The 57,671-nt window shown below is 71.9% G+C and carries 40 protein-coding genes (2 of these 40 running past the window's edge); 16 read left to right on the top strand and 24 right to left on the bottom strand.

Features of this window, described 5'->3' with window-relative positions; all coding sequences use genetic code 11:
- Both WMF24_RS15840 and WMF24_RS15835 read right to left on the bottom strand, forming a co-directional pair.
- Positions 1 to 1,587, bottom strand: the 5' portion of a protein-coding gene (locus WMF24_RS15840; RefSeq protein ID WP_437737244.1) for a type VI secretion system Vgr family protein. It extends 639 nt beyond the left edge of the window; 1,587 of the gene's 2,226 nt are visible here — the first part of the coding sequence; it begins with the start codon at positions 1,585 to 1,587; its stop codon lies beyond the left edge, outside the window.
- 90 nt (positions 1,588 to 1,677) lie between these two features.
- Positions 1,678 to 1,935, bottom strand: coding sequence for a hypothetical protein (locus WMF24_RS15835; RefSeq protein ID WP_437737243.1), 258 nt, complete (start codon positions 1,933 to 1,935; stop codon positions 1,678 to 1,680).
- Between the two features lie 314 nt (positions 1,936 to 2,249).
- Between WMF24_RS15835 and WMF24_RS15830 the strand changes: the two genes are divergently transcribed.
- Positions 2,250 to 2,489 carry a hypothetical protein gene (locus WMF24_RS15830; protein WP_437737242.1) on the top strand — a complete coding sequence of 80 codons (240 nt, stop codon included), beginning with the start codon at positions 2,250 to 2,252 and terminating at the stop codon, positions 2,487 to 2,489.
- Positions 2,490 to 2,854: 365 nt separating this feature from the next.
- On the opposite strand, the gene WMF24_RS15825 is transcribed toward WMF24_RS15830, so the two are convergent.
- The 5 genes from WMF24_RS15825 to WMF24_RS15805 all read right to left on the bottom strand — a co-directional run bounded on the left by WMF24_RS15825 (position 2,855) and on the right by WMF24_RS15805 (position 9,892).
- Complete coding sequence (locus tag WMF24_RS15825; protein ID WP_437737241.1) at positions 2,855 to 3,910, bottom strand: beta-ketoacyl synthase N-terminal-like domain-containing protein; 1,056 nt, start codon at positions 3,908 to 3,910, stop codon at positions 2,855 to 2,857.
- Positions 3,907 to 4,938, bottom strand: coding sequence for a DUF2169 family type VI secretion system accessory protein (locus WMF24_RS15820; protein WP_437737240.1), 1,032 nt, complete (start codon positions 4,936 to 4,938; stop codon positions 3,907 to 3,909). The genes WMF24_RS15825 and WMF24_RS15820 overlap by 4 nt, the downstream gene beginning before the upstream one ends.
- A gap of 52 nt (positions 4,939 to 4,990) precedes the next feature.
- Positions 4,991 to 6,496 carry a YkgJ family cysteine cluster protein gene (locus WMF24_RS15815; RefSeq protein ID WP_437737239.1) on the bottom strand — a complete coding sequence of 502 codons (1,506 nt, stop codon included), beginning with the start codon at positions 6,494 to 6,496 and terminating at the stop codon, positions 4,991 to 4,993.
- Between the two features lie 202 nt (positions 6,497 to 6,698).
- Positions 6,699 to 8,039, bottom strand: coding sequence for a DUF1566 domain-containing protein (locus tag WMF24_RS15810; protein ID WP_437737238.1), 1,341 nt, complete (start codon positions 8,037 to 8,039; stop codon positions 6,699 to 6,701).
- A 716-nt stretch (positions 8,040 to 8,755) separates the two neighbouring features.
- Positions 8,756 to 9,892 (bottom strand): hypothetical protein, encoded by a 1,137-nt coding sequence (locus tag WMF24_RS15805; RefSeq protein WP_437737237.1) that lies wholly within the window; start codon positions 9,890 to 9,892, stop codon positions 8,756 to 8,758.
- On the opposite strand from WMF24_RS15805, the gene WMF24_RS15800 reads away from it, so the two are divergent.
- The gene (locus tag WMF24_RS15800; protein ID WP_437737236.1) at positions 9,891 to 10,967 is read left to right on the top strand and encodes an MJ1255/VC2487 family glycosyltransferase; all 1,077 of its coding nucleotides are present in this window, start codon (positions 9,891 to 9,893) and stop codon (positions 10,965 to 10,967) included. The genes WMF24_RS15805 and WMF24_RS15800 overlap by 2 nt on opposite strands.
- Before the next feature lie 25 nt (positions 10,968 to 10,992).
- On the opposite strand, the gene WMF24_RS15795 is transcribed toward WMF24_RS15800, so the two are convergent.
- Complete coding sequence (locus tag WMF24_RS15795) at positions 10,993 to 11,784, bottom strand: Stp1/IreP family PP2C-type Ser/Thr phosphatase (RefSeq protein ID WP_437737235.1); 792 nt, start codon at positions 11,782 to 11,784, stop codon at positions 10,993 to 10,995.
- A gap of 58 nt (positions 11,785 to 11,842) precedes the next feature.
- Between WMF24_RS15795 and WMF24_RS15790 the strand changes: the two genes are divergently transcribed.
- Complete coding sequence (locus tag WMF24_RS15790) at positions 11,843 to 13,228, top strand: aldehyde dehydrogenase family protein (protein ID WP_437737234.1); 1,386 nt, start codon at positions 11,843 to 11,845, stop codon at positions 13,226 to 13,228.
- Positions 13,229 to 13,548: 320 nt separating this feature from the next.
- Here WMF24_RS15790 and WMF24_RS15785 read toward each other — a convergent pair whose 3' ends face one another.
- On the bottom strand, positions 13,549 to 14,259 hold the full coding sequence (locus WMF24_RS15785) for a TetR/AcrR family transcriptional regulator (RefSeq protein WP_437737233.1): 711 nt from the start codon (positions 14,257 to 14,259) through the stop codon (positions 13,549 to 13,551).
- Between the two features lie 194 nt (positions 14,260 to 14,453).
- On the opposite strand from WMF24_RS15785, the gene WMF24_RS15780 reads away from it, so the two are divergent.
- On the top strand, positions 14,454 to 15,944 hold the full coding sequence (locus WMF24_RS15780; RefSeq protein WP_437737232.1) for a carotenoid oxygenase family protein: 1,491 nt from the start codon (positions 14,454 to 14,456) through the stop codon (positions 15,942 to 15,944).
- Positions 15,945 to 15,993: 49 nt separating this feature from the next.
- Here WMF24_RS15780 and WMF24_RS15775 read toward each other — a convergent pair whose 3' ends face one another.
- A complete protein-coding gene (locus WMF24_RS15775; RefSeq protein ID WP_437737231.1) occupies positions 15,994 to 18,756 on the bottom strand; it encodes a hypothetical protein in 2,763 nt (920 codons plus the stop codon).
- 346 nt (positions 18,757 to 19,102) lie between these two features.
- A complete protein-coding gene (locus WMF24_RS15770) occupies positions 19,103 to 19,687 on the bottom strand; it encodes a hypothetical protein (RefSeq protein ID WP_437737230.1) in 585 nt (194 codons plus the stop codon).
- 418 nt (positions 19,688 to 20,105) lie between these two features.
- Here WMF24_RS15770 and WMF24_RS15765 point away from each other — a divergent pair, with 418 nt between their 5' ends.
- Positions 20,106 to 21,686 carry a BNR repeat-containing protein gene (locus tag WMF24_RS15765; RefSeq protein WP_437737229.1) on the top strand — a complete coding sequence of 527 codons (1,581 nt, stop codon included), beginning with the start codon at positions 20,106 to 20,108 and terminating at the stop codon, positions 21,684 to 21,686.
- Positions 21,687 to 21,839: 153 nt separating this feature from the next.
- On the opposite strand, the gene rpsD is transcribed toward WMF24_RS15765, so the two are convergent.
- From rpsD to WMF24_RS15745, 4 genes are all read right to left on the bottom strand, one after another.
- The gene (rpsD, locus tag WMF24_RS15760; protein WP_437737228.1) at positions 21,840 to 22,451 is read right to left on the bottom strand and encodes a 30S ribosomal protein S4; all 612 of its coding nucleotides are present in this window, start codon (positions 22,449 to 22,451) and stop codon (positions 21,840 to 21,842) included.
- Positions 22,452 to 22,591: 140 nt separating this feature from the next.
- Positions 22,592 to 23,380 (bottom strand): class I SAM-dependent methyltransferase, encoded by a 789-nt coding sequence (locus tag WMF24_RS15755; protein WP_437737227.1) that lies wholly within the window; start codon positions 23,378 to 23,380, stop codon positions 22,592 to 22,594.
- Positions 23,381 to 23,416: 36 nt separating this feature from the next.
- The gene (locus WMF24_RS15750; RefSeq protein ID WP_437737226.1) at positions 23,417 to 24,031 is read right to left on the bottom strand and encodes a hypothetical protein; all 615 of its coding nucleotides are present in this window, start codon (positions 24,029 to 24,031) and stop codon (positions 23,417 to 23,419) included.
- A 229-nt stretch (positions 24,032 to 24,260) separates the two neighbouring features.
- A complete protein-coding gene (locus WMF24_RS15745) occupies positions 24,261 to 26,279 on the bottom strand; it encodes a DUF6055 domain-containing protein (RefSeq protein WP_437738811.1) in 2,019 nt (672 codons plus the stop codon).
- 735 nt (positions 26,280 to 27,014) lie between these two features.
- Here WMF24_RS15745 and WMF24_RS15740 point away from each other — a divergent pair.
- A complete protein-coding gene (locus WMF24_RS15740; RefSeq protein ID WP_437738810.1) occupies positions 27,015 to 29,078 on the top strand; it encodes an alkaline phosphatase family protein in 2,064 nt (687 codons plus the stop codon).
- A gap of 103 nt (positions 29,079 to 29,181) precedes the next feature.
- Positions 29,182 to 32,580 (top strand): alpha/beta fold hydrolase, encoded by a 3,399-nt coding sequence (locus WMF24_RS15735; protein WP_437737225.1) that lies wholly within the window; start codon positions 29,182 to 29,184, stop codon positions 32,578 to 32,580.
- Positions 32,581 to 32,586: 6 nt separating this feature from the next.
- Here the strand turns inward: WMF24_RS15735 and WMF24_RS15730 are convergent, their stop codons facing one another.
- From WMF24_RS15730 to WMF24_RS15720, 3 genes are all read right to left on the bottom strand, one after another.
- Positions 32,587 to 33,891 (bottom strand): ferritin-like domain-containing protein, encoded by a 1,305-nt coding sequence (locus WMF24_RS15730; protein ID WP_437737224.1) that lies wholly within the window; start codon positions 33,889 to 33,891, stop codon positions 32,587 to 32,589.
- Between the two features lie 197 nt (positions 33,892 to 34,088).
- On the bottom strand, positions 34,089 to 35,225 hold the full coding sequence (locus tag WMF24_RS15725; RefSeq protein ID WP_437737223.1) for a toll/interleukin-1 receptor domain-containing protein: 1,137 nt from the start codon (positions 35,223 to 35,225) through the stop codon (positions 34,089 to 34,091).
- 98 nt (positions 35,226 to 35,323) lie between these two features.
- Positions 35,324 to 36,457, bottom strand: coding sequence for a UTP--glucose-1-phosphate uridylyltransferase (locus tag WMF24_RS15720; protein WP_437737222.1), 1,134 nt, complete (start codon positions 36,455 to 36,457; stop codon positions 35,324 to 35,326).
- Positions 36,458 to 36,868: 411 nt separating this feature from the next.
- Here WMF24_RS15720 and WMF24_RS15715 point away from each other — a divergent pair, with 411 nt between their 5' ends.
- The gene (locus WMF24_RS15715; RefSeq protein ID WP_437737221.1) at positions 36,869 to 37,756 is read left to right on the top strand and encodes an ATP-grasp domain-containing protein; all 888 of its coding nucleotides are present in this window, start codon (positions 36,869 to 36,871) and stop codon (positions 37,754 to 37,756) included.
- A 102-nt stretch (positions 37,757 to 37,858) separates the two neighbouring features.
- On the opposite strand, the gene WMF24_RS15710 is transcribed toward WMF24_RS15715, so the two are convergent.
- Positions 37,859 to 39,406, bottom strand: a complete 1,548-nt coding sequence (locus tag WMF24_RS15710) for an O-antigen ligase family protein (RefSeq protein ID WP_437737220.1) — start codon at positions 39,404 to 39,406, stop codon at positions 37,859 to 37,861.
- 315 nt (positions 39,407 to 39,721) lie between these two features.
- Between WMF24_RS15710 and WMF24_RS15705 the strand changes: the two genes are divergently transcribed.
- A complete protein-coding gene (locus WMF24_RS15705) occupies positions 39,722 to 40,327 on the top strand; it encodes a polysaccharide biosynthesis/export family protein (protein ID WP_437737219.1) in 606 nt (201 codons plus the stop codon).
- Between the two features lie 66 nt (positions 40,328 to 40,393).
- Here the strand turns inward: WMF24_RS15705 and WMF24_RS15700 are convergent, their stop codons facing one another.
- Positions 40,394 to 41,608, bottom strand: a complete 1,215-nt coding sequence (locus tag WMF24_RS15700) for an alpha/beta hydrolase (protein ID WP_437737218.1) — start codon at positions 41,606 to 41,608, stop codon at positions 40,394 to 40,396.
- Positions 41,608 to 42,144 (bottom strand): VOC family protein, encoded by a 537-nt coding sequence (locus tag WMF24_RS15695; protein WP_437737217.1) that lies wholly within the window; start codon positions 42,142 to 42,144, stop codon positions 41,608 to 41,610. The genes WMF24_RS15700 and WMF24_RS15695 overlap by 1 nt, the downstream gene beginning before the upstream one ends.
- A 230-nt stretch (positions 42,145 to 42,374) precedes the next feature.
- On the opposite strand from WMF24_RS15695, the gene WMF24_RS15690 reads away from it, so the two are divergent.
- The 4 genes from WMF24_RS15690 (at position 42,375) to WMF24_RS15675 (ending at position 50,443) form a co-directional block, all read left to right on the top strand.
- The gene (locus WMF24_RS15690; RefSeq protein ID WP_437737216.1) at positions 42,375 to 43,412 is read left to right on the top strand and encodes an AraC family transcriptional regulator; all 1,038 of its coding nucleotides are present in this window, start codon (positions 42,375 to 42,377) and stop codon (positions 43,410 to 43,412) included.
- Positions 43,413 to 43,569: 157 nt separating this feature from the next.
- Positions 43,570 to 46,929, top strand: a complete 3,360-nt coding sequence (locus tag WMF24_RS15685; RefSeq protein WP_437737215.1) for a hypothetical protein — start codon at positions 43,570 to 43,572, stop codon at positions 46,927 to 46,929.
- 126 nt (positions 46,930 to 47,055) lie between these two features.
- A complete protein-coding gene (locus WMF24_RS15680; protein ID WP_437737214.1) occupies positions 47,056 to 49,374 on the top strand; it encodes a hypothetical protein in 2,319 nt (772 codons plus the stop codon).
- Positions 49,375 to 49,381: 7 nt separating this feature from the next.
- On the top strand, positions 49,382 to 50,443 hold the full coding sequence (locus WMF24_RS15675; protein WP_437737213.1) for an FG-GAP repeat domain-containing protein: 1,062 nt from the start codon (positions 49,382 to 49,384) through the stop codon (positions 50,441 to 50,443).
- Positions 50,444 to 50,497: 54 nt separating this feature from the next.
- Here the strand turns inward: WMF24_RS15675 and WMF24_RS15670 are convergent, their stop codons facing one another.
- A complete protein-coding gene (locus WMF24_RS15670) occupies positions 50,498 to 51,559 on the bottom strand; it encodes a metalloregulator ArsR/SmtB family transcription factor (protein WP_437737212.1) in 1,062 nt (353 codons plus the stop codon).
- Positions 51,560 to 51,754: 195 nt separating this feature from the next.
- Between WMF24_RS15670 and WMF24_RS15665 the strand changes: the two genes are divergently transcribed.
- From WMF24_RS15665 to WMF24_RS15655, 3 genes are all read left to right on the top strand, one after another.
- A complete protein-coding gene (locus WMF24_RS15665; RefSeq protein ID WP_437737211.1) occupies positions 51,755 to 53,086 on the top strand; it encodes a cytochrome P450 in 1,332 nt (443 codons plus the stop codon).
- 334 nt (positions 53,087 to 53,420) lie between these two features.
- Complete coding sequence (locus WMF24_RS15660) at positions 53,421 to 55,358, top strand: alpha-amylase family glycosyl hydrolase (protein ID WP_437737210.1); 1,938 nt, start codon at positions 53,421 to 53,423, stop codon at positions 55,356 to 55,358.
- Between the two features lie 192 nt (positions 55,359 to 55,550).
- Complete coding sequence (locus WMF24_RS15655) at positions 55,551 to 56,225, top strand: O-methyltransferase (protein ID WP_437737209.1); 675 nt, start codon at positions 55,551 to 55,553, stop codon at positions 56,223 to 56,225.
- A gap of 394 nt (positions 56,226 to 56,619) precedes the next feature.
- Here the strand turns inward: WMF24_RS15655 and WMF24_RS15650 are convergent, their stop codons facing one another.
- Both WMF24_RS15650 and WMF24_RS15645 read right to left on the bottom strand, forming a co-directional pair.
- A complete protein-coding gene (locus WMF24_RS15650) occupies positions 56,620 to 57,030 on the bottom strand; it encodes a VOC family protein (protein WP_437737208.1) in 411 nt (136 codons plus the stop codon).
- A 232-nt stretch (positions 57,031 to 57,262) separates the two neighbouring features.
- Positions 57,263 to 57,671 carry the final stretch of a ferritin-like domain-containing protein gene (locus WMF24_RS15645; RefSeq protein WP_437737207.1) on the bottom strand. Its footprint extends 770 nt past the window's final position, so only the last 409 of its 1,179 coding nucleotides appear in the window; its start codon lies beyond the right edge, outside the window; the stop codon is at positions 57,263 to 57,265.

The following is a 57,671-nucleotide window of genomic DNA, read 5'->3' as shown; positions in this document are numbered from 1 at the left end:
CGACTCGTCGACCTTGACCGAGCGGGAGCCGTTCACGCTGATGTGGTTGTCCTCGTTGACCGCGACCTCATCGACCTTGTCGTTCTTGACGGTGACGTTGAGGTCCTTCTGGGCGTGGACGCCGAAGCCCTGGCTCCCGGAGCTGTCGGACATGCCTATCTGGTTGTGGCCGCCCGCGCCCGGCGACGACATGCTCTTGAGCGTGCCGGACGCCTTGGCGGCGGGGAGCGACTCGGGCGGCGTCTTCTCCGCGTTGTAGGTGCGCCCGAGGACGAGCGGCCGGTCCGGGTCGCCGTCGAGGAAGGCGACGGAGACCTCCCAGCCGACGCGGGGGAGGATCATCGAGCCGCCCATCGCGAGCTGCGAGACGCGCAGCCAGCAGCTCGACGTGTGGTCCTGCTGGCCCTGCCGGTCCCAGAAGAAGCGCACCTTGATGCGGCCGTACTTGTCGACGTGGATCGCCTGCTCCTGGGTGCTCGACCCGGTGACGACCGCCGTCTGGATGCCGCGGATGCGCGGCCTGCGCGCGCGGCGCTCGGCCGCGAACGGCGCGCCCTTGGGGATGCCGCGGAACTGGTTCTCGACGTCGAAGTTCGTCTCTCCCCCGGTGAGCGTCTGGTTGCCGCGCGAGACCAGGTGGGTGACGACGAACTGGCCGTTCAGGCACGGCTCCGCGGCCCCCTCGACGAGGAACGGCTCGCCGACCTTGAGGCCCGCCGCGCGGCTCTCGCCCTCGCACACGTCGGCGTCGGCGGAGAGCTCGCGCATGCGCGCGTCGGCGCGGCGCGCGCCGACGCTCCCCTTGGTGAAGCCGCCGGGGTACTCGAAATAGGGCAGCGGGACGGCCTCCTTGCGGGGCAGCGAGGACTCGGGCTTCACGGCGGGCTTCTCGAAATCGAAGTCCCGCAGGTGGACGCTGCTCGTGCGCAGGGCGCGCGTCCGCGTGAGCTTCGCGAGCGGCTGGCTGCCGGGCAGGCCGCCCTGCGCCATGCGGAAGAGCACCGGCGTCCCCTCCTCCACCTCGAACGAGGAGGGGTCGTCGGTGATGATCATCGTGTGCCCCGAGACCTCGTGACGGAAGTAGTAGAAGAGGCCGTTGTCCTCGAGCAGGCGTGAGATGAAGTTGAGGTGCGACTCGCGGTACTGGACGATGAACTCGCGCGCCTCGTACTCCTTCGCGTTCCGCCACTCGACCTTGTCGCCGAAGCCCGCCTCCTCGAAGACGGTCTGCACCACCTGGATGATGCTCTTCTCCTGGAAGATGCGGCACCCCTCGCGGTGGGCGAGCGCCGCGAGCGCCGGCCGCAGGCGGACGTCGAACTGGCGGCCGTCGCCGACGAGGCGCGCGAAGGCGGCGCGGTCGACGATGCCGTCGAACAGGCGCTGCCCGCCGGAGGTGTCGATGACCCGCAGGCAGAGGCGGCTGCGCAGGCAATCCTCGACCCGGAACGACGTGTCCACCGTCGTGAAGCGCACGTCGACCGCGTACGGGGTCGAGATGCCCTCGACGGCCTCGAACTGGTTGACGACGATGTCCGCGGGGAGGTTGTCGCCCTCGAGGGAGAACGTGGCGAAGGTGGCGGCCATTGGGGGCATGGTAGGCGATCGGCGGGCGGCGCCAAGCCCCGAAGCCGGGGCGCGACGCGGGAGGAGGCGCGTGGGGGCCGCGCGGGCACGTTACCTGCAAGGCAGGATGCGCAGCACCCCGATCGTGGTGCTCGCGCTGCCCGGCGCGACGACAGGCTCGCGGGGCCGGCCGCTCTGCCCAGCGCCGCCACGACCGCGCTGCTCACCAGGCGTTCCCCGGCCGCGCGCACGCTCGTATCGCCGCCCGGTGCGCACGCCAAGGTCGCGCAGCGCCTCGCGGAGCAGGGCGGCGCGCAGATCGCTCCCGACGGCGTCCGGATCGATGCTCCGCTCGCGCTCGTCGATCACCCCCGCCACGTACGACCACCACGCCAGCGAGAGCGCTTCAATGCTCGTTGTCCTATCTCCTCATGGAATGCGCTGGGCCGTGCCATTGGGAGCCTCCCCGGCAAAGCCGGGGGGTCACCCAGAGCATTGGACTGCCTTCTCCCCTGGATGGTCGGCGCCATGCGCGGAGTGAGCCGGACATGCTCGTGGGGCCGGGCTGCCCCTGTCGGTCGTTGCGGGAACCACGTGACCTGTAATACGCTCCCTCCACGATGAAACGTGAAAGATTCATGTGGGTGTGCGCGAGCCTCGCCTCGATGACGTTGCTCTCGTGCATGAACGTCACGCAGCAGAATGCCGAGAGCGTCGAGCATGTGCGGAAGCGCGCAAGCTTCGATCTCTCGTGTGCCCCCGACAAGCTCAACATCGTCGAGCTCGGTCGCGACGGCTGGGACCGCGTGTCGACGCTCGGCGTCGAGGGCTGTGAGAAGAAGGCGACGTACGTGTACATCGGCAACTCGAGCTGGGCGCTCGACACCGGTGAAAGAAAGGCCGCCGCGCCCGCCCCACAATAGGTTTTCTTGGGACGCCGAGCGGCGATCGGCAGCGGCGCTCGGCGGTCTGCACGCTCGCGCAACGGCTCGCGCGCGCGGCGCCTGGGGGCGCGGGCCTGCTTCGTTCCAGCGTGTCTTCCATGGTATTTTCGCCTCCTGGACGTGACCTGCCCTGTCCGACGCAGGGCGGATCTCGGCCTCGCGCTGCCCGAAGGCAGCACCGGTGTCTCCGCCCGCTCAGCGGTTGATGGGCAACCGACGATTCAGCGAGGCTGCTTGATCAACGTGATCGGCGCTCCGGAGCGGGTGTGAGCCGGACAAAGCCCATGGTTACAACCCGTGACGCCGAGCCGTTGCGATCGAGCCGCGACGAATGGCCCTGCCGCTCAGCCAGGCGCCGCCACGACCACCGCGGCGCGCTCCCCGCCGTCGCTGCCGGCGAGGGAGACCGCGACCGGGTGCGGCGCGAAGCCGCGCGCGAACGCCTCCGACGCGATGCTGAGGTGCAGCGGCATGGCGGCAGCGCCGAGGTGGCCGATCCGCTGCGCGGGGCTCTCCACCTGCTGCGGGTCGCAGAAGAGGTGCTGCGTGCGCACCGAGGCGGCCTGGAGCTCGAAATGGCGGAAGGTCTCGAAGGTGAGATCCGTGAGCATCCAGCCGGCGCGCAGCCCGCGCTCGGCCAGCGGCGTCAGCGCGGAGCGGAGCGCGGCGGTGAGGCCCGAGGCCTGGAACGCCGATTCGTCGTTGTCGGGGCGCGCCCGCTCGTGCGCGGAGGCGAGGCCGACGATCTGCCCCAGGTCGCGGAGCTGGGCGCGGCGCGCGACGTCGGGGCGCATGAGCACGACGAAGGCCCCGCACTCGCCGGGGATGAGCGCGTCGAGGTTGTCCGGCCGGAAGATCCGGCCCGCGGCGTCGAGCGCGGCGATGCGCGCGGGATCGTAGTCGGTGTGCACGCCCCCGAGCAGCGCGGCGTCGATCGCGCCGCGCCCGAGCGCGTCGCACAGCTCCGGCAGCACGAGCCCCGGTCCGGCCGGGCCGCGCGTCGCGACCTTGACCGAGATCCCGGGCGCGTGCGCCTCGGCGCGCGCGGCGAGCTCCGCGGCGAGCCGCTGCGCCGGGACCTCGCCCCCGGGCTGCCGCTGGCCGAGGTGCTCGTCGAGGCACAGGGCCATCTGCATCCGCAGCCCCCGCGCGGCGGGGCCGAGCTTCTCGAGCGCCTCGCCGAGCGCGCGGGCGCCGAGCAGGGCGGCGCGCGGCGCGCCGGTGGCGAGCGGATCGAGCGTGGGGAGAAAGCACATCGTGATCGGCTCCCCCCTCGCGTCCAGGAGCGGCGCCTCGCGCATCGCCGCCGCGGCGGCGCGGTGCGAGAAGGCCGTGTCGATCGACCGCAGCCCGACGGGCGTGACAGCGCCCGAGGCCACCACGGCGGCGAGGGGCCTCACGCGAGCCCCCGCTCGCGCACCACGATGCGCGCGTCCTTCATCCGCCGGGGCGCCTTGACGTGCGCGCGCCACACCATCTCCACGGCGACCGGCTTCGCCGGGCCGGTGGCGAACAGATCGACGAGCACCGTGTCGAGGTGGGGCGCGAAGGCGGCGGGCGGGCGGTCCTTCACGTGGAACTCGATCTCCACCTGCACCCTCGGCAGCTCGAAGCTGAGCGCCCCCTCCGGCGTGAGGTTGAGCGCCCGCACCGGCTCGCCGCCCGCGAGCGGCGGATCCGCGATGAGGCCGGGGGAAGCGCACAGGTTGTAGCGGTGGTCGAAGTCCTCGGGCAGGAGCGGCGCGCGGAGCTCCTGCCACGCGCGGTCGTACGTCCCGGCGTACCTGCGGCGCGGCTCCCAGTGCCGGCCGATGGGGCCGATCCCCGCGGGCGGCGGCGAGGTCTTCGCGGTCCGGATCGGGTACGACGGGTCCTCGATGTACGGCGCCGGCTGGTGGGTGAGCGAGGCCGGCGCGCGCGTGACCCCCATGCCGATGGGGTTGCGCGGCTCCTCGAGGATCGCCGCGGGGTCCTCGTCGTCGCGGCCGCCCCAGGCGTGGTCGTAGCGCATGTCGATCTGGTCGATGGGCCCCGGCGCGGTGAGCGCGGCGCCCTTGTCGACCCAGAGCCGCTTGCCGAACACGACGAGCGATTTCCTGAGCGGACCGACCTCGACGCGCACGTCGAACGACGGCGCCGCCTTGCCGTTCGGCGCGTGCGCCGTGGCCACGAAGATCACGTCGGTGGCCGGCTTGAAGAGGCAGATGTCCGCCGGGTAGGCGACGCTCTCGGGCTTCTCCTTCTCCCACGGCAGGTCGGCGAGGCGGATCGCGCGCGTTCGCTCGGGCGGCGCGAGCTCGAGGCCGCCGTCGTCCTGGAGCTCGAAGCTCGCCTTCACGATGGTGACCAGCATCTCGCCGTCCCGATCGACGAGGAGCTGCGGGTGCACGGCGAAATCCGTCCTGTTGTCGAGCGGCGGCTGGTCCATCGCGGGCGCATTATCGACAAGATCGGGGGAGATGTCTCTCCGGCCGGCGCGATCACGACGCCCGCGCCACGTCGGCCGCGTAGGCGTCGAGGCCGTGGCCGCGCAGCATGGCCTCGACGAGCGCGATCGGCTCGGCGCAGGCCGGGTCGTCCGCGCCCGCCTCGGCGCAGACGAGCGGCAGCGCCCGGGCGACGACGAGCCGTACCGCGCGGTCGCGCAGCGCGAGCGAGAGCGGCAGGGCCCCGAGCAGGCGGTGGCCGTGGAGCGCCGCGCGCAGGGTGAAGCGCTCCCGGTCGGGGTCGGGCGCGGGCGACTGGAGCAGCGCGGCGAGCAGGTCGGGCTCGGCGAGCGCGAAGGTCGCGGCGGCGATCCACTGCGTGGCCTTGCGGGCGAGGTCCCGCTCGCTCCGCCAGGCGGCGTCCTCGCGCGCCCGCCGCGCGGCGCGCCGGTGGAGCGCGGCGAGCCAGGGCGCGAGCGCCGCAGGGTCCAGCGGTTCCGGCTGCTCGAAGCGCGCGATCGCGCCGCCCGTGAGCCCCTCGGCCTCGACCGCGGCGGCGAGCGCGAAGAGCCCCGCGGCGACGTCGGGCGGGGGCGCCGCCGCGGCGAGGCGGCGCGACCACGCGACGAGCTCGGCGCGGGCCGCCGTCACGCCGGGCGCCACCTCCGGGCGGTCGGGCAGCGTCGCGACGTCGAGGCGCTCGTCGAGGTCGCCCCGCGCGCGCAGCCGCGGGTCGACGAGCGGCGCGCCGCCCGGGCGGCCCACGCTGGCGAGCACGCAGGCGCACTCCACGGCGACCGAGACCCGGATCGCCTCGCCGTCGTCGATGAAGCTGGTCGGGAACACGCGGCACCCGAGCGGCTTGGCGTCGGGCCCGCCGGCCGCGTGGAGCGAGCAGCGCCCCGCGCCGCCCTCGAGGTAGGCGCACCGGCCGTCGCGCATCGCCACGACGGACGCCGCGCACGGCCACGCGCCGCGCTCCGGCGTGAACGCGCGCTCGTGCCTGGCGCCGCCGCTCAGCACCTCGGGCCGGAGCGCCCGCGCCCGCGCGGCCTCCTCGGGATCGAAGAGGATCGAGGCGTAGATGCGGCAGCAGCTCCCGCGGCCGTCGCAGTGGAGGCTGAAATCGGGCAGCACCTCGAGCGGGCGCTCGCGGGGGTCGCGCGCGCCGGGGTCGGGCGCGGGGTCTGCGGGCGCCGCGGGGGTCGCGGGTCCCCTGGAGGTCGCGGTCGTCGCGGCCGTCGCGCGCGCCCAGGGCGCCGCCTCCTCGGCGGGGTCCTCCGCCGCGAGCAGGCCCGCGGCGTGGAGCTGCTCGAAGAAAGCCTGCGCCGCCGGGATGCGCGCCGGCGCGCCCTCGCGGGCGGCTGCGATCACGATGCCCTCGACGTCGCGCGTGCCGTCGGCCGCGGACAGCAGCGCCCACTCCCGCGCGCCGAGCTGGAGCAGCTCGCCCGTGCGGACGTCGTGCAGGAGGATGCGCTCGTCCTCGCCGACAAGGTGGCGCCGCGCGAGCACGTGGTCGGCGAGGCGGGGGCGGGCTGGCAGCGCGTTCGGGCTCACCCGCACACGCTAGAACACCGCTCACGTCGAGCGAGCGAGAAATGAACCGCCAAGGCGCCGAGGACGCCAAGAAAACACAAAAATCTTGGCGTCTTATGGCGTCTTGGCGGTTCGAAATTCTGCTCGTTTCAGGCGGGTTCAACCCGTTTGTCGCTCCAGCTGGCACCGCAGGGCGGAATCACGCCCGGGATCTGCGGCGCGCTCAGCGCACGCACTTCACCCACGCTGCCGTGAAATAATTCCACTTGCCGCTCGCGCCGGCGTTGAACCCGGTGAAGCCGTCGTCGAAGTTGAGCGCCCAGGCCGCCGGAGCGTTCCGCGCGGCCTCGTGCGAGCCCCAGTACCAGTCGTTGCTGCGGGCGCCGTACTGCGTGTCGGGGAACATCGTCCGGTGGATCGACGGCGCCACCTGCGCCTCGTCGACGAGGGTCGCCAGCTCCCGGATGCTCGGCAAGCGCCATGGGTGGTCGTTGAGATCGAGCGTCTCGCAGTAGCTCGCCGCCTCGGCCCAGCTCATCGTTGTCGGCGAGTAGCCCTGCTGCCAGATCAGCCCGGTGTAATTGTCTTTCACCTCTCCTGGCGACACGACCGTGTACTGATCGGGCGGCGCCACGGCCGGGCTGCTCGGCGCCTCGCCCTCGCCGTTGCCCCGGACGCACCGCAGGCTCGCCGCGGTCGCCTTGGAGTAGGCGTTGCTGACGATCCCGTCGCTCATGTTGAAGGCCCAGGCGTAGTCGCGGCCGGCGCCGGCGCCGGCCTGCCGGATCGTGAGGATCCAGTCGGACGACGTCTTGTGGAAGCCGCCCCGCGCGCCCGGGAACGCGGTCCTGTCGATGGCCGGGCTCTGGGTGAAGTCCACGATCGACGTCATCTCGATGCGCGTGGGGAGACGCCAGTCGGAGTGCCCGCCGAGCGTCAGGTCGTCGCAATAGCTGATCGCCTGATCCCACGTGTATGCCCCGGAGGGCGGGCTCTGCTGCCACTCCAGGCACGTGACGTTGTCGCGCACGACGCCCCCTCCGAGATCGGCATAGCTCGCCGGGTTGGGCAGGCCGCTGCCCGCGGGGTTCGGCATCGGCCAGCACGCCCACTTGTGTGATCCGCAGGCGGCGGCCCTGCTGCACGTGTCGGGCGCTCCGGCGCCGCCCGCGCCGCCCGCGCCGCCGCCCTCTCCCGCGGCTCCCCCGTCGCCCGGCGCCCCGCCGTCGCCCGGCGCCCCGCCGCTCGCGGTGGTCCCCGCGCCGCCGGCCCCGCTGCTCGCGGCGCTGCCGGTCCCGCTGCTCGCGGCGCTGCCCGGGTCGCCTGCGCCGCCGCCCGCTTCGGAGGTGCCCCCTGGCGCGAGCGCGCCGCCCGTCCCCGACGCGGCGCTCTCGGTGAGCGCGTCGCCGCGGTCGCCGGCATCCACGCTCCCGCCGGTGTCCCCGCCCGTGGAGCAGGCCGCGGCCGCGAGCGCCACGCCGAGCGCCATTCCCCTCCGGGCACGCGCGGCCGTGGTGGCCATCGCCAGGGTCGCGTAAAGGACCCACCGTTTGCTTCGATCCACAGGCACCTCCGTCAAGCCAAGCCGGTGCCGCGCCGCCGGAGCTCATCCCTGGGCATGAGAGAGAGGGAACCACAGAGGCACAGAGGGCACAGAGGGGAGAAGAAAAAAGATTCTTTATCCTCTGTGCCCTCTGTGCCTCTGTGGTTCAAATTCTTCCCCATCATGGAATCAGGAACCAACCTCGCCAGCGCGACACCGGTACGCAAGATAAACGAGCTCGAATCGCACCAACCTATCACACGCTGCGCAACGAACGTCAATGTGCGCACCATGGAATACGTCATTTCTCGCCCGTGACCCCTCAACGCATCTGCGATGCGCGGCGTCGCAGGACTGGCGCGCTTTCCGCAGGCGCACCGACCCTGCGCGCGCGACAGGACCTGCGCGCGTTCTCGTGCGCTGCCAAATCTTCAGCCAGCCGACAAAGCGCGGGCGCTCCGCGCTCCTGATGATTGATTCCGGGCTGCTCGAGCGACCTGATCAACGACGGAAGGAATCCATCGCTCCTCGAGCACGGCCGGCAGGCGAATCGCCATGACCGGACGGCGGGGCTCTGCCTGCAAACCATTCTCACGCGCCGCTGCGGACAGCGCGTCCCAGGCGAGCTCGCTCATCGGCCGTCGCCGGCGGCATCGACGCGATCGCCCGCGGCCCCCTTTCGGTCGCTCCGTCCAGGCGCCATGAAGCGCGCATGCCGCTCTCGACAAAGAAGACGTCTATCGGCAGCTCGAACAACAGCAGGCCGAAGAACAAGAACAAGCGACATCACTGGAAGCGCTACCGCGGCCAGGGCAAGGGACATCACGGGTAGTCGCCCCGGCGCGCGGCGAGGCGGCGACCGCCCGCCCGAGCAGCGCGGCGGCCGCCGCCACGCCGCGCGCGCGCAGCGTCACCCGGGGGAATCGCGCCTCGATCGGCGGGGCCACGAACGCCTCCAGCCAGGCCTCGGCCGGGGGGCGCGCCAGCACGCCGCCGAGGTCGAACAGCGCGAGATCCTCGACCCCGGCCGCCACCGCGACCGCGACGTCCTCGCGCAGCTCGTCCGTCGACCGGTACACGGGCTCGTCGCCGAGCGCGCCCACGCCGACAGCGCCCACCGAGACGCCCGCCCTCGGGCCGAACCGCCGCACCGCCGCGCGGCACCCCAGGGCGAGCAGCGCGACAGCGTCCGCCCGGCCGAGCGCGCCGCGCGAGTAGCCCTCGATCAGCGAGGTGTAGAGCATCGCGCCGACGCGCCCCCACGGCGGCGCGGACACGGGCGTCCCGAGGATCCGCTCCCAGCCGCGCGACGGCCCGTCGGCCAGGACGAGCGGCACGACCGCCGCCGAGGTCGCCACCCCGCGCGCGTGCAGCGCCTCGGCCATCCCCGCGAGCGCGCGCTCCGCGTCGATCCACCGCGGGCGCCCCCGCGCCCCCGCGCGCCCGCGACCGCCGAAGAGCAGCTCGAGCGCCCCGCGACCGCCCCCGAGCGCCCGGCGCACGTCCTGGATCGGCGGCTCGAGATCGAAGACGACCTCCGCCGCGGCGAGGCCGCGGCCGTCCAGCGCGTCGAGCAGCCGCGCGACGAACGCCCCGAACGTCGCCGCGTTGCCCGCGCTCGCCCAGCGCCCGGCCTCGTCCTCGAGCATCGGCCACACGGCGACCCCCACCCCGGCATCCGCGCACGCCGCCGCCAGATCCGGCAGCCCGGCCGCCGTCCCGGGCCGCACCGCGACCGAGAGGTCCAGGCCGTAGCGCCGCAGGAGCGCGAGCGTCCGCGGGGCGCGCACCACCTCGAGCGGCAAGAGCTCGCTCCAGATCCGCCGCCGTTTGCTTCCGGAGGCGGGGCTGCCCCCGCTACACTCGCGCGTCATGAAGATCCTCTATGGCGTCGTCGGCGAAGGGATGGGGCACGCCATGCGCTCGCGCGTCGTGATCGAACACCTGCTCGCGCAGGGACACGAGCTCGAGATCATGGCGTCGGGCCGCGCGACCGACTTCCTGTCGAAGCGCTTCGCGGAGGTGAACCGCATCCACGGCCTCCACATGATCTACGAGGAGAACCGGGTCCGGCGCGGCAAGACGCTCTGGTCCAACGTGCTCTCCGGCGCGACGGGCATCCCGAGGAACATCGCCGCTTACTTCGACCTCATCAAGGACTTTCGCCCCGAGCTCACCATCAGCGACTTCGAGTCGTGGACGTACCTCTACGCGAAGCTCCACCGGCTGCCGATCCTCTCGGTCGACAACATGCAGATCATCAACCGCTGCACGCACGCCCCGGAGATCCTCGCCGGCCACGAGGCAGATTTCCAGATCACGCGCGCGTTCGTGAAGAGCAAGCTGCCGTTCTGCCAGCACTACGTCATCGCCACGTTCTTCCGCCCCCCGGTCCGCAAGCAGGACACCACGCTCGTGCCGCCGATCCTCCGGCCCGAGATCATCGCCGCGGACCGCCGCCCCGGGGAGCACCTGCTCGTCTACCAGACCGCCGAGGGCAACGACGCGCTCTCCGAGACGCTCGCCAGGACGGGGCTCGAGTGCCGCATCTACGGCATGCGCCGGGACATCCAGGAGGAGCAGGTCGAGGGCAACCTGCGCTACCGGCCCTTCAGCGAGGCGGGGTTCATCGACGACCTCGCCTCGTGCCGCGCCGTCATCGCCGGCGGCGGGTTCACGCTCATGGGCGAGGCGGTCTACCTGCAGAAGCCGATGCTCGCCGTCCCCCTCGGCCGCCAGTTCGAGCAGCTCCTCAACGCCCGCTACCTCGAGCGCGAGGGGTTCGGCCGCGCCGCCGGCTCGCTGGACGACCCGGCGGTCATCCTCGACTTCGTGAAGGCCATCCCCGCCTGCGAGGAGAAGCTCGCGGGCTACTCCCAGGACGGCAACCGGCAGCTGTTCGACGTGATGGACGGCCTGCTCGACCGCGCGCTCGCCGGCGTGCTCTGAGCGCGAGGCGCCGCCGCTCGCGTGGTCAACGCGCGTTGCGGCTCTTCGCGCCCTGGCGCGCGCTCCACGACGCGGCCGCTGTCTCCTCGATCCGGACGAGGACGGCGGTGATGTTGTCGCGGCCGCCGTTCTCGTTGGCGCAGTCGATGAGCTTGCCGCACGCGTCGGCGAGCACGGCGTTGCCCTCGATGATGCGCGCGATCTCGCGATCGTCGACGAGGCCGTGCAGGCCGTCGGAGCAGAGGAGGAAGACGTCGCCGGGCTCGACGCGCTCGGCGCGCAGGTCGACGTCGACGCTGGGGCCGATGCCGAGCGCGCGCGTGATCACGTTGCGCGGCAGGTACGCGAGGTCGCTCTCGGTCAGATCGGGGCGCTCGAGCAGCGCGTCCGCGATGAGCGAGTGATCCCGGGTGAGCTGCGCGATGCCGCCCCGGCGCAGGAGGTAGCAGCGGCTGTCGCCCGCGTGCGCGACGTAGAACTTCCGCTCGCGCGGCGCGAACGCGGCGGCCACGACCGTGGTCCCCATGCCGCGGTAGAACCGGGAGTCGTCGGCGTGCGCGAAGATGCGCGCGTTCGCGTACGTCACGGCGGCGCGCAGCCGGTCGCCCGTCGAGGCCTTGCGGCGCTTGCCGTTCGCCTCGCGGAAGTAGCCCGCGATGGCGCTCGCGGCGATGCGGCTCGCGACCTCGCCGGCCTCGTGGCCCCCCATGCCATCCGCGACGACGTAGACGTTGAACTCGGGGAGCAGGATGTATCGGTCCTCGTTGTGGACCCGCTCCCTGCCGACGTCCGATAAACCTGCCGCGATGGCGCGCATTCGACCAGAGTCTAGACGACGCTTGGCCCCCCAGGGAACTGGGTTAATCTCCCCCGCCATGCCCGACCTGGTGATCGACAACCCCTATACCCTCGAAGAAGCCGTCCGCCGGCCCCTCGCCGATGAGCTCGAGGTCGACCGGCTCCTCGACGCCGCGACCGCCGCCGCGCGGAGCTTCGCGCGCACCCCCCTCGCCGAGCGCGCCGCCCTGTGCCTGCGCGCGGTCGAGCGCATCGAGGCGAACGCGCCGTCGATCGCCGCCGACATCACCCGGATGATGGGCAAGCCGCTGCGCCAATCCCGCAATGAGATCGCGGGCATGGCCAAGCGGGCTCGGCACATGATCTCGATCGCGGAGGCGTCGCTCGCCGACGTTGTCCTCCCGGAGCAGCCGGGCATGGAGCGGCGCATCGTGCGCGCCCCGCTCGGGGTGGTCTTCAACCTCCCGGCCTGGAACTATCCGCTCCTCACGGCGGTGAACGTGGTCATCCCCGCGGTGCTCTCGGGCAATGTGGTGCTGCTGAAGCACTCGCCCCGCTCGCCGCTCTGCGGGGAGCACTTCGCGACGGCGTTCGCCGAGGCCGGCGCGCCGCCCGGCGTCGTGCAGGCGTTCCACTGCGACCACCCGACGTCCGAGCGCATCGCCTCGGACCCGCGGGTCAACTACGTCGGATTCACCGGTTCCGTCGAAGGCGGACGCAGGATCTACGCGGCGACGTCGAAGAAGGTCGCTGTCGACGCCGGCCTGGAGCTCGGCGGCAAGGACGGCGCGTATGTCGCGGCGGACGCCGACCTCGAGAAGGCGGTGGACGGGATCGTCGACGGCGCCTGTTACAACGCCGGACAGAGCTGCTGCGCGGTCGAGCGCGCCTATGTCCACCGTGATCTCTATCCCGCCTTCGTCGAGGCCGCGCTCGAGCTGATGAAGCGTTACGTCCTCGGCGATCCGACCGACGAGCGAACGAACCTGGGGCCGATGGCGCAGCCCCACGCCCCGGCGTTCCTGGAGGCGCAGGTGAAGCAGGCGCTCTCGCGGGGGGCGCGGGCGCTCTGCGGCGGGCGGGCGACGCAGGTGGACGGGCGCGGGCGCTTCTTCCAGCCGACGCTGCTCGTCGACACGGCGCCGGACCTCGACGTGATGCGCATCGAGTCGTTCGGGCCGGTGCTGCCGATCGTGCCCGTCTCGTCCGACGAGGAGGCGCTCGCGCTGATGAACGACAGCGACCTCGGGCTCACCGCCTCGATCTGGACGCGCGATCGCGAGCGGGCGGCCCGGCTCGCGGCCGAGCTCGAGGTCGGCACGGTCTACATGAACCAGTGCGACACGCTGGATCCGGCGCTCCCCTGGACGGGAACGAAGAACACCGGCAAGGGCGCGACGCTCTCGACGCTCGGGTTCCTCCACCTGACGCGGCCGAAGTCGATCAACTTCAAGATCGGCTGAGGCCGGCTGGGGCCTGAAGGAAGAAGGAGAGGAGAGGACCGCAAGGGCGCAAGGGACGCGAGGGATGAAGGAGAGAAGAGAGAGGGACTGATTCGACAAGGAGGGCCGCCGGCGACGCCGAAGCTTCTCCCCTTCCCGCTCTCTTCTCGAACGTGCGGTGCTCCGGGAACCGCCAAGGCGCCAAGAACGCCAAGAAATCTCAATCATTTGGTGTTCTTGGCGTCTTGGCGGTTCCATCCTCTGCGGCGCTGTCTGCGGGAAGTACCGCCCCCCTCTTCTCTGCCCTCTCTACCCTTGCGCCCCTTGCGGTCCTCTTCTCTTCAATCCGACCTGCTCGCGCCGCCGGACGGCACCTGCGCGAGCCCATCGCCGAGCACGTCGAGGACCGCCGCGGTGAGCTCCATGGCACCCTCGCGCGGCAGGTGGCCGTCGAGGAACATGCGCGCGAGCCCGTAGGCGAGCGCCCGGCCCGCGACCTCCGTCACGATCGGGTCGGTGGGGCGCAGCTCGCCGCACGCCCGCGCCTCCGCGAGCATCCCCTGCAGCCGCGCTCGCGCTTCATCCTCGGCGGCCAGGAGCGCGCGCGCGCCCTCCGGGTCGGCGCGGAAAGCAGGGCCGTTCAGGAGCTCGAAGAGCGCGGGATGCTCCAGGGCGAAGCGGACCGAGGCGAGCCCGAGCGCCCGGAAGCGCAGCAGCGGGGTGGACTCGGCCGCGGCCTCGGCCGCGGAGGCGAGCTCGAACCGCTCGATGCCGGCGAGCGCGACCGCGCGCAGGAAGTCCTCCCGCGAGGGAAAGTGGCGGAACGGCGCGGCCGGAGAGACGCCGACCCGACGCGCGGCCTCCCGCACCCGGACGGCCTCGACGCCTCCCTCCTCCAGGAGCTCCAGCCCCGCGTCCACGAGAGCCCGCTTGAGGTCCCCATGGTGATACCCCCGCGCGCGCCGCCTCGAGGACGCCCGCCTCGCGGGCGACTTCCCGGTGGTCGCCCGCTCCGCGGGCGGGTCCTCGGCGCGCTTTCGACCCGGAGGCATGCGGCGCTTTCCCGGCGGCGGGCGCCGGCGTCAAGAGAGAGACCGGCGAGCAGCGCCGAACAGCACGGAACCGCAGGGGATCCGGGCGCCGAGCGCCCGGGCGCAGCCGATCGGGCTTGCGCCGATGCGATCGATGATTACATCACCCGGGCGCCAATGTAATCATCGATCACATCAGCCGCCTGGAGGTCCCCATGCCCGTCGCCCTGTCTGCCACCGTCCCCGACGCCGCCCTCGCCGCCGCCTTCGCCGGCGCAGGCGGCGGATCCCTGGAGGCTGCGCGCGGCGCGCGCGGCTTCGATCACCTGGAAGACCTCGAGGCCGAGTACGGCTTCACGCCGCTCTCCATCGAGGGAGCGCTGCCCGACGGCCTCGAGGGCACGCTCTTTCGCGTGGGCCCGGCCCGTAGGACCCTGTTCGGCGTGCGCGTGCCGCACCCCTTCGAGGCGGACGGAGGGATGCTCGCCGTGCGGATGGCGGATGGACGTGCGGAGGGCGCGCACCGCCTCGTGCGAAGCCGCGGCCTCGTGGAGGAGCTCGCAGCCGGTCGGCGGCTTCACGGCTCGACGCTGCCGTGGCCCACGCGCCTGCTCCACGCGCTCAAGGGCGTCGACGACAAGAACGTCGCGAACACGAGCGCCTTCGTGGCCGGCGGCCGCCTGTTCGCGCTCGTGGAGGCGAGCAGGCCGACGGAGCTCGATCCAGCGACCCTCGACACGCTCGGCGAGAGCGATCTCGGCGGCGTCGTCGGTCCAACGTTCTCGGCCCACCCGCACCGCGTGGCCGCCCGGAAGACGAGCTACAACTTCGGCGTCCGCTACGGGCGCAGGACGAGCCTCGACCTCTACGCCGTCGACGACGAGGGCCGCGCGCGCGCGCTCGGGGCGGTGCCGCTCCAGGCGCCGGTGATGCTCCACGACTTCTGCGCGACCCGCCGGCACCTCGTGTTCTTCGTGTCGCCCGCTGTCATCCGGATGGCGCGCGCGCTCCTGCAATGGGGAAGCTTCGACTCCTGGGTGCGCTTCGAGCCCCGCCGGGGCACCGAGGTGATCGTCGTCGACATCGACGATGTCTCCCGCGTGCGCCGCTTCGGCGTGGAGGCGTTCTTCCAGTGGCACTTCGCGAACGCCTACGACGACGGCGATGACCTCGTCGTCGATCTCGTCCGCTACCCGGGGCTCGGGACGCTCGGCGCCATCGGCAAGGACCCGGACCGGCCCGAGCTCGCCTCGATCGAGGACGGCGTCCTCGTGCGTCACCGCGTGCGCGCGGCGCGCGAGGAGCTCGCCGTGGAGGACCTCGGCGGCGTCATGGGCGAGTTCCCGCGCTGCGATCCGCGGGTCGAGGGGGAACGGCACGGCGTTGTCTTCCTCGCCGCGGAGGGAGAGGCCGAGGACCCGCTCGGGAACGGCATCGCCCGCGTCGACATCGACACGGGCGCTGTCACCCGGGCGCGCCTCGCGCGCCACGAGCGGCCCTCGGAGCCGGTGTTCGTGCCGCGCTCGCCCGGCGCGCCCGAGGGGGACGGCCACGTGCTCGCCCTCGTCACCGACGTGAAGGCCAGGAAGAGCGCGGTCCACGTCTGGGACGCGGCCCGCCTCGACGAGGCGCCGCTGGCGCGGATCCACCTGCCCCACGCCTCGCCGCAGACGTTCCACGGGACGTTCGTGCCGCGGGAGCGCTGAAGGCCCCGGGAGCGCTGAAGGCCCGGGAGCGCTGAAGAACGAGGCCGCGCTACGCCGCCAGATCCTCCACCGCGATCCGCTTTCGCGCGACCGGCCGCGGCGCGACGTCGTTCAGGACCACGCCGAGGATGCGGCGATCGCCGAGCTGCTCGGCGGCCCGCGTGAGCGCCGTACCCCGGGTCAGCGAGGCCCGCGCGACGAGGAGGATGCCGTCGCAGGCGTCCTCGATGACGTTGGCGTCGCCCGAGCCGAGGACCGGCGGGCCGTCGATCACCACGTAATCGTAGTAGCGCCGGAGCGTGCGCAGCGCGGCCTCGAAGTGGACGGAGTGGAGCGCCTCGGGGTAGCTCGCCTCGAGCGACGGCTCCGCCAGCACGGAGAGCGACGGGCTCACGGCGACGACGCCGAGCGGGCGGGCCTGGCCCGCCATGCGCCGCCGGAGCTGCTCCGAGAAGCCCGCGTGCGCGGGCAGGCGGAGGCCCAGGAGCGCCGCGACCCGGGGGCGCGCGAGGTGGCCCTCCACGAGCAGGACGCGCGCGCGCTCGGCCTCGGCGAGCGTCATCGCGAGGCGGGTCGCGAGCGCTGTCTTGCCCTCGGCCCGGCCGGGGCTCACCACGGCGACGGCGAGCGGCTCGCCGCCGCGCCGCTGATCGAGCCGGTGCCGGAGCACCCGGAGCGCCGCGAGCGCCTGCGCTGGCGCGCCGCGGAGCAGCTCGAAGACGCCGCACCCCTCGGGGTCGACGTCGGCGCCGAGGATCTCCACCTCGGGCTCGCCGTACGCGGCGCCGCCCGTGTACGCGAGGGCGCGCGCGCCCACCCAGGCGAGCGGCGCCTCGGGCGCGCTCCAGGACGACTCGGGGAGGACGTCGGCGCCGTCGAGATCCAGGTCGTCGGGGAGCACGTCCTCCCGGGCGAGATCGGGCGGGGCGGCGTCCTCCGGCTCGGCGGGTGCGTCGGGCGGCGCGGCGCCGTGGCCAGGCGCGCCGGCCGCCTCGCCGCCGTATCCAGCAGCGCCGGCCGCCTCGCCGCCGTATCCAGCAGCGCCGGCCGCCTCGCCGCCGTATCCAGCAGCGCCGGCCGCCTCGCCGCCGTATCCGGCCGCGCCGGCCGCCTCGACGCCGTATCCGGCCGCGCCGGCCGCCTCGACGCCGTATCCGGCCGCGCCGGCCGCCTCGACGCCGTACGCGGGCACCACCGCGCGCTCGCGGAGCGGGGGGCGCCCCGGGAGCTCCGGCATCTCGGCCAGCAGGGCGGGGCCGCCGAGCGCATGGATGTCGCCGCCGTCGTAGAGCGTGTCGTTGAGCAGCACCCGCGCCCCGGCGACGCCGAGCGCGAAGAAGAACGTCACCGCGGCGCCCGCGAAGAACACGCGACCCCGCCCGCGATCGGGGCGGCTCGGCAGGTAGGCCGCGTCGAGGATGTCGAGCTCCGTCTCGCTCTTGTTCTCGGCCGCGTCCGCGGACAGATTCGCGGCGCGCTCGTTCGCCTGCACCGTCTTCAGGTACTCGCGGGCGCGCTCGAGATCGAGGCGGAGCCGGTGCCACTCGGTCTCGAGCTCGATGATGCGCTCCTCGGCGTCCTCGCCGGCTCCCTGCGGCGCGCTCCGCTCCCCGCCGCTCGCCGCGCTCGCCGGCGAGGAGCGCTGGCCCTCGCCGCCCGCCGCCGCCCGGGCGCCGCCGCCGCGCGCGCGCAGGCCCGCGATCTGCCGGAGCAGCGCGCTCCGCTCCGCCTCGAGCGCCGCCCGCCGCGACGGCGTGAGCGCGCGCGCCTCGCCGCGCGGCACCTCGGTGAGGCCCGCGCGCACGAGGCCGAGCGCGCTCTCGGCGGCCGCGAGCTGGCCCTTCGCCGCCTCGACGCGGCGCTTCGCGGCGATGGCGTCCGGGTGGAGCGGGGTCACTGTCGTGAGCCTCTCGGCCAGCGCCGCCTCCGCCGACGCGACCGCCGCGGCCGCCGCGTCGCGGGCCCGCTGCGCCTCGACGACGCTGGGCGGCAGCGGCTGCCCCGGCGCCGCCGCCGGCGAGCGCGCGGCCCCGAGCAGCGCCTCGACGCGGGCGAGCTGCCGCTCGAGCGCAGCGAGCTGCGGATCGACGGGGCGAGCGGGCTGCGCTGGCGCGACCCGCGCCGCCGCAGGCGCGGGCGTGCCGGGCGGGCCGAGCGGCTGGGGCGCGGGCGCGTACGGCGAGTCGTTGAGCCCCCACTGGAACTGCGGATTCCTGGCGAGGAACGTCGCGAGCGCGCGGCTCGCCTCCTCGACCTTGGCGCTCGCCTCGGCGAGCTCCTGCCGCAGGAAGTCGCGGGTCATGGTCGCCGCGCCGACGCTGGCGCGGCGGTAGTCGTCGATCAGGATCTGCGTGAGTCGGGAGACGACCTGCTGCGCCACGTGCGGGTCGTCGTGGGTGAAGGAGACCACGTACGTGTCGCTGCTCTGGGCGCGGAGGCCCACGTGGTTCCTCATCTCCTCGACGGCCTCGACCATCGAGCGGGCGGTCTTCTCCGGGTAGAGCCCGATCTCCTCGATGACGCCGGCGAGCGTCCCGCGCGCGATGAGCGTGTCCTTGAGCTTCGGCCCGAGGCGCGCCGCGCGCGCGGCGCTGCTCTGGGGGTCGCGGCCTGTCTGGATGGTCTCGCGGTAAAGGAGGGTGGCCTCGCTCCGCCACACCCGCTTCGTCGTGAGCGCCATGGCGAGGGAGAGCGAGATCCCGACCGCGATCATCGCGGCCATCCCGCGCCAGTACATCCGGACGCGGCCGAGGACGCTGATGGCGCGATCCAGGCGCTCGCGGGGTGTGCTCTCCGTGCTCAGGCTGGACATGATGTTCCTCGCCGCGTGGGCAGCGCCGCCGGCGCCGCGCGGCGCAGAGGGCGCGCGCGGCGGTGTTTCGCGGCCTCACGGCAAGGCGCGTGCTCGCGGGCGCGTCACCTCGGGACGCACCCGCGTCGAGGAGAGGGAGAGAGGCGGCGAAGGCGGTGCAGGAGGACGGGCGTCGAGGACGTTGCTCATCCAATCAACGCGAGTTCTTGGGCGGACATCGCGTGAGGTGGGCGATCCCCCGGGGGGCAGTACGACGGCAGCTCGCCGGTGAAAGTTGCTCGAAGTCGAGAGACACCTCGTCCCCCGACTGCCCATGAGCGGCCGAAGAGCGGGGATCGACAACCGCTCAGGTCGGCTTCCTGGAGGGCCTTCCGGACGGGATATCCTTGGGGTTGATCGGCAGCCGTAGGTTGATGCAGCGCTGGTAGTTTCCCATCGCGGTCGCGACGATCTGGCGGAACCGCGCGTCGAGGTCATCGCGCCGCGATTCGAGGGCGCGCCGCTCGTGGGGGGAGAGCGTGGCGCTTTGCAGCTCCCGGCGGACGCTCACGAGCTGGTCGTGAATCCGCCCCGCCGTCTTCATGCTCGCCATCAGGTGTTGTGCGCACGCGTCGCGGTTGTTCGAGCCGCGCGTGCCGCCGGGGTTGGCGTCGAGCCCCGCGACCCAGGCCTCGAAGATCTTCTCCGGATCCAGGAGATCACCGGGGTCGCCGGGCTCGGGCGTGCCCGGCGGATACCACGATGCGTCGGGCTTGGGAGCGGCCGCGTCGCCCTGCAACCCCTTCAGGTTCTCGACGACGTTGTCGCTGAGGCGTACGAGCAGCTCCTCCGAAGCCTCGCGGGCATCGGGATCGTCGTGGTTGACGTAGGCGAGCGCGCGATGCGCGGCAGCAAGCGTATCCAATGCGCGAGCCATCTTCTCGTCGGGCATTGCATCACCTCCGGTGAGAATCTTTGAATGCTACGGACGACGCATTGAAAAGACAAGCGGGCGCGCGTGGCCTGCACGTGGCGTGGAATCCTGGGTGAGCCCAAGGCCTCGCGCGGGCGCATGATTTCACCGAGACATCGCGATTCAGCAAGGGCATACCGGAGCGAATCCCGCGCAACCGCCCTCATCACGCAGCAGCGCGGCCTCGTTCGCAAACACCTTGACCAGGTGGTCGCGCAGCGCCGCAACGCGCGCGTCCCTGGTGAGATCGCGGTGAGCCACGCCCGCGGATTCCACCCGAAAGGTGCCCGGATCGAGTCTGTCAGGTCGTGGAAAAATCCGGGGGGGGTCACGACCCGAGGGTCGGGCCGGCGCCGCTTGGCGCCGCTGGAGAACGGCAGTATCGCCGGGCTTCACAATGACCAACCACCTCCCCTGCTCCCTGTTGCTCGCTCTCTCCTCGGTCGTGTGGCTGGCGAGCTGCAGCGACGGAGAGCCCGCCCCGACGCCGGGCAGCTCGGCCTCGAGCGGGGGCGCCGGCGCGGGCGGCACGATCGCTGGCGGCCAGGGCGCGGGCGGGGCGACCCCCGACGCCGCGAGCGCGGGCGGAAGCACCACCGGCGGCGCCGGCGCGGGGGGCGCGGGCAGCGGCGGAGCCACCGCCGCCAGCGCGACGGCCGGCACGGGCGGCGCGGAGCCCGTCGCGCCCGGGATCGTCAAGCGCGGAGAGGGCAAGCTCGCGGAGTCGGGGCTCACCGTCGTGTCGTACGGCGGCTACGTGAACGGCGAGTCGTTCCAGCAGGACGCCATCGTGTCCTTCAACGGCTACCAGTACACGGCCTTCTGGAACAGGAACCGCAACGTCGTCCTCGCGCGCCGCGCGCTGCCGACAGGCCCCGGTGGGGACGCCGGGCCGTGGCAGAAGTTCGACTTCACCGACCACCGGCTCAGCGCCGACGACGCCCACAACACGATCTCCCTCGGGGTCGCGCCAGGCGACGGCACGCTGCACCTCGCGTTCGATCACCACGGCAGCACGCTGCACTACCGCCGCTCGGTCACGGGTCTCCTGACCGACCCGGAGGGCGTCGCCTGGGCCGCCGCGAGCTTCAGCGCCGTGTCGAGCGCGCTCGTCGGCTCGAACACCGTGCGGCTCGTCACCTACCCGCGCTTCGTCACCGAGCCCGGCGGGGACAAGCTCCTCTTCAGCGCCCGGATCGGCGAGAGCGGCAGCGGCGACGAGCACCTGTGGGAGTACGACGCGACAAACCACGCCTGGACCTCGCTCGGCGAGTACATCGAGGGCACGGACGCCAGCATGAACGCCTACCTGCACGGGCTTGCGTACACGCGCGGCGGCTCGCGCCTGCACGCGGCGTGGTGCTGGCGAGACACGCCCGACGCGACGACGAACCACGATCTCCTGTATGTGTACAGCGACGATCACGGGCGCACCTGGCACAACAACGCGGGCGAGAAGGTCGCGACCACAGGCGCGTCCTTCGTGACCCGGAGCACGGCGGGCCTGTCCGTGTGGGCCATCGGCCAGAACCGGGGGCTCATCAACCAGGAGCACATGGCGGTCGACGCGAGCGGCAGGGTCCACGTGCTGCTCTCGCACCTGCCCGACGGGGAGGCCGACAACGCCAACTTCACGAGCGCCCGCTCGCGCAGCGAGTTCTTCCATTACGTGCGCGACACCGACGGGACGTGGACGCGCCACGGGCTCGGCCTGCGGGTCATCGAGAACTTCCGGGGCAAGCTCGCGATCTCGTCCACCGAGAACGTCTACGCGATCCTCCCGGACCTGCGCATCGCGGGCGCCTCCCCGACGGACGGGTACGCGACGTGGACGCTCCTCGACGACACCGACGCGGGGCGGTTCTTCTCCGACCCTCTGATCGACGCCGCCCGGCTCGAGAATTCCGACGAGCTCACCGTGTACTATCCCGAGCGGGGCTCGGTGAACATCTGGGGCCTCGAGTACGCGCTCCAGTGAGCCGCGCGAAGGCCGCCCCCCGAGGGGGCGCGCGGCCTGCAGTGGGCGGCGCCCCCGGGGGGATCAGCGGCCGAGCGCGCGGTCCCACATCGGGAGATGGGGCGCGACGGGGCGCAGAGGCGCGGCGGCCAGCGCCCTTGACGCCTCCTCCTGTCAGAGCCGCTGCGAGTAGTACTCGATGATGAGCTGGACCTGGATCGGGAACGGGATGCTCGTCTCGTCCGGCAAGCTGGTCACGCGCACCTGCCGGGCGTCCTTGTCGACCGAGAGCCACGCGGGGGCCTCCAGGTCCGCTCTCGCGAGGCCGGCCAGGACGGTCTGGTGGTCGCGGCGCTGCGCGCGCACGCTCACCGTCTCTCCGGCGCGGACGCGGTACGAGGGGATGTCGACCCGCTTCCCGTCGATGAGCACGTGCCCGTGGGTCACCATCTGCCGCGCGGACGGGATGGTGCTCGCGAACCCGGCGCGGAAGACGACGTTGTCGAGCCGCCGCTCGAGCAGCTCGATGAGCTTCGTGCCGGCGGCCAGCTTGCTCCGGCGCGCCTCGAGCATGAGCGTTCGGAGCTGCGTGTCGGTGAGTCCATAGTTGAGCCGGATCTTCTGCTTCTCGCGGAGCCGCAGGGCGTACTCGCTGAGCTTCTTGCGCGCCTGGCCGTGCTGCCCGGGTGGGTACGGCCGGCGCTCGGTCTTCTTCGTCGACAGCCCGGGGAGCTCGACCCCGAGCGCGCGCATGACCTTGACGCGAGGTCCTGTGTAACGGCTCATGTCCAGGCCCTCTCCAGAGACGCGCGCGCGTCGCGAGGGCAGAGGGGGGCGGCGCACGGCGCCGGTGCATCAACGAATTCCTGGGGGCTCATCGAGGTCCTTTGTCTTCTTTCCTGTTGTCTTGTCGTGTTCTCGGGGGATCACATGCGCCGGAGGTGGCGGAGGATCGGGAGCTGCGATCCGCGAAGGAAGCGCGCGAGTCCGTTCGTCGTCCGGACGCGGGCGCCGAGCGGCTCGGGGTAATCGCCTTCGTCGAGGACCCGAAGCCACGGAAAGGTCTCGACGCCCCCGCCGTCCCTGTGGAGCTCCGCGTGACGCGCGCCCCTCGCCGTGGCGGGACGGAGGCGAAGGCACGGGGTCGCGTCGAGCAGGAGCTCCACGTCGCGCGCGAGGCGCACGGAGGCCTGGGTCAAGAAGGCGGAGAGCCGCTCGGCGCCGAGCTGGGAGAAGACGCCGAGGCCGAGGATCAACGTGGGCCAGCCGTGCGCGTCGGAGAGCATGTCGATCCAGTGGTCGCAGCCAGGCGACGCGGCGGCGAGCGCATACCGCGGCGTCCGGGGGGCGCGCCGGCGCTTCCATGCGACGACGCCGGAAACGTCGATATCGATCCAGTGGAGCAGGCCGTTGTCGACGCGCGAGAATCGAGTACACGGCCCGGAGAAGAGCCCGATGGCCAACCCTTCCGGGTGACGCCGGAAGAAGTCGCGCACGACATCGTCCACGAGGCGCGTGCGGGTCGCGAGCGGGCGGAGCTCCTGTTCCGTGAAGCCCGCGCGCTCGACGTCCAGCACGCGGGCGAGATGGCGCGCTTCTTCGTCATGGAAGCCGAGGTCGGGCAACGCCTCGGAGGCGTAGGCGCACGCGGCGACACCCGCGAGCTCGCGTCGAGCAAACGAAGGGGCGGAGTCGATGTTGAAAATCATTTTCATTTTCATGACAGATCGACGCGTCTCTTGTCAAGCCAGCTATCGCCCTCTCCCGGCAAGGGCGACCGCTCCGGGGCCTCGTTCACCCCGTCGCTCAGTCGAGCGGCGCGTCAGGTGCGTCGGTCCGGTCCAGCGTGGCGCGGCGGTTGTGCTCCTCGACGCCGCCATGGCCCGGAGCGCGCGGAGCTCGACATCGTCGGCGATGCGCTCTTCGAGGAGGCGCATCGGCGACCCCGGCGTTCGCGCGCTCACCCAGAGGAACGCCGCCGCCTCCCTCGCCGGCGCCGCAGCGCGCGCGCTCGCCCAGCGCGCCGCGAGCTCCGAGACGCAGAGCCCACGGTAGGTGGACGCCTCGTCCACCAGCGCGGCCTCGAGCGCGACGACGAGCCGGCGCGCCGCGCGGGCGTTCGTCAGCGCGCGGTCGATGAGGACGCGCAGGGCCTCGCCGGAGGGCTCGTCCGCGCGCCCGCCGGCCTCCCCTCCCGTCGCGGCGCTCACCATGGCGCCGATGTCCTCGCTCGAGAGCGCGAGCGCGACGATCAGCCGCAGGACGCGCGGCGAGCAGTGCCACGGGCTCGATCCGGCGAGCCCGAGCGGGCCCCTCGCCCGCGGGAGCACGCCCGGAACATGCCCCGAGTTGATAATGACGTTCATTTTCAATAAACTTACGTCAGCCGACATGGCCGGGTCAAGAGGTTTGCGGGGCGGCGACCCGTCCCGGGTTGGGGGCCCGTCCCGGGTTGGGGGGCGACCCGTCCCGGGTTGGGGGGCGACCCGTCCCGGGTTGGGGGGCGACCCGTCCCGGGTTGGGCCGCCCGTCCCGGGTTGAGCGACCTATCCCGGGTTGGGCCGCCCGTCCCGGGTTGGGCGACCTATCCCGGCATCAAGGCCGCCAGGCGTACGGCGGCGCGACCGTCACCTCGGTCGCGGACGAGACGCCTGTCCAGTCGCCGGGGACAAAGCCGTAGAACGTGTTGCTCGATTTCGACGTGGCGACGAACTCGACATCGCCGAGCAGCCGCGCCGTCCCGGAGACGGACTGGCCGCCGCCGAACCAGCCGAGCGGGTAGAACGTTGTCTGCACGATCGCCGAGCCGCTCACGTCGAAGCCGCGCGCCTGAATGCCCGCCCCGCCCTGCCCGACAAGGCTGAGCGCCCCGATCCGACCGCCGGAGATCCTGCCGCTCACGATCGTCGCGTGATCCTCGACACGGACGTCGCCGCTCACGTCGCCGCCGAGGATCGTCGCGTGGGGGCCGACATGGACGCTCGACGGCGTGCCCGGGGGCGCGCAGCCGCCGCCGTTCGAGTGCCTCACCGTGCCCGCCGGGCACGCCTCGACCTCACCGCCCTTGAACCCGGCAGGCCAGGCGCCGTCCACCTGCACCATGTACGGATAGCGATAGATCGAGGGATACGGCGGGCCGTCGGAAGGGTTCGTCCACGCGAGCTTCTGGTATTCGGTCGGCGTCGCGACGACCACCAGATAGACGTTCTCGCCCGGGCTGACGCAGAAGCTCAGCTCGCCGTCAGCCCCTCGCTGCAGCGGGCTGTAGCGCGCCGTGGTCAGCTCCGGATCCGTCGCCACGAGGCCCCAGCGCCACCCCGACTTCGCGTCAGCCTGCGTGACGCCCCGGAACACCACCTCCACGCTCGTCGCGTCCGGCTCCAGGTGCAGGCGCACGACGTTGTACCCCCAGCGCTGCGGCGCCCAGTGGTACGGCGACACGAAGCGGCGGCGCTGCGCCCAGTCCGCGTCGAGCGCCTCGAGCCGCGTGAGCCGCAGCCGCCGATCCGTGCGGCCGCGCGACGTCATATCGGGCTCGATCGAGCCATAAGCCCGGCGATACACGCTGGATCGATCGGACCCGTCCGTGGGCGGCGGGTCCCTGTAGTCCCAGGTGATGTTGTGCATCGCCCACTCGCCGAACAGATCGTTGAGCTGCTCGATGTCCCAGCCACGGCTCAGCATGAGCTTCTGCCACGGGTCGCGCTGGCCGCTCGGCGCCTCGAACGTCCACATGTCGTTGACGGCGCCATGGCAGTGCTTGTCCTTCAAGAACTCGAAGAACTGCCAGTTGCAGTAACGGTCGCGCGTGTTCCCGTAATAGAGGTGCGGCATGTTCGGCAGCATCTCCGAGCAGTGAACGTTGTCCCGCCAGATCTGGTGCGGCATCCAGTTCGCGTGGCTCTCGAAGATCCAGCACCCGACGCCGCCGCAATCCGGGAACGCCTGGGTCGTCGACTGCACGCCGTGCATGAACTCGTGGGCGAGCCCCCACCCGTCGCTCGCGGCGCCGGGGCCGATCCACATGCCCATGTAGCTGATGCCGCTCCGGGTCCAGCCGCCGCCCCACAGCGGGAAGTCGTTGTCGAAGTGGACAGCGGCCTTCCACTTGTCCGCCGCGCTGCAGTACGGCTCGGGGAAGAAGATGGGGCTGCCGAAATACGCGTCCCAGATGCTCTCGAGCGTCTCCGCCGCGGCTTCCGCTTGGCTGAGCGTGATGTTGGTCCCATCGGGCCAGTAGAAGGCGAAGTGCTCGGACTCGTGGCGCAGCGGCGCGCGCGTCTCGCCGCCGTCGCGCGGCGCCCTCCACGTGCCTGCCGTGCAGCTCGCCCGCGTGGCCTGGCAGCTCGTCGCCCACGCCGTGCTCGTCGTGCCCTCCTGGCAGGCTCCGGGACCGCCGCCCGTGCCGCCCCCGCCCGTCGAGCCCGCGCTCGCCGTGCCCCCCGTCGCGCCGCCGCTGCCGCCGGTGGCGCCGGTGCCGCTGCCCGCGAACGCCCCCGCGCCGCCGCTGCCCGCGGACGCCCCCGCGCCGCCGCTGCCCGCGGACGCCCCCGCGCCGCCGCTGCCGGATGCAGGCCCCACGACACGCTCCTCCGAGGGCTGACCGCACGCCATGAAGAGCCCGGCGACGGCGAGCGCCAAGGCCCGCGAAAGCCGCTGCTCTGGCAACGCGCCCAGCCTGCGCCGAGCGCCCGCCCGCGCTAGGCCTGGACAGGCGGATCTCTGGGCGACGGCGCGACTGCGAATCTCCCGGGTACCACGAGATCGTTCAAGCATGCTGCATTGTCGCGCAGAGCTCGCCCGCCGTGCAAAGCCAATCACGCCTCCGCCAGAGGTCCGTTGGCGCGAAACAAATCAGCGATCCCCGCGTTCGCCACGGCATGGCCGTGAACACGGGCCGTGCTGCGCAACGCCGCGGAGCGCGGAGCTCTCGGCAGCGTCCCCGGGCGGTCGCGCCGTCCTCACGCCACCGCCTGCGGCGGCCGCGACGGTGCGACAGGGGACCTCATCTCGTTGCAGTACATAGCACCACGCCCGCGCGGTTCACATCGCCGCTCGCCGGGTTACATGGGACACGAGGCGAGGTCGTGTAGGTCGCGATTGTTGTCCGGCACCAAGGTAAATCTTGTGATCAAGAAATGTTCGACATAACCTCCACGTTGCGCTCGGCGGGGCAGCGGGAGCGCAGGGGGTTACGCAGAGCGAATTCGCGGTCCGCTCGTCGCTGGAGCGGCCGTTCGACGCAGTGAGCGCTGGGGAGCTCGTGTCGCTTCGCGCCGCGGGAGATCGTGGAATGCTCCGCGGCTCCGCTGGGCCGGCGCGAGCGCTGGAAGGAGACCGAACGTGACCATGGATTGCATCGAGCACGTCGTGCTCGTGATTCTCGAGAATCGCTCCTTCGACAGCATCCTCGGATGGCTGTACGCGGACGAGGGAGAGGGCCCGGCGCTGAACATCCCGGAGCCCGCCGCAGGCGCGCGCCGGTTCGAAGGCCTGCAAGGCCTCGACCTGGCGGCGTTCACCAACGTCGCGGAGGGGTTCAGCGGCGCCCCCGTCAAGGGAGCCTCGGCCCTGAACGTGCCCTGCGTCGCGCCGAACGAGGAGTTCGCTCACGTCAACGTCCAGCTCTTCGGAAAAGAGCGCGTCGACCCAGGCGATACCCCCACGATGAACGGATTCGTCCAGGACTACGTGGCGGCCCTGAAGAAATCAGGCGTCGCCCACGGCAATCCAGGCGCGATCCGCGCGCTCACGGGAGAGGTCATGGAGAGCTACACCCCCGACCAGCTCCCGGTCATCAACGGGCTCGCAGCGCATTACGCTGTCTGCGACATGTGGTTCTCGTCGGTGCCCTCCCAGACGAACCCGAACCGGGCCTTCGCCTTCTGCGGCACGTCGCTGGGGCTCACCGACAATGGCTGGCTCGAGAAGGACCCGAGGGCCAGGCTGATCGAGGAGAAGGTGGGGCTCGGCCTCGGCGACGACCAGTTCGAGACGAAGACCCTCTGGAACGCCCTCCACGACGCCGGCCACGACGACTGGAAGATCTTCTGGCAGACGAGCACCCTGCCCAGGAAGATATCGTTCGCCCTCACCGGCGGAAAGACCGGCCTCCAGCCGCTCGTCGAGCGCGTCGTCAAGCTCGCGGAGGACCTCGACGCCGATCACCAGAGCTACCTGATCGAGCTCTCGTCCGGCGAGCTCCCGTCCTGCTACACCTACCGGCTCTTCCGCGGCCTCCACACGATCCCCGAGGTCGAGCGCCGCTTCGCGCGGATGGAGGAATTCCACGAGCAGGCGCGCGCAGGGAAGCTCCCGCGGTTCAGCGTCGTCGAGCCGTTCTGGACCGTCTCCGAGGAGTCCACCGACGTCACCTGGATCCAGAGCCTCGCCACCGCGCTCGGCAACGATTACCACCCGCCCGCGAACCTGAGCGCGGGGGAGGCCTTCCTGCAGAGCGTCTACATGAGCCTCATCGCGAACAGGGAGGCCTGGGAGAAGACGCTGCTCATCGTGACGTTCGACGAGGGCGTCGGCACCTTCGACCACGTCGCGCCGCCCGCCGCCGTACCCCCGTGGGGGAGCGGCCGCCCCGGGTTCGAGACCCAGCACGGCTTCAACTTCGATCGGTATGGCGTCCGCGTGCCCGCGATCCTCGTCTCGCCGCGCATCCAGCGAGGCACCGTGTTCCGCTCGACGCGCGAGCAGCCCTATGATCACACCTCGCTCATCGCCACGATCCTCAAATGGTACGGCGAAGAGCGGCAGCTCCCGAGCTTCATGGCGCGCGCCATGGGGGCGCCCACGTTCGAGGACGTGCTCACCCTGAAGGAGCCTCGCCGCGACGAGCGCGACGTCCGGTTCCTCAAGGTGGAGCGCGCGGCGGGGGATCCGTTCAGGTACCTCGAGCGATTCCACCTGAGGAGCCACCTCGGCGAGCGCCTCTCGACCTCCGTCAAGGAACGGACCCTCCTGGGCTTGCTTTCGCCGTCGGATCCCGAGGCGGCAGAGTACTTCCCCACCCTCGGCGGCGAGGCGGTCGCGCTCTTCCTGGAAAAGAGCGCGAGGGAGGCCAGCGCGCACGAGGTCCGCGACGGCGACGACGTCGCCCTCGTCTCGACCGAGATGGAGATCGGCGCAGACAACACGCTGGGCGCATGGAGCGACGCCCGGAATTGCTACTACTTCAACGACTACGACCCGGTCCTCGACGAGAAGCGGTACGAGAAGCAGACCTGGACGATAGAGGCCGAGGTCAAGGACAGGCCCGTTCGCTTCGGTGACGCGGTGGCCTTCAGGAACAAGCGCTCCGGGGAGTACCTGACCCCGAGCAAGAACGGCGTGACGACCCGGAAAGACGTCTATCGCTGGATCATCGAGCCGATCGCCTCACAGGCCGCGCCGGGCCGGTGAACATCGGCTGGGACGACCTCGAACGACCGAACGCAGCGCGGCGGCGCGGCCTCGCGGTGCGCCATGGATCATCAACGAACCTCAACGACGGATGGAGCAGGGCATGAATCGTCTCTCGTCGGACATCGAAGACATCAGCGGTGAATACGACGTCGTCGTCGTGGGCTCCGGTTACGGAGGCGCGATCATGGCGTCCCGGCTCTCGCGCGCCGGCCTCAAGGTCTGCGTGCTCGAGCGCGGGCGGGAGCGGCAGCCGGGCGAGTATCCGAGCACCGCGCTGGAGGCCGTGGAGGAGTTCCAGCTCAACCTCCCGGAGCTGGGTCACGAGGGCTCGCGCACGGGGTTGTTCGATCTGCACGTCAACAAGGACATCGGCGTGCTCGTCGGCTGCGGCCTCGGCGGCACCTCCCTCATCAACGCCAACGTCGCGATCCGCGCCGAGCCCCGCGTCTTCGACGATCCGCGCTGGCCGACCGAGCTCCGCAGCGAGAACATGGAGCACCTGAACACGGGATACATGCTCGCCGAGCGGATGCTCTCGCCGAGGCCCTACCCCGAGAGCAACCCGCCGCTGCGCAAGCTCTCGGCGCTCCAGCGATCGGCGGAGGCGATGGGGCAGCCGTTCCGGCGCCTCAACATCAACGTGACCTTCCAGGACGGCATCAACGCCGCCGGCGTCGCGCAGAAGGCCTGCAACAACTGCGGCGACTGCTGCTCCGGCTGCAACCACGGCGCGAAGAACACCGTCCTGATGAACTACCTGCCCGACGCGAAGCGCCACGGGGCCGAGATCTTCTGCGAGGTGAGCGTGCGCCACGTCGAGCGCCGCGGCGACGGAAAATGGAACGTCCACTACCAGGTACTAGGCACAGGCCGCGAGGCGTTCGACGCGCCGACGCTGGTGGCCACCGCCAAGATCGTCGTCCTCTCCGCCGGCACCCTGGGCTCGACCGAGATCTTGCTCCGATCGAAGGAGCTCGGACTGCCCATCTCCGATCAGCTCGGCAACGGGTTCAGCGGGAACGGGGACATGCTGGGGTTCGGCTATAACTGTACGCCGGAGCTCGACGGGATCGGCTTCGGGCACCGCGCGCCCGGGACCTCTGCGCCCGTCGGGCCGTGCATCACCGGCGTGATCGACATGCGCAACCAGCCGGATCTGAAGGACGACATCATCATCGAGGAGGGGTCGATCCCGGGCGCGCTGGCGCCGCTCCTGCCGCTGATGTTCAAGGCGGCCTCCACCCTCGGCGGCTCGAACACCGCGCCACAGAACGCCCTGGCGCAGGGGGTCCGCGAGGCGGAGTCGCTCCTCCTCGGGGCTTACCACGGCGCGACGATGCACACGCAGACGTACCTCGTCATGGGACACGAGGCGAACACAGGCACGATGCGGCTGGAGAGCGATCAGCTGCGGATCGACTGGCCGTCGGTGGGCACCGAGCCGATCTTCGCGAAGATGAACGCGCGCCTCTTCGAGACCACGGCGCCGCTCGAGGGGATCTCGGTCAAGGACCCGATCTGGTCGCCGAAGATCGGCGACAAGCTGATCACCGTGCACCCGCTCGGCGGCTGCGTGATGGCCGACTCGGCCGACTCGGGCGTCGTCGACCACAAGGGCACCGTCTTCGCGTCGAAGGCGGGCACGGCGGTCCACGAGGGCCTCTACGTGTGCGACGGCTCGGTCATCCCCGTCTCCCTCGGCGTCAACCCGCTGCTCACGATATCGGCCCTGGCCGAGCGCTGCGCGATCCACCTCGCCCGCGACCGCGGGCTCCACATCGACTACTCCGACAAGGGCCCGTTCGTCCCCCAGCCCGCGCCGCGCAAGCCCGGCATCCGGTTCACCGAGACGATGAAGGGCTACTTCTCGAAGGCGGTCGACAGCGACTTCCAGACGGCCGCGGCGCTCGGCAAGCAGGAGGACTCGAGCTTCAAGTTCATCCTCACGATCGTGTCGGAGGACGTCGACGCGATGATCGCGAGCCCGGAGCACGCCGCGCGAACGGTTGGCACGGTGGACGCCCCTGCGCTCTCGGGGCGCCCGCTCACCGTGACGCACGGGACGTTCAACCTCTTCGTGCAGGACCCGGACGCGGCCGACACGCGGCTCATGAAGTACTCGATGCGGCTCGCCTCGGAGGAGGGGCGCTCCTTCTACTTCTACGGATTCAAGGTCATCAAGGACCGGCCGTTCTGGGACGCCTGGCACGACACGACCACGCTCTACATCACGATCCACGAGGGCGAGGACGACAAGGGGCCGGTGATCGGCAAGGGCATCCTCGTGATCGAGCCGGAGGATTTCATCCGCCAGCTCGGGACGCTCGACGTCACGAACGCGAAGAACGCCGAGGAGCGGCTCGCCATCACGGTGAAGTTCGGGCGCTTCTTCGCGGGCGTTGTGTACGACTATTACGGCGGCGTGGCGGCGCCCCTCGAGTACGCCGACTCGAACCCCCCGCCCCAGAAGCGCAGGCCGCTGCGCGTCCCCGGCCCGCGCCTGTACCCGTTCAAGACCGACGACGGCGTCGACCTCCTCCTCACGCGGTACCAGGGCGGAACGAAGGGGCCGGTGATGCTCGCGCACGGGCTCGGCGTGTCGAGCCGCATCTTCTCGACCGACACCATCGAGACGAACCTCCTCGAGCACCTCGTGGCCCACGGCTACGATGTCTGGCTGCTCGATTTCCGGGCGAGCGTGCTGCTCCCCGCGTCGAAGACCCAGTACACGGCCGATCAGATCGCGCGCCACGATCACCCCGCCGCGGTCGCGAAGGTGCGTGAGCTGACGGGCGCGGCGAGCGTCCAGGTCGTCGCCCACTGCTACGGGGCGACGACGTTCACGATGGCGATGCTCGCCGGGCTCCAGGGCGTCCGCTCGGCGGTGATCTCGCAGATCTCCACGCACGTCGTCACGCCGCCTCTCGTGCACCTGAAGGCAGGGCTCCACACGCCGGACGTGCTCGACGCGCTCGGGGTCGGGTCGCTCACGACGAACGCCTCCTCCCACGAGGGGTTCTTCTCGCGCCTCTACGATCGCGCGCTCTCGCTCTACCCCGTCGGGTCCGATGAGCGCTGCGACAGCGCCGTGTGCCACCGGATCTCGTTCATGTACTCCCTGCTCTACGAGCACGCGCAGCTCAACCACGCCACGCACGAGCGGCTCTACGAGCTGTTCGGCGAGGCGACGATGCGCGCCTTCGAGGGCCTCGCGCTGATGACCCGCAAGGGCCACGTGGTCGACGCCGACGGAAAGGACGTCTATCTGCCGCACCTCGACCGGATGGGGATCCCGATCCGCTTCATCCACGGCGCGGAGAACCAGTGTTTCCTGCCGGCGAGCACCGAGAAGACCGTCGAGGTGCTGTCGGCGAAGAACGGGGCGGGCCTCTATTCGCGCAACGTCATCCCCGCGTACGGCCATATCGACTGCATCTTCGGCAAGAACGCGTCGGCGGACGTCTATCCCTTCATCGTCGAGCACCTCGACAGGACCTGAGCGCGGCTAGACGGCCAGCAGCGCGCGCATGGCGGGGGCGATGACGTCCGCGATCGCGCACCGGCGGGAGGCGGCCAGGACGGCGGCGTCCGGGCGCCCGTGCGCGGCGAGGGCGGCCGGGGCATCCGTCGTCGCGGCGGGGGCGCCCGTCGCCGCGGCGGGCGGCGGAGGCGCGGCGAGGGCCTCGTCAAAGGCCGCCGACACCGCGCGGCGCACGGCGTCGCCGCCGGTCTGGAGCGCCCAGGCGACGAAGCGCCACGCGAGCTCGGCGTGCCGGGCCTCGTCGTCGGCGATCGCGGCGAGGGCGCTCCTGACCGCCGCGTCGGTCGCGTGCGCGAGCTGCTCGCTGGCCTGCACGGCCGCGAGCGTCTCGCCGACGCAGCCTTCGCGTACGGCGCGCGCCGCGAGCACGGGGAGGTCCGAGGTGACCTCGACGGCGCCGCCGAACGCGAACGGCGCCGGCTCGAGCGCGGCGCCGGCGTACGCGCTCGCCAGCCCGAAGCAGAGCGCCGCGTGGCGCACCTCGTCGCGCGCCGCCTCGTGCGCGGCGTCGAGCATCTCGGCGGGGGCGCCGACCGCCATCATCTCCAGCGCGAACCTCGAGAACGAGGCGACGGAGGCGTGCTCGAGCAAGGCGTCGCGCAGCCACGCCTCGGCCAGCGCGGCGCGGGTCGCCGGCGCGAGCAGCGCGACGTCCGGAAGCGCCGCGGCGCTGCCCCATGCGCCCGCCGCTCGGCGCTGCGCCCGCGCGGTGCGGGCGCGCTCGCCAACGAGGAACGGGCGGCCCGAGCCGCCGCAGGTCGCGGTGAACTCGTAGCAGCACTGGCCGCTCCGAGCGACGCCGCCGCCGATGCTGCTGTACCAGCAGCCGGCGGGAGGCCGAGGGACGTTCGGGTCGACGGGGTCGAGCTCAGAACACGGGCCCGCGAACACCCCGCCTGCGCCGCCGGAGCCGCCGGAGCCGCCGGAGCCCCCCTCGCCGCCGGCGCCGCCCTCGCCCAAAGGCTCCATCGCGACGCACACGGTTCCTTCCTCCGTCCACGAGACGCCGCCCGCCTGGACCGACGTGACGACCTCGGGATCGGGACCGCCTTGCCCGCCCTCGCCGTCCATCCCTCCAGGCGCTCCCGTGCCCGGGTCGCCCGCGGCGGGCGCGCCCCCCTCGCCGGACGGGTCATCGTGGATGACGCTGCCGCTGCAGGCGCCGCCTCCAGCGACCGCGCCGAGCGTTGCCGTGGCGAGGATCGCGCGTGTCAGATGGTGAACGAGCGCGCTTCGAAAGTGAGCCGGAGAGGGGGGCATGAGGATCATGGATCCGCTTCGAAGCAGCAGGCGTACCAGCGCGCGCTCCGAGGAAATTCAACGTCTCGCGACGAGAGGAACGGCACAGTCTGGCACAGACTCGGTCTGCCTGGCGCACGACCGCAGCGATGACGCGCCGTGGAGGAATCGGCGGCTCGCAACGCAACGACTGTTCGCGGCGAGATGCGGTACACCGCGCTTCGCGGTCAACGTGTGACGAGGCGCTGGATACCCTGGACCACGTCGAGCCATGCATCGTCAGGGTCGCTCCAGCGCGTCACGGGTTGGCCGTTCCTGGGCAGGGGCTGGAGCCTGGCGAAGGGGGCCTCTCGCCACAGACAGGGCTTGAGGATGACCGGCACGAGGACCGCGCTCCGCTCCTCGTGGCGATCCAGCGCGCGGCGCATCTCGACCTCCCAGCAATAGTCGGACGCCAGGAAGTCAGCGCTCACGAGGAGCAGAATGATGTCCGCCTCCTCGAGGTGCTCGTCGATCTCGTTGGCCCAGTCTGCGCCTGCGGGGATGCGCCTGGCATGCCATGGCTCGATGAGACCCCTTCGATAGAGCACTTTGAGGTGTGTCTCGAGGCGCTCACACGCGATCTCGTCGGCCTGCGAGCAGCTCAGGAACAAGCGGCGCCTGGGGCTGCGCGTCAGGGCCCCCTTGCGCCCAGCGTCCGGGGGAGATCCATCAGGGCTTGCGGCGTGGTGGAATCGTGTTGCGATCACGTCCGCCTGCGCAGCGAACCCGAGGCGGGCGACCTCCCGGGCCATGGCGGTGAACGCGGCGCGGGTCTCCGCGCTGGCACGCGCATGGAACCGGCTCTGGCACGCGTCGCAGAGATCACCTGCCGCCAGCGATCGGCGCATGTCGTATTTGTTGATCTTCCGGTCCAGGAAGCAGCCGCGCGTCTCCTCGTGATTCTTCAGGTCCGGAGCCACGAAGCTCAGCGCGTACCGCGTCATGTAATAAGCGAAGTAGCTCCGGATACTCGGGGCGAACCGCTCCGCATCATGGCGCGTGACCACCGCGAGGCCCTCGGATGCTATCGTCGACCCGAAAAGGTTGACGAGCCTCCTGGATTCAAGCGGGGCGTCGAGGAACGCCATGAGATAAGGCCTGTTGCCCCTCGCTTCCTCCCGATAGACACGTAGCCGTTCGAAGATCTCCGACGTGGTATGGCCGTTGCCTGCGCACGCATCCAGCTTCCCCCAGTTCACGAGCCTCGGTGGAGGGAGCTCGAAGAGGAATTCGGTCTGGACGGCATTCAGCGCTGCGGCGGCGTCCTGGATGTGTCCGTCAAGATCGCATCCGACGCTCAGAAGCTCGATCCGGTACGTCACGGCTCATCATGCGCCCGACGCGCCCTACGGCCAAGCGCGACCCCGCGCTGGGCCGTGTCCTCCCTACCCCGAGGGCGCGCCGCGCGCTGCCCCCCGGCTCAGCCGAGGAAGCCCCGCGCCCGGGCGATCGCCTCGATCGCCGGCCTTCGCCGCTCCAGCTCCTCGACGTCCTTGACGGGGAGGAACCGGGCCGCGAGGCCCTCGCGCGGCACGCGCAGGAACCTGGCCGGGAGGCCGAAGGTGATCTCGTTCAGGATGCGCTCGAACTGGATCGCCTTGCGGTCGCCCACCTTCTTCTCGACCTCCACGTAGACCCAGTCCATCGCGAGCGCGCTGAGCGCCTCGGCGCTGGCCAGGAAGGTGTTCGTGTTGAAGACGGGCACGACCTTCGGGTCGAAGCTCGTCGGCAGCCGGAAATCCTCCGCGATGACCGGGCGGCCGTTCCACCGCAGCGGGCCGCCGCCCTTGTCGCCGCCCTTGTCGACGACCTCGACCGTGAGCGGCCCGCCGTGCCCGAGGTGCCAGCCGAGGAGCACCGGATCCACCGTCGCGCCCAGGTTGTCGAGGTTGGCGATCCACACGACCTTGCCGCCGCGGGCGATGAAGCGGCCGAGGAGGCCGCTCTCCCGCAGCGCGTCCGGCAGGTCGCCGTGGCCGGTCGCGTAGACGCTCGGCTCGCCGTCCTCGTCCAGGAACAGGCCACCTTCCGGCGTCAGGCGCAGCGACACGTGCTGCTCGAACGTGGCGCAGCGATCGCCCTGCTCGTCGAGGCGCGGGCCGAGGGCCTCGCGGATCGGCTCGTTGGTCGCCTCGCTCGTCATCAACCACAGCGGCACCGGGACACCGATCGTGCGCCGTAGGTGGTCGCTCTCGGCGAGGCGCATGTCGAGGAAGGTCCGGCCGGGCAGCACCTCCACGAGCGCCTTGACCACGCCGCCCATGCGGGTGGCCATCCCGCCGGCGAGGACGCAGAGGGCGACCTCGCCGCGGCGGAGCGCCGCGAGGCCCGCCTCGCGGCAGCGGGCATGCTCGGGCGTTCCCTCGGCGGGCAGGTCGGCGACATCGCCGGGCGCGGGCGGCTCGACCGTCCCCTGGAGGCGGTTGCGGGCGTCCCGATCCTTGCCGATGGAGGCAGCCCACCGGGCGACGCGGTCGGGGTCGAACCCGCGCGCCCGGAGGCGAGCGAGGAGAGGAGCAGGGAGCGCGGCGATCTGCTGGGCGAGGGAAGACACAGTATTTTGAAAAGCACGATGCGATGCCCGTGGCAATAGCCTCGTGCAGCGATTCACGCGTCAAGCGACGCCTGCGGCAGGCGCCGATCCCAGGGGCGCACGAGGGGGCTCCGGGCAAGGCTGGACGCGTCGTAGGTTGTTCCCCGATGGGGTCTTGGATCGCCGCGCTCCGGCACCGCGAAGGAGCGAGCTCCTCCGTCGGCCGGCCGGCGCACGCCGCCACGTCGCGGGCTGCGGCCGATGCCCACGGACGATCGCCGGCAAGGACCATCCCGGGCGAGGCCGAGGCATGAAGGATGAGCGGATGGTGCGACGAAGCGACGCGCCTGCCAGGTCCTCTCTTGACGGCCCTGCGACACGCGCGACATCCTGGCCACGGGGACGTCGCAGCGCGCTTCGATGAACGGCGGGATGATGAACATCGCTTTCGTCGTGATGGATGGATATCAGCAGCTCATGGACGCTCAGCGGGAGGTCCTGGACGAGGCCCAGGTGCTCCGGAGAGAGTTCGCGCGGCTCGACGTGGAGCTGACGGCGGTGCGGTGGAGGGATCCCGAGGTGGACTGGGCGCGTTTCGACGCGGTGCTCCCGAAGGCCTGCTGGGATTACGTCGAGCGCTCGGGCGAGTTCTTTGCATGGCTGGATCGCGCTCGCGATCTCGGAGCGCGCCTGGTGAACCCGGTGGAGCTCCTCCGGTGGAACAGCGACAAGCGCTATCTGCTCGACCTGCGGCGAGGCGGCGCGAGCGTCGCGCCGCTCGCGTACGTCGAGCGGGGCGCCCATCGCGATCTCCAGGCCGCGCTCTCGTCGGTGGGATGGGGGGAGATCGTGATCAAGCCGGCCATCTCCGCGGGCGCCTACAGGACGCTCCGCGCGAGCTCGCCGGACGCCGAGGGGGTGCGCGAGCACGCCGAGACGATCCTGCGGGATTCGGGGCTCCTGATCCAGCCGTTCTTCCCGGAGATCCCGCGCGACGGGGAACTGTCGCTCCTCTTCTTCGGCGGGGCGTTCAGCCACGGGCTCGTGAAGGTGCCCGTCCGTGGCGACTTCCGCACACAAACCATGTTCGGGGCGACGGTGACAGCGAAGGATCCGCCGCCGGCGCTCCTCGAGCAGGCCGCCGCGGTCCTCGATCTGCTGCCCGGGAAGGCGGCCTACGCGCGGGTGGATGGATTCGTCCGCGAAGGGCGGCTGCAGATCATCGAGGTGGAGTTGATCGAGCCGTACCTGTACCTGGAGCACGGCGGCCCCCTCGCGGCGCGCCGGTTCTGCGAGGCGATCCTCACGGCGCTGCGCTGAGGCGGGGACATCCGCTGTCGTGCGCTGAGGCGGCGCACGGAGGCCTGGCTCCCCTCCCCGAGCTCGTCGGGCCGCTCGCGCCCGCGCCACCCCGGCGCGCGCTCACCCGAGGATCCGCAGGAGGATGTTCAGCGAGACGAGCACCGCGAACATCGCGCCGCACACGAGCGCGGCCTCCCTGGCGGACACGCGCACGGAGACGCGGCCGTCCTCGGCCCGCGCGGCGCCGTACAGCGCGGCGGAGGCGCCGAGCAGCATGTAGAGGACGTCCTTGTAGGCCCACGACAGGAAGAAGATGCCTATCAGCGCGCCGCACAGGCTCACGAAGATCGCCGGCGCGAACCGCCGCGCCGCGGGGCCGACATCGGCGTCGCCGAGCCAGATCGCGAGAGGCACCTTGAGCGACGCGTAGAGGACGAGCGCGAACAGGCACATCCCGAGCAGGCCTGTCTCGGCGGCGGCGAGCATGTACGAGTTGTGGGCCGTCAGGCCGAACGACGACTCGTCGCCGAACTGCCCCGCGCCGACGCCGATCCCCTTGGTCCGCCGGATCATCTCGTAGGCCTCGCGGAGCAGCGCGACGCGCTCCTCCGAGCTCTCGGACGCCTCGTCGCCGCTCCGGCCGCCGAGCAGGAGCATGGGCGGCCCGACGAAGCAGGCGGCGACGACGCCCAGCGTCCCGCTCCGCCGGATGAAGCTGAGCCCGAGGACCGCCAGGTACACGATGAGCCCCGAGCGCGAGCGCGACATGACGACCATCGCGCCGATCGCCACGATGACGGCGGCCACCGGGAGCGCCCGCAACGCCGCGGCCACGCGCGAGATCAGCCGGTCGGTGAGCAGGAGCGGCAGCGCCGTCGCGGCGCGCGCCCGGCGAGGGGGCGCCGGCGCGCGCGGGCCCGCGCGGGCCCGCGCGTCGCTGCCCGGCGCCTCGCTGCCCGGCGGGCTCGGGCGGCCGCCGCTCGGCCTGCGCGGCCGGCGCGCGCCGGCGCGCCCCTCGGCCAGCGCGATGGCGAGCGGGATCGACATGCCCGCCATCAGCGAGAGCTCGTTCGGATCGGCGAGCGAGCCGCGGTAGCGCACGCGGCCGTCGATGGTCGACGTGCCGAGCGGCCCGGGGCGCTCGCACCGGTAGTTGCCGTCGGGCATGGGCGGATCCTTGCGGCAGTCGAGGTTGCTCTCGCAGGGGCGCCCATCCGGCTCGAGCTCGCCCCTGCCCGCCCAGTCGTCGGGCGCGGCGAGCATGCAGCCGTGGGGCTGGAACGCCTGCACGATCGCGACCACCGAGGTGAGGACGGCGCAGCCGACGAGCGTGATCGCGAGCGCGCGCAGCCCGCGCGGCGACGCGGCGGCGAAGGCGACGGCGAGGAAGACGCCCGCGACGGTCGCGAGCTGCAGACCGCGCTCCTCGAGCGCGGCCGGGCGCTTGAGCGCGGTGGTCAGCGCCGCCCAGGCGAGGAACGCGATCGCATAGACGACCTGGGGCGCGAGCGTCGGCCTGAGCCGCCGCCACACGACGTCGAGGGCGACGCAGAGAAGGGTGAGCCCGAACGCCGCGTGCACGAGCGGAATCCCCGAGAGCTCAGGGATGAACTCCTGCGGCTTGATGATGACGAGCGCGCACAGCGCGCACACGACCCACGCTGCCATGGCAATCATTCGTTGCTGCGTCGCTGCGTCGCGAGCGCCACGCGCGGGCGGTCCGCGCCCCGGCCTCGTGACGGGCGGCCGCGGAGAGGCGCCCTGCCCAGGCGCGGTGAGGCGCGGCGCGCATTCCCCCCTTCAGCGCGACGGATCTAGCACCGTGGGTCCGACCGGCACGCGGGAAGCGCGCCGGTGCGCGCGCGAGGAGCAGGCCCGGAGCGCGGCCGCAGGATCGGCGCTTGCTGTATGCGGTCACATCAACCGTACCGTCATGTCCATCGCGTGAACCACGCCCATCGCGTCGAGGAGGCTGGAAACCGCATGTGCTCCTGCTGTGTCCGGATTGCCCTGCTCTGCTCCGCGCTCGCGGTCCTCGTGGCGCCCTCGGGCTGCGGCGCGAGCGCGCCGCGGGTCGACTTCGAGGCGGAGCGCCGCGCCACGAGCGCTTACGCCGTCGGTCCCGGCGACGTGCTGGAGGTGCGCGCCTGGAAGAACGAGGCGCTGAGCCACCGCGTCACGGTGCGGCCCGACGGGTTCATCACGATCCCGCTCGTCGGCGACGTCCTGGCGTCGGGGCGCACCGTCACGGGCATCGCCGAGGAGATCGCGAATCAGGCGGCCAGGTTCTACCATGAGAAGCCGGTCGTCAGCGTGGAGGTCGCGGAGCTCCACAGCTACCGGGTCTATGTGATGGGCGAGGTGTCGCGTCCGGGTGAGTTCACGCCGCGGGCGCAGATCACCGTGCTCCAGGCGCTCGCCCTGGCGGGCGGCTTCACGCGCTTCGCCGATCCCGACGAGGTGGTGATCGTCCGGCGCGACGCGCTCGGCGAGCGCAGGATTCCGTTCGCGTTCGAGGAGGTCGTCGTCAAAGGCGACCTCCGCGGGAATCTGCCGCTGCAGACGAACGACACGGTGGTGGTGCCGTAGATCGGCGCGAGGTCTTCTGCTCGCGGGTCTCGCGGCCGCCGCCGGCTCGGCGGCGGCCATCACGCCTTACCCGAGGCGCTCCCGGATCCACGCCGCGATCAGCTCCGCCGCCGCCTGCCGGCGCCCCTGGAGGAAGTGCGTCGCGCCCTGGAGCTCCACATAGCTCCTGTCCGGCGCCGCGCTCGCATCGACGATAGCCCGCGCCTGCCGCAGCCGTATCTCCGTGTCCGCCGTCGCGTGGACGACCAGCGTCGGGATCGTCACCGCGCGCAGGCTGTCCGCGAGCCGCGCCCGCGATGACAGGCTCGACCACGTGGACAGCCACGCTCGCGCGGTCAGCGTCCGCGCGACCCCGCCGTATCCGTGGTTCGCCAGAAACGGATCCGGCGACGCGAAGATCGACCCCATGGCCCGATCGTCCGGCTCGATGGTCAGATCCAGGTACGCCGGATCCGCCACCGTCCGGTACACGGTCAAATACCGGCCGAGCGCGCTCCGCCGCCGCAGGCGGCTCCAGTCGGGATCACTCCCCTCCATCCCCTCCATCGCCCTCTCCGCCTCGGCCTGCGCCTCGATCGCCGCCCGCGCGATCGCGTCGATGCGGGCGATCCGCGCCCGCTGCGCCGCTCGATAGCGCGCGAGCCACGCGCGCTCGTACCTGGACGGCTCCGGCCACGGCCGCCAGCCGTTGTCCGGATGGTACATGTCGAGCGACGGATCGACCGACAGAGGATCTGCCTCGTCCACCACCGAGGGATCGATCGCCTGCTCCAGGAACACGCCCTGCCCCGGGTGCGCGGCCAGCGCGACGAACGCGTCGCCAAGCCTTCGTCCCGCGGCCGCCGCGCCCGCCTCCGCCAGCGCGAGCAGCGAGCCGCCGCCCGAGTTGCCCAGCAGCACAACGGCCTCTGCGCCCCGCGCGCGCGCCGCATCCACCGCGGTCTCGACGTCGAGCGCCGCCTTCTCGTGGAGGCAATCGGTGTCGTTGTTCACGTAGCGCGTCGCGAACCCCAGCGCCGCGATCCCGCGCGCCGCGAGCAGCGGGCAGAGGTAATGAATCGAGAAATCCGCCCGCGGGTGCGCGAGCACCGCCGCCACCCTGAACCGGCCGCCCGGCGGCGTCCAGAGCAGCCCCCGCACGAGCGCGCCGTCGCTCCCGACCGCCACGACCGGCTCACGCCCGAGAGAGACGGCCGGATCGTCCTCGGGCGAGGGCCAGTATCCGACGGACGCCGGCCGGCGCCCGTACCCCAGCATCGCGTCTCCCGGCGGCGCGCTCATCAACGCACCTGCGGTCGATGGACGGTCACGGGCCGCGGCAGCTCGAGCGGCGGCATGGGATCGAACAGCGACCGCTCCGCGTCCGCGACCTCCTCCGCCGAGAAGGCCCGCAGCGTCTGGCAGAACTCGACGAGGATGCCGTTGGGATCCATCGTGTAGATGGACCGGCAGAAATCGTGATCCGCCTCGGTCACCTCCAGGCCGTGCGAGAGCCACCGCGCGAGCGCCTGGCCGTAGAACTCGGTCGTCGGCGCGTCGAAGGCGAGATGGTTCATCCATACCGGCAGCCCCAGCCCTGTCGAGAGATCCGTCCTGAAGCGCCCCTGCAGCGTCGCCTCGTGCGGATCCCAGAACGCCAGGAGGGGCCCCTCCGGCTCGCTCGTCCGATAAAAGGCGTGCCTCGCCCAACCGCCGTCGCGGCTGCCCTCGTACGGGACGGCCATGACCTTCACGAGGCGGAACCCCATGACCTGGGTATAAAATCGATGCGTGGCGGCCAGATCCCTGGTCGCCAGCGCGATGTGATGCACCCCCATCGTACCCCCTGTGTGCGCGCGGAGCATGTCAGAGCCAGCGTGCTCGTTCAAGATGAACGCCGTGAGATGGTCGAGGAACGCGGCTCCCGTCGCAGAGCGAGCGAGTCGCGGCCGCGCTCGTCCGCGGCGCGACCAGACAGCTTCGTTCCGAACGGCGTGCCCCGCGGGCTTCATGACGCGTCCGTGGTCGGCCAGCGCCTCGGGCGCATGCGCTATCCTCGGCGCACGCCATGTTCGACGGCGACGTCGTCTTCGCATCCCTCCCCGCGGCGCTCATCGCGTTCGCCTCCTCGCGCGGCGTGCCGCGCGACGATCTCCTCCGCGCCGCTGACATCGCGCCCGAGACGCTCGCCTCGCCCGACGAGCTCGTGCCGTATGCGTCGCTCTTCTCGCTCTGGGAGCTCCTGCTCCAGCGCTTCCCCGGCGAGCCGCTCGGGCTCCAGTACGCGCGCAGGATCCCGGTCTCGGTCGTGGGCATCGTCGGGCACGTCCTCCGCCACAGCGAGAGTTTGCGGCAGGGGGTGGCCGCTTATGGCCGCTTCTGCCGGCTCATGGATCCGCACCTCCTCATCACCGTCGAGGAGCGCGGCGATGTGGCCCACCTCGCGCTCGAGCACGACCCGCGCGTCGTTGCCATGGCCGAGCCGATCGAGATGATGATCGCGGCGCTCGCGCGCTTCATCGCGCTCTACCTGGGCGGCGCGGCGCGGCCGATCGAGGCCATGTTCCGCCACCCCCGCCGGCATCCGCCGTCGCTCTACGAGGAGGCGCTCGGCGCCCCGGCGCGCTTCGAGGCGGGCGCGACGGGCCTCGTCTACCACGCGCCCGTGCTCGACGCGCCGGTCGTGGGCGCGGATCCGCTCGTCCGCGATTATCTTGTCCGCCACGCCGAGCACCTCCTCGCCGCGCGCGCGGCGCCGGCCTGCACCGCGCCCATGGCGAGCACCGCGCCCCTCGACGCGCGCGTGCGCGCCCGCATCGACGAGCGGCTCGACGGCGGCGACGTGGACCAGGAGGGGGTCGCGCGCTCGCTGGGCATGAGCACGCGCTCGCTCCAGCGCGCCCTCAAGGATCTCGGCACGTCGTTCACGGCGCAGCTCGACGAGGTCCGGCGGCGAAAGGCGCTCGACCTCGTGCGCCGGCGCGATCTCGCGCTCCAGGAGATCGCTTTTCTGCTCGGCTACGGCGAGCCGCGCCACTTCTACCGCAGCTTCCGTCGCTGGACCGGCACCACGCCGGGCGAGTACAGGCGCACCAGCGCCCGCTAGCGCCGCGCCGCCCGGCGATGCGGGGCGGGAGCGGCTGGGCTCCGGCGCCCTCACCGACGATTCATGGACACGTGACGTCGGCGCGCGCTGCCTCGAGGGCCGTGAGCCCGTCGACCACGGGGTGAATGCGGCGCTCCTGCGGAGCAACGAAGGCGGCATGACCGAAGGCTCTGGACGTCATGGTTCGAGTTCAAGGGGGCGCCTCCGCGCCTCGTTCGTCGTGACTATCGCGGCCCTTGGCAGCCTCAGCGCGTGCGACCCCATCGGCGGCGGCAGCGGAGACGCAGCAGGCACAGGCGGCAGCGGCGGCTCTCCGGGGGGGAGCACCGGCGGCACCGCGGAAGGCGGCGGCGCCACCGGCACCGGCGGCGACGGCGGCGCCACCGGCACGGGCGGCAACGGCGGCGCCACAGGCACCGGCGGCGACGGCGGCGCCACAGGCACGGGCGGCGGCGGCGGCGCCACCGGCACGGGCGGCGACGGCGGCTCCACCGGCACGGGCGGCAACGGCAGCACCACCGGCACCGGCGGCGACGGCGGCGCCACCGGCACCGGCGGCGACGGCGGCTCCACCGGCACCGGCGGCGACGGCAGCACCACCGGCACCGGCGGCGACGGCGGCTCCACCGGCACCGGCGGCGACGGCGGCTCCACCGGCACCGGCGGCGACGGCGGCTCCACCGGCACCGGCGGCGGCTCGACGGGAAGCGGCGGCGCGGACGGCACGTGTGTGCCGGGATCGGTCGTCGCCTGCTACACCGGTCCTGCCGGGACCAGCGGCGTGGGGCGCTGCGCTCCCGGGACGCAGACCTGCCGTCCGGACGGCTTCGGCTATGGCGCGTGCACAGGCGACGTGACGCCCGCGGAGGAGCGCTGCGCCACGCCCGAGGACGAGAGCTGCGATGGCGAGCCCCACTGCTCTCAGTCGCCGCCGTGGGCGCGGGGGTTTGGCGGCGCAGGGTTCGACGACGGCTTTTCCATCGCGAGCGACGCAGCCGGCAACTACTATGTTTCGGGCACGTTCAGCGGAACCGTCGACTTCGGTGCCGGCCCTCTGACCAGCGCCGGACAGTCGGATATCTTCTTTCTCAAGCTCGATCCTTCGGGTTCGGTGCTCTGGAGCAAGCACATCGGGAGCCGCGGGAACGAGCACGCAGGCGCCGTGACCGTCGACGGGAGCGGCAACGTCTTCCTTACCGGCGTGGTCGACTGGTTCCCAGACCTGGGCCCCGAGCTGGACGGGTGCTACATCCCCGTCGAAGACACCTCTTTCTTCATGGCCCAATTCGATCCAGACGGCAACCGCATCTGGAGCGATGGTTTCCATGAACTGAGGAGCATCGAGTCCGTCGAGCAGATCGCCCTCGATGCTCGCGGCGACATGTACATCGTCTACATCCAGTCCTCGTCCGTCCACCTCGCCAAGCTGGACGCCGCGACAAGGGCCTTCCTCTGGACGCAAAGGGTCCCCGGAAATGCGCGGCTCGCGCTGGACAGCGCCGGCAACCCGGTGGTGGTGGTGGCTGCCTATCTTACTCCGCGCACGTTCCTCGTCTCGAAGTACGCTCCGACGGGCGATGTGCTCTGGCAGCGATCGTTCCTGACCAGCTCGATCGACAGAGGCGGGACGGGGCACGCGGTGGCGATCGACGCGGCGGACGATATCTACATCTCGGGCACGACGGATGGATCCATCGACTTCGGCAGCGGAACCCTCCCCGAGGGCCAGGTCCTCGTCAAGCTGGACACCGCAGGCGAGTACATCTTCAGCCGCCCGATCCGCTACGGCCACAGGATCGTGATCGATCCTGCGGGGGACCTGGTGGTCGCCGGGCGCGGCCTGGCGAAGCTCGACGCGAGCGGGACGGAGCTCTGGTCTATCAACTTCGATGCCGATGTGCAGGATATTTCCTTGTCCCCGAACGGCACGGTCGCTGTCACCGGCCGCGCGAGGGGCCCGGTGGACTTCGGGACCGGCCCGATAGCCTATGGCGGGCTTTCCGACGCCTACATTGCCACCTTCAACCCGCCGACGAGCGGCGGGGGCGACGACGGCAGCGGCGGCACAGGCCCGGGCGGCGATGGCAGCGGCTCTGCCGGCGGCGCCCCGCCTGCGGCGTGCGTGCCCGGCTCGTTCGTCGCGTGTTACACCGGCCCCGTCGGGACCCGAGGCGTCGGGCGCTGCGCTGCTGGTACGCAGACATGTCTCCCCGACGGAGCTGGGTACGGTCCATGCGTCGGCGAGGTGACGCCCACCGGAGAGGTGTGCGCGACGCCCGAGGACGAGAGCTGCGACGGCGACGCCGATTGTCGTCCGCGGCCGCCGTGGTCGCGGGGGTACGGCGGCACCGGCGCCGACGAGGGATCTTCGATCGCGAGCGACGCCGCCGGCAACTACTACGTCATCGGCTCCTTCGAGGGCACCATCGACTTCGGCGACGGCCCCATGACCAGCGCCGGCGAGCGGGATGTCTTCCTACTCAAGCTCGACCCCGCCGGCGCGTTGCTCTGGAGCAAGCGATTCGGCGGCATCTTGGACCAGGCCGGCCGCGCCGTCGTCGTCGATGGCAGCGGCAACGTCCTGGTGGCCGGCACCCATCGCACCAACCCCATGGTGGGCATGAGCTTCGGCGGCTGCGAGCTTCTGTCCGCTGACGGCGGTGAAGCGATCTTCGTCGCAAAGCTCGACCCCGAGGGGAACCACATCTGGAGCCGCGCATCGGTCTGGTCCGGCGCGGTCATGCACCAGCCCTTCAGGCAACTGGCCGTCGACGCTCTCGGCAACCCGTATGTAACGTTCGTCGTCCCGGCAAGGGACGACGCTGCTTCCATGGCAAAGCTGGACGCGGCCACAGGCGACATCCTCTGGAGTCAACAGCTCGCGCCCGCGGTCCCGCGCCACCCGAACCACGAGCTGCAGAGCGATGATGTGCTCCTCGCGATCGACAGCGCCGGCGACGTGATCACGACGACCCCGTCCATCACCCCTGTCCCGTCCTGCCCCTGCGTGCATCAGTTCACCGTCCGGAAGCTCACCCCGACCGGCGGCGAGCTCTGGAGCCGCCAGTTCGGCCCCCCGCTCGCGAATCAGCCCGGGACCGGCATCGGCGCATCGGCCCGGGCGATGGCGGTCGACGCCGCGAACGAGATCCTCGTGACCGGTTACACAGACGGGACCGTCGACTTCGGCGGCGGCGTGCTCCCCGCGGGGCCGATGCTCATCAAGCTGGACGCCGCGGGCCAGCATGTCTTCAGCCGCTCGATCCCCCACGGCGACACGATCGCCCTGGATCCCGCCGGCGACATCCTCGTCGCCGCGGACGGGCTCTCCAGGCTCGACGCGAGCGGGACCGTGCTCTGGACGAGCGACTTCGACGCGAGCGCGAGGGACATCGCCATCTCTCCGACAGGCATGATCGCTGTCACCGGCACCGCCGAGGGATCGGTGGACCTCGGGACTGGCCCGATCCCCCACGCGGGGGGCACCGACGTGTTCGTCGCCACGTTTGACCCCTGAGGGTCCCGGAGGCGGCGCCCGGAGCGCCCATCGCGCTCGGCGCCGCTCACGCAAGGACCGAGCTCCGAGGATCCCCCGAACCCTACGCGAAGGTACGCACCAGAGGGACATGAGGTGAGGAGAAACATGCGATACATCCGCGTTCTGCTGATTTCGCTGGTCTGCGCGCTCGCGATGCTGCCCGCGCGCGCGGCGTGGGCTGCCGTCGCAGTGAACATCGTGGAGCCCTTGACGAGCCGACGGTATGACCAGGCGGTCCACGTCCGCGCCGAGGTGAGCTCCACGCTCCAGGTGGCACGTGTGCTGGCGCAGCTCGGCGGGGGCTCCGCGCTCCTTACGAACACCGGCGGCCCCATCTACGAGGCGGACATCTCGGTCTTCGGGGTTCCGCACGGCGAGCACGTCCTGACCGTCACGGCGACCGACGTCGCGGGCGCCAGCGCGTCCGCGCAGCGCGCGGTGTTCATCGACGCTCGGCCTACCGTCCAGATCCTGGCGCCGAAGCACGAGATCGTCGCCCATCCGATGCTCCGGGTCGCCGCGAGCTGCGTCGATGATCACCCCGAGGACTGCCTCGTCCAGGTCTTCGCAGACATCCAGGACGGGACGCGGACCACGGTCGAGCTCGCACGGGGCACCCCGGCCGTCGACACCGTCGTCGACCTCAGCGCGTTCGACGGCAAGCCCATCGATCTGCGGTTCGGCGCGGTGGACATCTGGACAAGCCAGAGGCTCCGGGGCCCCAGGGTCTACGTCGAGGCCAGCCCGCTGCTCACGGCGGTCGATGAAGTCCCCGGCCGCATCCTCGACTTCGATGCATCGCGCATCCTGTTCGTCACCCCAGAGATGCAGCTCGCCGTGCTCGATCGGTCGACGCGGGCCATCACGCCGTTCATGACGGTGCCCTATCCGTACAGGTTCGACGACTCCTTGAGAGCGTTCCTCACCCGCACCGGCGCCGTGATGGAGGTGCCGGTGCTGCCCGACGGCTCGAACCGGTCGCCCGCCGTGTACGAGTGGCGAGACGGCGCGCTGCTGAGGCTGGCGGAGCACGGCGTCATCGCGTCCGTGAGCGGCGATTACATGGCTTATTCGGGCGCCGGCACGTACCTGCGCAACCTGGCGTCGGGCACCGACGAGCTCGTGCTCGGCACCGCCCTGGAACCGTTCAACTTCGATGTTGCCCAGAACGGGCTCCTCACCTATGCCGACCCCCGCTCGTGGCTCTACAAGCACATGGCTGGGACGAGCACGCTGCTGGTGAGGAGCGGAGACAAGATCACGCGTCCCGCGACCGACGGGCTCAATGTGGTCTTCACGAAACATATCCAGGACAACGTGTACCAGACGCTCGTGGTCACCCCGTCCGGCGAGGTGCCGCTCGGCGTCGCTCCGCTCCCGCCACCCGGAGGTACCGAGACGGCCGCCTACCAGATCCACGACGGCTACATCGCTTTTCTCCAGGGCACGTTCCGCTCGGAGCAGGTCTGGCTGCGGACCCCGACCGGCGAGAAGCACCAGCTCAGCTTCTTCGCCACCGCCAGCCGGCTCGCCGACCCGCCTGGGCGCCGCGGCCACGGCGGCATCAGCGACGCCGGCGAGGTGATGTTCCTCAACCCGCCGAGACGCTACCTCGGCGCTCCGGGAGCCGCTCCGCGCGACATCAGCTCGCAGCTGGGACACGCGCGCTGGTTCGATGGCGCATGGTACGTGGTCATCGGGAACACGTTGTTCCTCGTCGACGACGGGTCGAGCGGGGCAGGCGGCGAGGGCGGCTCTGGCGGCGGCGCAGGCGGAGCGGGCTCCTTCGCCGGCGACGTGATCTCCTTCGCCGGCGACGGCGACGCGGTCCAAGTGGGCTCCTTTGACGGCCATGGCGGCGCAGGCGGAGCGGGCGCGTCCTCCCCGGGCGCGCGCGCGGGAACGAGCGTCGATATATCGAGCACGGGAGTGGGCGGAGCGGACTCGGGTGTGTCGAGCTCTGCCGAGGTCGCTTCGTCCGAGCCTCCGGTCGGCGAGCCGCCGATGGCGGGCGGGTGTGCCGTCGCGGCGCGCCGGCCCGGGCTCGACGTCGTCGTCCTCGCGACGCTCGCTCTCGCCATGGCGGCACGCGCGCGAGCACGTCGGGCCTCCGGACTCGAGCCGCCGAAGCTGTCCCAGGCACGAGATGTCGACAGGGACCTTCGGTTCATGCATGGACGATGTCCACACATCCAGTCCATTGTCGCTCGACCGGACGCGCGTGGGTATAGTACCGTACCGAGGAGAGGTGCGGACGATGCGTGCGAAGACGAGGATGATCCAGGGAGCTCTCGTTGCGCTGGGCTGCATGCTGGGCGGGTGCAGCGACGAGGCGACGCGACCGAGAGAGCCCACAGAGCCCACGCAGCCGACCGACCCGACAGACACGACGGATCCGACAGACCCTACACCGCCCGAGGATGAAGACGACGTGGGCACGGGCGAGGGGGAATACGTTCTGGCGGGCGCCTACTCTGTGAGCGACGGGGACAAGGCGCGCCTCGTGGCCGTCGGCGACATCGACGGCGACGGCGCGAACGACGTCGTCCTGGCGGGCGTCGAGGGCGCGTCCGCCGTGGCGCTGCGCAACGCGGGCGACGGCGCGCTCGAGCTCGTCGACACCGTCGCGCTCGGCGGCGCCCCCTCGGGCGTCTTCCTGGCCGCGATGGATGCGCACCCGGCCCTCGACCTGGTGACCATCAGGGGCTGCGACGCGTTCCCGTGCCCCGCGGTGGAGGTCTACCCCGGGGTCGGCGACGGGACGTTCGGGCCTCCGGTCGTGGCGCTGGAGCTGTCCGACAACGGCTTCTACGAGCCGATGATGGCGTACGCCGCGCTGGGCGATCTCGACGGCGACGGCCTCGCCGAGATCTACGCCTCCCAGAGCTCCGAGCTGTACGCCTGGCTGATCCGGCGGGACGAGGGCGGCAGCTTCACCGGCGACACCGTGCGCGCGCTCGACGCGCCAGCGTTTGTCGACCTCGACGGCGACGGCGAGCTCGACCTCGCGGGCGGGCAGCAGGACGCGGAGCTGCAGTCCACAGCGGTGATCCGCAACGAGGGGGGCGGGACGTTCACAACGCCCGTGACGGTGGCGAACACCGGAGCCTACGCCATCGCGACCGGCGATCTGGACGCGGACGGCAACCAGGACCTTGTCGGGGTGCTCTACACGTCCCTCTCGCTGCTGCTCGGCGCGGGCGACGCGACGACCTTCTCCCGGCAGGATTTCACGTACGAGGCGTCCCTCCTGTCGCCCGTGGTGACCGACTTCGACGGCGATGGGGACCGCGACGACGTGCTGGTCCTCCAGGGGGACAGCGTGCAGGTGTTGATCGGCGAGGGCGAGGCGTTCCTCCCCGACCCCGCCATCGAGATCGGCTCCGAGCTGCTCTCGCTCAACGTCGCCGACATGAACGGCGACGCTCACCCCGACCTCCTCGTCACCCGGGGCGAGACAGGCGATCTGGCCGTCCTGCTCTGGACTCCCTGATCGCCCGGCCCGGTGGTCGCGTAAGGGCGCCTCCTCGGGCGCCGCGGCGCTGGCTCACTCGCGGATCCGCGGTTCCGTGTTGTAGCCGTGCGGCGCCATGGGCGACAGCTTCTCCAGCCAGATCTGCTCGAGCAGGGTGAGCTCGTCCGACACGGAGAACCCCGGCTCGTCCTTCTGCCGCACGACCTCGAGCACCTCGAACGTGAAGGCGTCAGGGCCGTGCTGCTTCCAGTCCCCCTGGAGCTCCCGGTTCATGTGCATGCCGTTCGACAGCATGAAACGATGCTTGTTGAGCGGCCCGTGGAGGTTCGTGCTGCTGCCGAGCAGGACCTTGCCGTTCACCTTGTTCTTGATCTGGAAGATCCCCGCCTGCTTCGGGGTCTCGAGGTACTGCCGTTTCAGCTCCTTGCGCGTCTCCATCTCGCTCACGCCCGCCTTCCTCGCTCCTGCCCCTGGCGTCATTGTCTCCGCCTCGGGTGTCCTCGTCTCCGCCTCGGGTGTCCTGGTCTCCACCTCGGGTGTCGTCGTCCCTGCCTCGATCAGCCTGTAGATCTGGCCGTCGCGCGCCATGTAGCCCTCGTCGATCAGCATGCGCCGGATCGTGCAGTGGTCGGGGTACAGGGCGTGGATGATCTCGTTCACCTCCTGCTCCCGGTAGCACCGGCCCGCCTCGAACCTGCCAACGAACTGCTCGAGGACGAGGCGCCGCTTGCGCCATTGCTTCGGCATCTGGACGAGCACGCCCCCGCGGAAGTAGGCGCGCAGCACCTGGTTTTTGGATCGCTCCGCGCGGCGCTGCGCGGGGCCGTCGCTCGCGGACGGCAGCGCGACGAGCTCCTTCAGCGTGAGGCGCAGCAGGTCGTCGCGAAGGGCATAGACCTGGTAATACTGGGTCTTTCGCTTCGTCACGAGCCCGGCCTCGTCGAGCTTCCGGAGGTGGAAGGAGACCGTCGAGGCCGAGCGCCCCAGCCGCTCGGCCAGCTCCTCGGCGCAATGAGGCCGCCCGAGCAGGGCGCTCACCACCTGGAGCCGTGACGCGTCCGCCAGCGCCTTGAGCACGCCGACGCGCGCCTCGACGCCCAGCGCGCGCGCCGGAGAATCCGGTTCGATGGCCATCGAACCAGATCTGCCGCGCGGCGCCGCGCCCGTCAAGCTGTTTCGATGACCATCGAATCAGAATTTCGGGCCTGGCGCGATCCGTCGCAACGTTGGCGCCCCTCGCCGCTGCCGCGGCGCCGCGCCGTGCCCATCGTTTCATCGCTCCCGGTGAGGCGCCGCGCGCCGCCGGGCGAGCTCCTCCCGAGGTACGCCATGAGCCACCTTCCCCGAGGCCCGCAGGGCCGACTCCGTACGACCTACAAGTTCCTCGCGCGTCCGGTCGAGTTCCTGTTCCGGTGCGCCGACACCTACGGCGACGTCTTCAACATGCCGATGTACAACGGCGACGTCGTGATCGCCGGCAGCGCCGCGTCGGTGCAGGACGTGATGACGGCGCCGCCGGAGACGTTCGTCCCCTACGCGGTCAAGTCGGTCGCACCCCTCCTCGGAGAGCACTCGCTCCTCGTGCTCTCCGGCGAGCGCCACAGGCGCGAGCGGAAGCTGCTGACGCCGCCGTTCCACGGCGATCGCATGCGCGCCTACGCGGCGATCATGGCGGACACCGCCGCCCGTCGCCTCGCCGAGGCGGCGCGCGCGCCCCGCGCCGTCGCCCAGGAGGTCACGCAGGCGATCTCCCTCGACGTCATCATCCGCGCCGTCTTCGGCGTGGAGGAGCCGAACCGGACGCGCGCGTTCGCCCGCGCGGTCGTCGCCATGGGCGACGCGGTGACCCCGGCGCTCGCCTTCCTGCCGCTGCTCCAGCGCGAGCTCGGCGGCCTCGGCCCCTACGCGCGCTTCCGCCGGCGCGTCGAGGCCCTCGAGGCGCTCTTCCGCGACCAGATCGCGCGGGCGCGCGCGGCGCCGGGGGACGACATCCTGAGCCTCCTCCTCTCGGCCCGCTACGACGACGGGTCGGCCATGAGCGATCAGGCCATCTTCGACGAGCTCCGCACGCTGCTGTTCGCCGGGCACGAGACGACCGCGCTCGCCCTCGCCTGGGCGCTGGACCACGTCCACCGCCACCCTGACGTCCTCGCGCGGCTGCGCGACGAGATCGACGCCCTCGGCGCCGAGCCCGACCCCGAGCGCCTCGCCGCCCTGCCCTACCTCGACGCGGTGTGCAAGGAGGCGCTGCGCCTGCACCCGATCGTCACCGAGGTCCCGCGCCTCGTCGCGCGGCCGTTCCGCCTCGGCGAGCACGAGCTCCAGCCGGGGACGGGCGTCGCGGCCTGCATCCTGCTCGTACACAACCGCCCCGACCTCTACCCCGAGCCCTCCCGCTTCCGGCCCGAGCGCTTCCTGGAACGCAGGTTCTCTCCGTTCGAGTACCTGCCTTTCGGCGGCGGAAACCGCCGCTGCATCGGCGCCGCCTTCGCGATGTTCGAGCTGAAGATCGTGCTCGGCACGGCGCTCTCGGCGTGGCAGTTCCACCTGCTCGACGAGCGGCCTCCCCGCCCCGCGCGCCGCAACGTCACGCTGGGCCCCGCGGGCGGGGTCCCGATCGCCCTGCGCGCCCGCGAGCGCCGCGCGCTCCGCGCCGCGTAGCGCGCGCCACGCCTCCTGTGCACCGGCGCACACAGGGCGACGCGGCCCGCGCGCGCGACGCGCGCTGTTGGCCGCGGCACGCAGGCCCGAGGAGACGGAGGAAATCACGACATAAAAACTCTGCTCCTCCCGCGCTGCGACGAACCGATGGGGCTGTTCCGGAATACAAGGGCTCCCCCGCTTCCCGCGCCGCGCCATGCTGAGACGCCTTGTCGATCGACTCGCCACCTCTTCCCTGCGACCCTGCGAATCCGCGCCGCTCGACGCGAGCGCGCGTGTCCGGCGACGGCCCCCCCGCAGTCCGGCGCGGGGCCCGCGGCCGCTCGCCGCGCTCGTGGGGGCCGCGGCGCTGCTCTCGGCGGCGTCGTCGTGCGAGTCGGCGGCGACCTCCCCGTCGCCGCGCCCGTCGCGCGCGGCGCAGCCCCGGCTGGAGCTCCACGCCGGCGACGCCGACGTCTGGGCCTTTGGCGCGCGCATCCAGGGCGCCCTCGCCGGGCCGGGGGCGCTCGAGGACTGCGTGGTCCGCGTGGGCCACCGCGAGATCCCCGCTGCGACCGGGCAGCGGCAGTTCTCCGCGGACGTCCCGCTGCTCGAGGGCGAGAACGAGATCGCCGCGCGCTGCCGGGAGACGAGCGCGGGCGACCTGGCCTCTCCGCCCGTCACCTACGACGTCCAGCTGCGCGACGCGCCGAAGGCCCGCGCCCGCGCCACCTGGGCCGACGGCAAGCTCGTCCTCGACGGGGCGAGCAGCGAGCCCAGCGAGCTGTCGCGCGCCGAGATCGTCGCCTTCGAGTGGCTCCGGCTGCGCGATCCCGCGGCGCCGGAGCGGCTCGGCGTGGGCGCTCGCCTCGAGCTGCCGGCGCCGGACCCGGCCGATCCGGCCCTTGTCGAGCTCCGGGTGCGCGACGAGCGCGGCCGCAGCGACGCCGCCCGCGTCGCGCCCCCCACCGACGCAGCCGCGGGAACGGACGCGCGGGCGTGGATCGACGACGCCATCCTCTACGGCGTCGTGCCGCCCTTCTTCGGCGACCCACCGCTCGAGAGCGTCCGCGCCGCCCTCCCCGCGCTCGAGGAGCTCGGCATCACCGCGATCTGGCTATCTCCGCTCTTCGGCGCGCCGCCAGGCGACTTCGGGTATGCCGTCACCGATTACTTCACCGTGCGGCCCGACTACGGAACGGAGCGCGATCTCCGCGAGCTGGTCGACGAGGCGCACCGGCGCAACATCCGGGTGCTGCTCGATCTCGTGCCGAACCACACATCGGCCGAGCACCCGTATTTCCGGCAAGCCGAGCAGCGCAAAGGCCGCTTTCACACGTTCGCTTTCTACGATCGCGACGCCGGCGGCGAGCCCACCCATTACTTCGACTGGGAGCACCTGCCGAACCTGAATTACGACAACGCCGAGGTCGAGCGCTGGATGCTCGAGGTGTCGCTCCACTGGGTGCGGCGGTTCGGCATCGACGGCTATCGCGTCGACGCAGCGTGGGGCATCAAGGACCGGCGGAGCGCGCTCTGGTCCACCTGGGCAGAGGAGCTCCGGCGCGTGAGCCCGGACCTCGCGCTCCTCGCCGAGGCCTCCGCGCGCGACCCGTATTACCTGCACAACGGCTTCGACGCGGCCTACGACTGGACCGAGGATCTCGGACACTGGGCCTGGGAGGACGTGTTCAGCGCGCCGGACGGCGTCGCGGCGCGGCTCGCCGCGGCGCTCTCCGCGACAGCGGCGCGCGCCCCGCGCCCCGAGCGCACGCTGCGGTTCATCAACAACAACGACACAGGCGCCCGCTTCATCACCCGCCACGGACCGGGCATGACGCGCGTCGCGGCCGCCGCGCTGCTCACGCTGCCGGGGATCCCGTGCATCTACGCGTTCGACGAGCTCGGCGCCGCGTACGAGCCCTACGGCGGCCTTTCGCCCGTCTCACGGCCCGCGCGCGGCCCGCTCGCCCGCCATTACGAGCGGCTCATCCGGCTCCGGCGCTCCACGGCGGCGCTCCGGGCGCCGGGCTTCCTCACCGTGCACGCGGGGGCGGACGACGAGGTCCTCGCCTACCTCCGGCACGGCGACGACGCGTCGCGCTTCGCGCTCGTGGTCCTGAACTTCAGCGATCGACCGACCCGGAAGCGCCTCGTCGTCCCCGAGCCGTTCGCCCGCCACGCGCGAGGCGGCCTTCGCGACGGCCTGAGCGGCGCCGCCGCGCGGCTCCAGGGCCGCTCCCTCGCGCTGGACCTCGCGCCCTGGGACGTCCGGGTCCTCCTGCCGCGGTAGGCGCGCTCCACGGCGCCAGCGCGGAGGGTATGCCCCGCCGCGACCATCTGTTATAACGGATGCGCATCCAGCAATGAGCCTGGCAGGGAGCCCCCTTCCAGACGCTCGATTCTATCACCAGTGCAACTTTGCACCGGCCTGACGCGCAGCGCACGTGTGCGAGGCGGCCGTGGTCGCCGCCGAGGAGGAGACATGGCTCAGGAGCAGTGGTTCGCCGTCGATCGCTACCTCACCGATCTGCTCGTCCCGGCGGACGCAGCGCTGGACGCGGCGCTCGAGGCGAGCGCCGCGGCCGACCTGCCGGCGATCAACGTCGCGCCGAACCAGGGCAAGCTACTGCACCTCCTGGCGCGGATCCAGGGCGCGCGCGCCATCCTCGAGATCGGCACGCTCGGGGGGTACAGCACGATCTGGCTCGCGCGGGCGCTGCCTGCCGGCGGCCGCCTGATCACGCTGGAATCGAACCCGAAGCACGCCGACGTCGCCCGCGCCAACCTCGAGCGCGCCGGCCTGACCGGCGTCGTCGAGGTGCGCCTCGGGCGCGCGCTGGACACGCTGCCCGCGCTCGCCGCCGAGGGCCGCGGCCCCTTCGATTTCATCTTCATCGACGCCGACAAGCCGAGCAATCCCGACTACTTCGCGTGGGCGCTGAGGCTCTCCCGCCGCGGCAGCGTGATCGTCGTCGACAACGTCGTGCGCAAGGGAGCGGTGGCCGACCCGGAGAGCGCCGACCCCAACGTCCAGGGGGCGCGGCGCCTCGCCGAGCTGCTCGCCGTCGAGCCGCGCGTGAGCGCGACGGCGATCCAGACCGTGGGCAGCAAGGGGTACGACGGCTTCGCCATCGCGCTCGTCACCGCCGACCCGTAGCCGCCCTGACCGGGAGCCGGCCGGGCGCTCCCGGCGGCGATGCTCGCCGGCCGTTCCGGCGCACAAAAAACAGAGCGCCCGTTCGACGGCGGGGGGGGAAGCCGTCACAGGCGCTCTGGCATCCCTGCTTAGCAGGACGCGGGCCAGGGGCTCGCTTTATTCAATTCGCGGAGTTACCCGTAAGGATCGGCCTGAGGGGTTTCGATCCTGAGATCGCTGCTTGCAAACCTGACGGCTTCGGGGCCGTGTGGGGCTGCGGCGAGGCAGGCCGCCGGGCTGGAGGTCACATGACCCCGGCGTGCGCGCGCGCCGGCGCCAACGTCAGGCCGGATGGGGGCGCCCTCGACGCTGGCCGCGTGGGCGATGCCGGCCTGGCGCCGCACGCGCGCCGCGCTCAGTCCGGGGTGGCGATCTCGTCGTAGCCGCGGCCGCTGAACTGAAGAAGGCAGATGCCGTGGCCGAAGGGATCGGCCAGGCGCAGCATGCGCCCCCACGCGGCCACCTCGATGTCCGCCTCGGGGACCGCGCCCGCCTCCTGCGCACGACGCGCGGCGGCCTCGAGATCGTCGACGACGAAGTCGAGGTGGACCGGTGTCCAGTGGCGCCGGTAGTCGCGCGGGGGCGCACCGACGGCGGGCTCGCTGCCAGCCGGCTTCACCAGAAGGTAGATCGGCGCCGCCGCGCCGAGCAGCTCGACGAACGAAGCGCCGAACCGGCGCCCGACGCGCAGGCCGAGCGCGCGCGTATAGAACGCGATGGCAGGGTCGAGCGCCGGAACATCGATGTTGACGAGCAGGTCGGACATGGCCCCAGGCTAGAACAACGCTCACGTTGAGCGAGCGAGAAATGAACCGCCAAGACGCCGAAGACGCCAAGAAGAAGACACTGTCTTGGCGTCTTGGCGGTTCGGCGTTCTGCTCGTTTCCGCCGGGTTCAAGCCGTTGGTTGCTCTGGCCGCACGACGCGTCACCAAACACCACGCGCACGACGGGGACGCGGGCGCGACGCGGCGCCGTGAACCGAAGGGATCCCTGGGTTCAGACGGCCGTCGCGCTCGCGGCCGCGCCGTCCGCGCGCCGCGCCAGGAGCAACCTCGCCGCCGGCCGCACGACCTCCGCGATCGCGCGCGCGGCCGCCTCGGCGCGCGCCGAGGCCCCGAACCGCCCGTGCGCCGCGAGCGCCGCGCCGTTCGCGCTCCCGTCCTCCCCCTCGCGCACGCTCTCCACAGCCGCGCGCGCGAGCCCGGCGAACACCTCCTCCACCGCCGCGCGCACGCGCTCGCCGCCAGCGCCGATCGCCCACGCAACAGCGCGCCACGCGAGCTCCGCGTGCCGCGCCTCGTCCGCGGCGATGATCGCGAGCGCGCTCCGCACCGCCGGGTCCTCCGCGGCGCCGAGCTCCTCGGCCGCGATCACCGCCGCGACCGTCTCGCCGATGCAGCCCTCC

The organism is Sorangium sp. So ce1335, from assembly GCF_051521615.1.
Classification (GTDB): domain Bacteria; phylum Myxococcota_A; class Polyangia; order Polyangiales; family Polyangiaceae; genus Sorangium.
The sequence above is the reverse complement of the archived record's forward strand: the minus strand, read 5'-3'. Positions and strand labels throughout refer to the sequence as shown.

Bases quoted from the DNA above. Each gene is read 5' to 3' on its own strand.
- WMF24_RS15770 (WP_437737230.1), bottom strand. From the start codon at position 19,687: ATGCCCGACGAGAAGATGGCTCGCGCATTGGATACGCTTGCTGCCGCG.
- WMF24_RS15790 (WP_437737234.1), top strand. From the start codon at position 11,843: ATGCCCGACCTGGTGATCGACAACCCCTATACCCTCGAAGAAGCCGTC.
- WMF24_RS15765 (WP_437737229.1), top strand. From the start codon at position 20,106: ATGACCAACCACCTCCCCTGCTCCCTGTTGCTCGCTCTCTCCTCGGTC.
- WMF24_RS15650 (WP_437737208.1), bottom strand. From the start codon at position 57,030: ATGTCCGACCTGCTCGTCAACATCGATGTTCCGGCGCTCGACCCTGCC.
- WMF24_RS15830 (WP_437737242.1), top strand. From the start codon at position 2,250: ATGAACGTCACGCAGCAGAATGCCGAGAGCGTCGAGCATGTGCGGAAG.
- WMF24_RS15745 (WP_437738811.1), bottom strand. From the start codon at position 26,279: ATGGCGTGCGGTCAGCCCTCGGAGGAGCGTGTCGTGGGGCCTGCATCC.
- WMF24_RS15785 (WP_437737233.1), bottom strand. From the start codon at position 14,259: ATGCCTCCGGGTCGAAAGCGCGCCGAGGACCCGCCCGCGGAGCGGGCG.
- WMF24_RS15655 (WP_437737209.1), top strand. From the start codon at position 55,551: ATGGCTCAGGAGCAGTGGTTCGCCGTCGATCGCTACCTCACCGATCTG.
- WMF24_RS15670 (WP_437737212.1), bottom strand. From the start codon at position 51,559: ATGGCCATCGAACCGGATTCTCCGGCGCGCGCGCTGGGCGTCGAGGCG.
- WMF24_RS15780 (WP_437737232.1), top strand. From the start codon at position 14,454: ATGCCCGTCGCCCTGTCTGCCACCGTCCCCGACGCCGCCCTCGCCGCC.
- WMF24_RS15775 (WP_437737231.1), bottom strand. From the start codon at position 18,756: ATGTCCAGCCTGAGCACGGAGAGCACACCCCGCGAGCGCCTGGATCGC.
- WMF24_RS15740 (WP_437738810.1), top strand. From the start codon at position 27,015: ATGGATTGCATCGAGCACGTCGTGCTCGTGATTCTCGAGAATCGCTCC.
- WMF24_RS15690 (WP_437737216.1), top strand. From the start codon at position 42,375: ATGTTCGACGGCGACGTCGTCTTCGCATCCCTCCCCGCGGCGCTCATC.
- WMF24_RS15730 (WP_437737224.1), bottom strand. From the start codon at position 33,891: ATGATCCTCATGCCCCCCTCTCCGGCTCACTTTCGAAGCGCGCTCGTT.
- rpsD (WP_437737228.1), bottom strand. From the start codon at position 22,451: ATGAGCCGTTACACAGGACCTCGCGTCAAGGTCATGCGCGCGCTCGGG.
- WMF24_RS15795 (WP_437737235.1), bottom strand. From the start codon at position 11,784: ATGCGCGCCATCGCGGCAGGTTTATCGGACGTCGGCAGGGAGCGGGTC.
- WMF24_RS15735 (WP_437737225.1), top strand. From the start codon at position 29,182: ATGAATCGTCTCTCGTCGGACATCGAAGACATCAGCGGTGAATACGAC.
- WMF24_RS15750 (WP_437737226.1), bottom strand. From the start codon at position 24,031: ATGAACGTCATTATCAACTCGGGGCATGTTCCGGGCGTGCTCCCGCGG.
- WMF24_RS15805 (WP_437737237.1), bottom strand. From the start codon at position 9,892: ATGACGCGCGAGTGTAGCGGGGGCAGCCCCGCCTCCGGAAGCAAACGG.
- WMF24_RS15685 (WP_437737215.1), top strand. From the start codon at position 43,570: ATGACCGAAGGCTCTGGACGTCATGGTTCGAGTTCAAGGGGGCGCCTC.
- WMF24_RS15680 (WP_437737214.1), top strand. From the start codon at position 47,056: ATGCGATACATCCGCGTTCTGCTGATTTCGCTGGTCTGCGCGCTCGCG.
- WMF24_RS15800 (WP_437737236.1), top strand. From the start codon at position 9,891: ATGAAGATCCTCTATGGCGTCGTCGGCGAAGGGATGGGGCACGCCATG.
- WMF24_RS15700 (WP_437737218.1), bottom strand. From the start codon at position 41,608: ATGAGCGCGCCGCCGGGAGACGCGATGCTGGGGTACGGGCGCCGGCCG.
- WMF24_RS15715 (WP_437737221.1), top strand. From the start codon at position 36,869: ATGATGAACATCGCTTTCGTCGTGATGGATGGATATCAGCAGCTCATG.
- WMF24_RS15705 (WP_437737219.1), top strand. From the start codon at position 39,722: ATGTGCTCCTGCTGTGTCCGGATTGCCCTGCTCTGCTCCGCGCTCGCG.
- WMF24_RS15710 (WP_437737220.1), bottom strand. From the start codon at position 39,406: ATGGCAGCGTGGGTCGTGTGCGCGCTGTGCGCGCTCGTCATCATCAAG.
- WMF24_RS15820 (WP_437737240.1), bottom strand. From the start codon at position 4,938: ATGGACCAGCCGCCGCTCGACAACAGGACGGATTTCGCCGTGCACCCG.
- WMF24_RS15695 (WP_437737217.1), bottom strand. From the start codon at position 42,144: ATGGGGGTGCATCACATCGCGCTGGCGACCAGGGATCTGGCCGCCACG.
- WMF24_RS15665 (WP_437737211.1), top strand. From the start codon at position 51,755: ATGAGCCACCTTCCCCGAGGCCCGCAGGGCCGACTCCGTACGACCTAC.
- WMF24_RS15755 (WP_437737227.1), bottom strand. From the start codon at position 23,380: ATGAAAATGATTTTCAACATCGACTCCGCCCCTTCGTTTGCTCGACGC.